This window comes from Hippea sp. KM1 (genome assembly GCF_000526195.1).
In the GTDB taxonomy this organism is placed as follows: domain Bacteria; phylum Campylobacterota_A; class Desulfurellia; order Desulfurellales; family Hippeaceae; genus Hippea.
Genome location: NZ_JAFP01000001.1, coordinates 403,699 through 461,369, shown reverse-complemented (window position 1 = coordinate 461,369; position 57,671 = coordinate 403,699). Strand labels below are relative to the sequence as shown.

Sequence of the window (57,671 nt, the reverse complement as noted above, 5' to 3'; positions counted from 1 at the left end):
AAGTACATATAATACTTCATATCGTTTGGCAGATGAAGCCAGTGCAATATGCCTGCAGGATTGAACAATACCCACGATGCAAACAGGAAGAACGGAATCTCATACCACTTGTTCTTTGTTAAAAACCACCCCTGAAGGGCGCTGGCAAAGGCAAACGAGCCAAGAATAGCCATCACAAATATCATGATTATCTTGGGCCAGCTTGTTATGTTGTGCAATATTAGATCTGGATTAAAGACAAACATAAACGGCAAGATTGCTGTCCTCATATCGTATATGAACCCTTGAACTGCCGTAGGTATGGGGTCAGCATCAGCCAAAGCCGCCGCAGCATAAGCAGCCAACCCCACAGGCGGTGTATCATCGGCTATAATTCCAAAATAGAAGCAGAATAGATGTGCTGCCATCAATGGAACAAAGAACCCGTAATTCTGGGCAATTGTTACAATAACAGGGGCAGTCAGAGAGGCCATAACGATGTAGTTTGCCGTTGTGGGAAGACCCATACCCAAAAGAAGGCTCGCCATAGCCGTTATAATCAGAAGTAAATAGATATTCCCATGGGACATGGCATCGACAAGCTCTGTTATCATACTGCCTATGCCTGTGGCCACAAGACCAACAACAACACCGGCAGAAGCACACGCCAAAGCCACTATAACCATATTCCTTGAGCCGGAAACAAAGGCCTCGGCCGTAAGTTTGAGAGAGTTCTTTATAGCATCAACAAGGCTTATGCCCTCTTTTTTGATCTTTCTAATCTCCTGATAAAGGATGACAAAAACCAGTATTATGATCGTTCTAAAGGCAGACATTGCCGGTGAATGCCTTAAAACCATCAACTCAATAACAAGCCAGGTGATGGGTATCAAATAGTGAAAACCGTTTTTTAGAACCTCTTTAGCTTTAGGCAACTCCTCCTTTGGCAGGCCCTTTAGCCCCAGCTTGCTTGCCTCAAGGTGTGAAACATAGAAAAGGGTTATGTATGCCACTAAAGCGGGGATAAACGCTGCCTTGACAACGGCAATGTATGGCACATTGACATACTCGGCTATAATAAACGCTGCAGCACCCATAATTGGCGGCATAAGCTGACCATTTATACTTGCTGCAACCTCTGTAGCCCCGGCCTTTGTGGCAGGATAGCCCGTTTTTTTCATCAAAGGGATGGTGAATGTTCCTGTTGTGACAACATTGGCAACAGACGAGCCAGAAACAAGTCCAGTCAGACCGCTTGCCACAACAGCCGACTTTGCCGGCCCCCCTTTATACCTTCCAAGGCCTGCAAATGCCAAGTCGATAAAAAACTTACCTGCACCGGCCTTATCCAGCATAGCACCAAGCAAAACAAACAGATAGACAATATTGGTTGAAACCCTTAAAGGTATGCCGAAGATACCCTCTGTGGATAGAGAGAGCTGGCTAACATATTTATCCAGCGTAACACCCTTGTAAGCCAGCAAATCCGGCAGATAAGGCCCCAAAAAGCCGTAAATCGTAAAGAGTATTCCCACGATAGGCAAAGCAGGGCCAACAGCCCTCCTTGTTGCCTCAAACACCATCACAACCAAAGCCAAACCGAAAACAACATCGGTCAAGCTGGGCGAGCCCATGCGCATGGATATGCCGTTCCAGGCAACGGTTATATAAAGAGCTGTGGCAACACCCACGGCCGCAAAGATATAATCTATTACTGGAATCCCTTCCCTCTGAGACAGAAACGGTAAGGCCTTTATTTTCTTCTTCTTAAAAAACGGAACAGACAAGAATATCATTGCCATAGCAAAGGCAAGGTGTATTGATCGGGCGAAAGTGGAATCAAGCGTCCAGACGCTTGCTATCAGAAGCTGGAATATCGCCCAGCTGACACCGACAAACATAACGAGCATATGCTCATATTTGTTGAGTATCCTGACATCGCCGGTATCCTCTTTTATCAGCTCCTCAACAAGCTTTCTTTTTTTCTCATCCATAGAAAAACCCCTTCCACAAAAGGTTTTTGGCAAAAAAAATGGGTGGCAAAAAGCCACCCACAAGGCTAAGTCTATTAAGACTCAATTACTTGATAAGATTCTTCGGTATGTATTTTATTAGACCGCTCTCTTTGTAATACTTCAATGCACCGGGGTGTATAGGAGCCGTTAGACCCTCAAGCATATTCTTCTTTGTAAGAACGGAGAATGCCGGATGGAGCTTCTTGAATGTATCGAGATTCTCGAATACCTCTTTTGTTATAGCATAAACAACATTTTCAGGCTCGTTCTTGCTTGTCACAACAGTGGCCTTAACACCGACAGTCCAAACAACATCCTGTTTGTTAGCAGCCATTGGATAGAACTTCTTTACGAGTATTTTGGCCTTTGCATAGTATGGATGTTCTTTTAGAAGCTTCTCAACAGGCTTACCCGTAATAGGTATAATCCTGACCTTTATCCTTCCGCTTGTTGCTTCTTTGATATTTCCATTGGGGTGTCCCACTGTATAGAAGAAAGCATCAATCCTGCCATCCTGAAGAAGGCCAGGTGCCTCAACGGCCTTAACATACTCAGGCTTAATATCCTTAAGAGAGATACCGAAAGCCTTTAGTATGTCTTTTGAGTTCTGAAGCTGACCAGAACCCGGGTTGCCCAGGTTAACCCTCTTGCCCTTCAAGTCATAAACACTCTTTATACCGCTATCAACAGAAGCAACAAGTGTTATAGACTCAGGATGGAGGGCAAAAACACTCCTTAAGTTCTTTTGAGGACCCTTGTTCTTCCACTCTGCCAAACCGTGCCAAGCCTCATACTGCCTATCGGACTGACAGATTCCAAAATCCAGATCACCACTTAAAACCGCATTGATGTTGTAGACAGAACCACCGGTGGATTCAACAGTCATTTTGATGTGATACTGCTTAAACTTGGCGTTCACCATCTTAGAGATAGCACCGCCAGCAGGATAGTAAACACCTGTGACACCGCCTGTGCCGATCGTAACGAAGGTAACCTTAGCGTTGGCAGTAAAACCAAGAGTAAACATGAACATCAACGCCATCAACCCGTAAACAAACCTCTTCATACACACCTCCCAAAAATTAAATTTCAATTAAAAATCCACAAAATCAACCCTAATCTTTAAAATATACAAAAACCCTTACTCTGTCAATTAAAAAATTTATCTATGGATTAATTTTTGTTTAATTTTTAGAGAGGTGAAATTATTGATTAATATTTATTCTTATTTGGGTATAGCCACATCCACAATCTCTAAATCCAACACCCTTTTTAAATCCTCGGTGGATACCTCAACAAGGAAACCCCTCTGCCCGCCGTTTATCAAAACGGTATCGAACTCAAATATATCCCTCTGGGCAAGGATCCTCATCTTTGTCCTTAAGCCAAAAGGGGATGTGCCGCCAACCCTGTATCCAGAATACCTCTCTGCTCTTTCTATCTTGGCTATACTGACCTTTTTAGTATTCAGCACCCTTGCAAGGTTTTTCAAAGACACCTCATAATCGCCGTTCATTAAAACCACAAAGGGTTTTGAAGAATCATCCTCAAATATAAGCGTTTTTACTATCCTGTGTTCATCAATGCCCAATTGTTTTGAGGGCTCTTCCGTTCCGCCCCGTTCAACATACTTGTAAAAATACGGCTTAAAGGAAACCTTATTGGCCTTTAAAAACCTCAAGGCCTGAGTGGAAGGCAGCTTCTCCTTCTTTGCCATAAACTAAACCCCGTAAAACGATCTATACCATTGGATAAAGTTCTTTATACCTATCTCTGGAGGCGTGTACGGCTTATAACCCAAATCGTCTATCAAGGCGGATACATCGGCATAAGTCGATTCAACATCCCCAGGCTGCATGGGCAAGAGGTTTTTCTTTGCCTTTCTGCCCAACTCCTTTTCTATTATATCTATAAACCTCTCAAGACTCACAGGCGAGTTATTTCCTATGTTATAGATTCTATAGGCAACCCTTGAGCTTGATGGATCGGGGTTTAGACCACTCCAATTGTTATTGGGCGTTGCAGGGTTCTTTATAACCCTAACCACACCCTCAATTATATCGTCTATGTATGTAAAGTCCCTCTCCATTTTGCCGTAATTGTAAACATCTATCGGTTTGTCCTCCAAAATATTCCTAACAAACTTAAACAGAGCCATATCCGGCCTACCCCAGGGGCCGTAAACAGTAAAGAACCGCAAGCCCGTTACCCTCAAGCCATACAAATAGCTATATGTGTGTGCCATCAACTCGTTGGACTTCTTTGTGGCAGCATAAAGGCTTATGGGATGGTCAACATTGTGCTTCTCAGAAAAGGGCTGTTGTTTGTTCAAACCATAGACACTGGAGGATGAGGCAAAGCTCAAATTCTCAACACCAAAATGCCTGCAGGCCTCAAGTATATTCAAAAAACCGTATATATTGCTATCTATATAGGAATAGGGGTTTTTCAAAGAATACCTAACCCCTGCCTGGGCTGCCAAATTACATACAGCATCAAACCCAAAATCTCTAAAGAGGGCATCTATACCCTCCTTATCCTTTAAATCAAGCTTAACAAATATGTAATTGTCGTATTTTGAAGACCTAACGGGCCTTGAATACTCTATCTTAGACTCCTCAATGCCGGCCTCTTCCAATCTTGCATATTTCAACCTCACATCGTAATAGTCGTTGATGTTATCAATACCAACAATCTCAAACCCTTCCTTGGCCAACCTATTTGCTAAATGAAACCCTATAAAACCGGCCGTGCCCGTTATAAGCAGCCTCATCAGCTATCCCCCTTTCTGAAGTCAAACCTAACCCTTACATTGTGTTTTCTCAAGGCATCCAGAAGCGTGGCACTGATCGCTATCTTCATGTATGTCTTAACCGTATACAACACATCATTCTCCTTAAATCTTATAAACAACGGTTTATCGCCTTTATTCCTCTGCAGAATCGTCTTTATTCTCTCGATAGACTCCAAATCCCTCTCGCTTAAAAATACCTCAACCCCTTCTATATAGTCATGGAGCTTGTCGTATTCCACAATATCCCTCACTACAACATTGACCTTCTCTGTTGTGGGATCCAAACTGCCGACAATCACAAGGAGTTTGTTCTTTTCAAACAACTCGCCGTATGCCTCATACAACTTGGGGAACACAGTCGCCTCGAATGTGCCCTTTAAATCCATCAGCTTAACAATGGCCATCGGCTCTTTCTTCTTTGTCTTCATCTTCTTAACGGCCACGGGTATGCCGGCCATTATAACTTCCCTGTTTACGCTATTCAAAGCCGACTCGCTATCAGCCGTAATCACCGCACTTACTATATTTTCATACTTACTCAACGGGTTGGAACTTACAAAGAAACCCAAAAGCTCCCTTTCGTATTCCAAGATCTTCTCCTGCGTCAGCTCCTCGGCATCAACAAGCTCAGGATAACTCTCTTCTTCCTTTGATGCCCCAAACAGAGATATCATCTTCTTGTTGGCCTTCTTTGCCGAAGAAGATACCCAATCAAGCAATATATCAATTGAAGCCAGAAGCGCAGCCCTATTCTTGTGCAACGAATCAAAACACCCGCTCTTTATGAGGCTCTCTAACACCTTTTTATTGACCTTCCTGGTATCAACCCTCTTTAAGAAATCAAAGATGCTTTCAAACCTGCCCCCTTTTCTGACCTCTATGATATTCTCTATCGCTGCATCGCCCACATTCTTGATGGCCGAAAACCCAAACCTGATGACCTTCTTACCGTCTTTTTCTGCCACGGCAAAATCATGGAAACTATCGTTAATATCGGGCGGCAAAACGGTTATTTTCATGCGATTGCACTCTTCAATGTATTTTGCAATGTTGTCTGTGTTGTTCTTTTCGCTTGTGAGCAATGCGCTCATAAAGTATGCAGGATAATGCGCCTTTAAATACGCCGTCTGATAGGCAATATAGGCATAGGCAGCAGAGTGAGACTTGTTAAAACCGTATTCTGCAAACTTGGCCATAAGGTCAAAGATGTATTCTGCTTTATCCTTTGGTATGCCTCTTTCTACTGCCCTTTCAACAAATATAACCCGTTGCTCGTCCATGACCTCTTTCTTCTTTTTACCCATTGCCCTTCGCAATATGTCTGCTTCACCAAGTGAATATCCTGCAAGTTTACTTGCTATCTGCATGACCTGCTCTTGGTATAGGATTATGCCGTATGTGTCTTTGAGTATATCCTCAAGCTCTGGCAGCGGGTATTCAATGGGCTTTTTGCCGTGCTTTCTGTCTATGAAGTCCTGAACCATGCCACTGCCCAAGGGACCAGGTCTATAAAGTGCAACAAGGGCTATTAGGTCTTCAAATACTGTGGGCTTTAAATCCATTATAAGCCTCTGCATACCGGATGACTCAAGCTGAAACACGCCCAATGTATCGCCCCTTTGCAGAAGTTTATAGGTCTTTTCATCATCAAGGGGGATTTTGGATATATCAAAGCCGTTGCCTATGAGTTTGACAGTTGTGTCGATGATGGTAAGATTTTTTAGACCCAAGAAGTCAAATTTGATTAAGCCTATGTCTTCAAGATAATCCTTTGAAAATTGAACGGCTATTGTATCCTCGCCCGGTGCTTTATACAACGGACAGCTTTTATAGATCGGCTCTGTCGATATGACAACACCAGCCGCATGAATGGATGCATGGCGTTTGACACCCTCAAGTGTCTTTGATATTTCAAAAAGCTTTTTTACCTTCTCATCCTTATCTATCTCCTGCTTCAGTTGGGAATTGGATTTTATTGCGCCATCCAAATCCTCTCCATTTGGAATCATCTTCGCAATTTTATCCGCATCTTTATAGGAAAAGCCAAGAACTCGGGCAACATCCCTGACAACGGCCTTTGCACCCATCGTTCCGAATGTTATAACCTGGGCCACATTATACTCCCCATACTTTTCCCTCACATAGTGTATGACCTCATCACGCCTTTCTGCACAAAAGTCCACATCTATATCAGGCATTGTTACCCTTTCTGGGTTCAGGAAGCGCTCAAAGAGCAGGTTGTATTTTATGGGGTCTATGTCTGTTATGCCAATGGAGTATGAGACAAGGCTGCCTGCTGCAGAGCCCCTGCCAGGACCAACGGGTATTCCGTTTCTTTTTGCATAGTTGACAAAGTCCCAAACGATGAGGAAATAGCCTGAGAAGCCCATCTGCTCTATTATGGCAAGCTCATGCTCAAGTCTCTTCTTGTAAAGCTCTTTTTTGTCTTTATCAAAGCCTTGTGTTCTTTTCTCCAATCCCTCATAGGCAAGTCTTCTTAAGAATTCCTTTTCATCTGAGCCGTCTGGTGTCTGATAGTGGGGCGGAGCAAGCTTGCCAAGCTCTAATTCAACATTGCAAATGTCAGCTATTGTCTTGGAGTTATAGACAAACTCGGGGTTGTCTTTGAAAAGCTCAAGCATCTCCTCTTCGGTTTTGAAGTAGAACTCATTTGAGCCCATTCTCATCCTGTCTTCATCGTCTAAGTGCTTGTTTGTCTGAACACACAGGAGCGCATCCTGTGCTATAGCGTCTTCCTTGTTTAGATAGTGGCAGTCGTTTGTTGCAACAATGGGTGTGTCTGTTTCCAAACCCAGCCTTATTATGTCTTTGTCTATCCTTTCTTGGTCTTCAAGGCCGTGTCTCATGATTTCAAGGAAGAAGTTGTCTTTGCCGAATATCTCCTTGTATTCCTGAACAACCTTTTTTGCACCTTCAAAGTCGTTATCCAATAGCCTAAGCTGCACCTCTCCATGCAGGCAGGCACTGCCAGCTATAATGCCCTCTGAGTGCTCCCTCAGTAGGTTTTTGTCTATTCTTGGCTTGTAATAGAAGCCTTTTAAGAAACCCATGCTGCAAAGATACATGAGGTTTTCATAGCCCTTCTTGTTCTTGGCAAGGAGTGTTATGTGATAGTTGCCTTTTACATCTCTATCATCCAAAGTTGTGGGTGATATGTAGCCCTCAAAGCCAAGGATGGGTTTAATGCCATTTGATTTTGCCGTTTTGTAAAACTCCAATGCCCCGAACATGTTGCCGTGGTCTGTGAGGGCAACCGCCTCCATGCCGCTGTTTTTTGCCTTTTCGACCATATACTTTATCCTGCTTGCACCATCAAGCAGGCTGTATTCTGAATGGTTATGCAAATGAACAAAAGCCATCTTACACCTCCAACAAGATCACAACATGATACCACAAATGAGCATACAAATCACCTGACATCTATATGGATCAGACGGGCCCTGAATTTGCCGATTATATGCCACATCTCAATAATCAACGGTATTTTTGGGTCTTTTAAAGAAATCCATGCAACAAGCCTCTTGACCTGCTTTTTCCTTTTCAGTTTACCATCCCTGGTCAATTTGTAAAATGTCAAGGAAACCTTCAACGCCCTCATCTGCCCCTTTTTCCTGCCCAGCGGATCCATGTTTATGGTCTCAATCCCCAAAGGCACAATGGCTATCCTATACAAATGCTTTGAAACCACAACATCCCTAAAATAGGTTTTTTTGAATTTGAATTTATCGCCTAAAAAGAATAGATACACGCTTAAAGGGGAATAGACGCCATTTTTAGATGTTATGGTGTATGTTTTCTGCTCCTTGTTCTTCTCATATACAACATGAGCCAAAGTGGTATTATCAAATCGCACATCAACCCTCTTTGTCGATTTAGGCGCCTCCTGATAGCTTTTGTAAAACACGCTCGTTTTGCGTCTGTAGTCGAACACATCCTCTATCCTTATATCGAACCTATAAAAGAGCCTTACTATAGAAACCGTACTGCCTTCAAAATCCAACCTATATGTGGAGTTGTCCTTTCTTACATCAAGAGTCCCATATCCTGCCGTAAGACCGCTAAAATCAAACTTATATTTAGCATCAAAAGAGTTAAAGCCAAAGGCGTTAACAGCAAAAAACAAAAATATAACAACAAATAATCTATACATACTAAACCTCCTTTGCAGTTGAGTTTTACACAATTTTCAAGAATAACTCAAACTCTTATCGCTCTTGCCTTTAGAAGAACATTTTATTAGAATAACACTTCAAAAAGGGGGGTATACCATGAGAAACCTGATAGCAGTAGCCACAGGCAAGGACAAAAGGTCTATATGGAAGGGGCACTTTGGCATGTCGCCGTTTTACAGTATTTTTGATAACGACGGCAATCTCATAGAGCAGAAGGAAAACCCCTATGCAAAAGGGGATAAACACCACGACGATCCAAATCTTATAGTAAATCTCTTAGATAATGTATATCTATTTATAGCCCACAACATGGGGAAAAAATCAAGGGAAAAGCTGACAAAGGAGTTGGGCATAAAGTCTCTTTTGGTGGATACAGAGGATATATACAGCGCGATAGATTACTTCCTTCAGGCAAGGAAAAACATAGATGTATTTGAAGAGTGCACCCAAAAGTATGAGGAGTGGTTCGATAAATACTCCGCCATATACGAAAGCGAGCTAAACATGCTAAAATCCATAACGCCTAAATTCGAAAGGGCTTTGGAGATAGGTGTTGGCAGCGGAAGGTTTGCAGCGCCGCTGGGCATCAAAGAGGGTATCGAGCCGTCTGAGAAGATGGCGCAGATAGCAAAACAAAGGGGCATAAAGGTATATCCAGGGTTTGCAGAAAACCTCCCATTCATGGATGAGGAGTACGATTTCATACTCATAGCTGTGACGATATGTTTTGTGAAGGATCCAAAGAAAACGCTCAAGGAGGCCTATAGGGTTCTAAAGAAGGGCGGTAAGATAATCGTGGCTATAGTGGATAAGGCAAGCGCAATAGGTAAGGAGTATCTCAACAAGAAGGAAAAGGGGAGATTTTACAGATATGTAACATTTTTCTCTGCTGAGGAGTTGCAGAATATACTCAAAGAAACCGGCTTTGAGATAGAAAACACCTATCAGACACTGTTCGGCAGAAGCATAAAGGAGATAGACAAACCCCAAGATTTTAAAGAAGGATACGGTGAGGGGGGATTCGTCGCCGTATTGGCAACAAAATAGATGGATTGGATTATAAAAAAGGCTTTTGATAATACCATAACCACACTGCTAAGCCTCATAGCAATATCGGTTATAATCGTGGGGATGGCTGTGTGGTTCTATCTGCCTTTTACCGTCCTGTCTATAAAGAAGGAGATTAAAAGAATACGACAGGTTTTAGATGAATTTAAAAAAATTAGGCTTGACTAACAAAAAAAGTTGCATATAATCCTTAGCATGAAACTGACGGACGGTGAGGTAGGCAGAAGCTATATAGTGGCCTCCATAGACGGGGGTTGCATGGCAAAGGACAGAATCCTCAAGTTGGGTATAATCCCCGGTAGCACTATAACCATCAAGAGAAAGGCTCCTTTAAGGGGGCCTTTTATGGTTGAGGTAAACGGCAGCGATGTGGTCCTGGGCAGGGGCATTGCATCAAAAATATCCATTGTGGAGACTAAATGAAGGTAGCGCTCGTTGGCCAGCCCAACTGCGGAAAAAGCACGCTGTTTAATCAACTGGCAGGATACAAAAGCCTCTCTGCCAACTTTCCCGGGGCAACCGTTGAATACACCCAGGGCAAAACCTATATAGATAACGAGCTGATAGATATACTCGATCTGCCCGGCACATACTCCCTAAGCTGGTATGATGACGCAGAAAAGGAGACGGTCAAGGCGCTATTTTCACAAGACATAGATGTAATAGTAAACATAATCGACGCATCGACACTAATAAGGAGCATAGAGCTAACCATAGAGCTCATGTCGTTAGAAAAACCGATGGTGGTCGCCTTAAACATGATGGATGAGGCGCTGCGAAAGGGCATATACATCGATGTAAAGAAGTTAAAAAACATCCTGGGCATCGAGGTTGTGCCGATCATAGCCAAGAAAGGCAAAGGCATAAACAAACTGCTCAAGGCCATAAAGGAAGCAAAGAAACCCACAAAGCGGTGCGTATATTCAAAGAATGTGGAAAAATACATAAACCTATTGGCAGAATGCCTGAGCAAGGAAGAGATCCAGAGCAATTGGCCAACAAAAATGCTGGCCATAAAGGCCATTGAGGGGTTTGAACCGTGTCAGAAGCTCATAAACCAGACAACCAGCTGCTCAAAGGAACTTGAAATTGCAAGGGTTGCCCTTCAGGATGGGCTTGTAATCATACAGGAGAGACACGCCCTTTGTATGGACATATTCGAAAAGAGCGCAAGGGTGAAAAAACCGCCTAAGAAGAACTTAGAAGCCATCCTGGATAGCATACTACTGCACCCCATATTGGGCTATATATCCATGATCGCCATATTCTATCTGATATTCCACATCGTATTCAACGGCGGGGTGCCCATAGAAAACTTCATAATAGGCATTTTCGAGAAGATAGACGCATACATAGAAAGCTCCCTATCATCCAATCAACTGATTATGTCTATAACCAAAGGCATAGTCGACGGTGTCGGGGCAGCATTCGGTATAGCATTTCCCTATCTATTGCCGTTTCTGTTTTTGATCTCGCTCCTTGAGGATGTCGGATACCTGCCACGCATAGGCTTCTTGATGGATTCTGCAATGCACAAAATGGGGGTTCACGGAACAAGCGTCATACCGTTTGTATCTGGATACGGATGCAGTGTCCCTGCCATTATGGCAACAAGGATACTAAAAAGCAAAAAGGAGAAGTTTATCTCGGCATTTTTAGCCTCTATGGTGCCCTGTTCTGCAAGAACCACCGTTATAATGGGGCTTGTAGGCTATTTTATGGGATACAAATACGCCATCCTTCTGTATGGTTTAAATATCGTTGTAATATTCATAAGCGGCATGATATTAAAGAGGCTCCTGCCAGGCATAAGCCCGGAGATGATAATAGACATACCACCATACAGGCTCCCAACAGCCAAGACACTGCTTCTAAAGACATGGTATAAGGTCAAGGATTTCATATACTTAGCCGTTCCTATGCTTATAGGCGGAAGCGTGGTTTTAACCTTAATCGACTATTACAAGCTCAGTCATTACATAAACGACATATTCGCCCCGTTCCTTGAGGGTTTCTTGGGGCTTCCTGCAGCAGTCGGTGTGGTTTTGATATTTGGTATCCTAAAAAAAGAGCTAACCCTCCTTATGCTCTATCAGGCATTAGGCCTTGCAAGCATATCGCAGCTGCCCCAGGTTATGACACAGAAACAGATGCTCATCTTTACCGTTTTTGTCATCTTCTATATACCATGCCTTGCAACGATAGCCGCCATTAAAAAAGAGGTAGGAATCAAACAATCCATAACCATCACCGTTTTAAGCTTCGTTGTTGCCTCTGTCTTGGCCTTCCTTACAAAAATCCTGATATGATAGTCAAGGTATACACAGACGGAAGCTGTTTCGATAGCTATTCCATAGGTGGATGGGGCGTGTATATCGTTTTTGAGGATAGGGAGGTGCGATTCTCGGGATACAACGAATGCCAAAACTCCACATCAATGGAGCTTATCGCCGTATTGAAGGCACTGGAGTATTTAAGCTATCATAAAGAAGAGATAGAATCGGTGGAGTTTTTTGTCGACTGCGACTATACGGTAAAGCTAATGAAGGAGTTTAAGGCCAAGGAGAAGATCTCATTTCGAACAAAAACATCGTTCAAAAACAGAAAAACACTCCTTATGCTTACACACTATGCCTCACAACTCAATATCAACTGGCACATAGTAAAATCACATAGGGGCATAAAGGGCAACGAGATAGCAGACCAGTTAGCCAAAAAAGCGGCAAAACTGAGGATAAAAGAGTTAGAGAGGGGATAGACCCCTCCCTAATTAAATGATTGCCTTCTCCCTAAGAACCTTTGCGATTGTTTCGCCTATATAGCCAGGATTTTCTATGGTATAAACACCGGCCTTCCTTAAGGCCTCATACTTGGACTCTGCCGTTCCGCTCTTGCCCATAATAATAGCACCGGCATGGCCCATCCTTCTTCCTGGAGGTGCAGTCCTTCCTGCAATGAAGGCAAAGACCGGTTTCTTGATGCCTCCCTGGGCTATAAACTCGGCTGCCTTCTCCTCTGCATTACCACCGATCTCACCCACCATCATAACGGCTTCTGTCTCTGGGTCTTCCTCAAACTTCTTCAACCAGAATATGTAATCCGTTCCAACTATCGGGTCTCCTCCGATTCCAACACAGGTGGACTGACCCAATCCAGCCCTTGTTATCTGATCAGCTGTCTCATAAAGCAGCGTTCCACTCCTTGAGATGATACCCACGCTTCCCCTCGTAAAGATATGCCCTGGCATTATACCTATCTTTGTTGCACCGGGTGTTATAATACCCGGGCAGTTTGGACCTATGAGTGTAACACCTTCCTTTTCTATGACCCTTTTGACCTTAACCATATCCAGAACGGGGATTCCCTCTGTTATACACACAACCGTCTTGATGCCGCTTCCCACAGCCTCCAATATAGCATCGGCTGCAAAAGGCGGCGGAACAAATATCAAGCTGACATTGGGGTGGGTCTCTTTAACGGCTTCCTCCACCGTATTAAAAACCGGTATATCGCCCACCTTCTGGCCACCCTTACCAGGCGTCACACCGGCAACGACCTTGGTGCCGTAATCCTTGCAGGCAAGTGCATGATAACTACCCTCTTTTCCCGTTATACCCTGCACTAAAACCCTACTTGTCCTATATACACATACAGCCATTTATTACTTCTCCTTCTTTTCTTCTTTTGTGTTTTTCTTTTCCTCAACCGCACTGCTATTGGCAAGCTCTGAAACCATCTTGGCCGCCTCTTTCAAATCGTTGGCCACATAAAACTTAAGACCGCTCTTTTTGAGAATCTCCATACCCTCTTCCCTGTTCATGCCTGTAAGCCTAATAACAACAGGTATCTTCACCTCAACTTTCTTCAGGGCCTGCAGTATTCCGTTTGCAACCTTATCACACCTTACGATACCGCCAAAGATGTTGATGAATATGGCCTTAACCTTTGGATCCCTGGTGATTATCTCAAAACCCTTGGCTATGGTCTCTGGGGTTGCCTCACCGCCGACATCCAAAAAGTTTGCAGGCTCACCGCCAGCCAGCTTAATAACATCCATCGTCGTCATGGCAAGACCAGCACCGTTGACCATACAACCTATATTACCCGTTAGTTTTATGAAGTTCAGGCCAGAGAACCTTGCCTCAAGCTCATCCGGGTCGATCTCTGTTAAATCCCTCATCTTCGAGATCTCTTTTCTTCTGTAAAGGGCGTTATCGTCAATGTCCATCTTGGCATCAACGGCCAATAGATGTCCCGACTTAAGCACAACAAGCGGGTTAAGCTCAAGCAAAGAGCAATCCTTCTCGACAAAAACCTTATAAAGTGCGCTGAATATCTTGGCAGCCTCCTTCTCCTGAGCCATCAGATCCAGATCGTATTTAAGCCTCCTTATCTGATAGGGCAAAAATCCAACAGCCGGATCAATGGGGATCTTGATAATATCTTCGGGGTACTTCTCGGCCACCTCCTCAATACTCATACCGCCTCTTTTGGATGCAATAACGGTTGGCCTGGATGTGGTTCTGTCTATAACGATGGAGAAGTAAAGCTCCCTTTCTATGTCTGCAGCCTTCTCCACCAGCAACTTCCTTATCTTCACACCCTCAGGCCCTGTCTGTTTGGTTACAAGCTTTTTGCCAAACAGCTCCTGAGCGATCTGCCTAACCTCGTCCGATGTTCTGGCTATCTTAACTCCACCTGCTTTACCCCTGCCTCCTGTGAGCACCTGAGCCTTAAGAACAACAGGGAGACCCAGCTCCATTGAGACCATCCATGCATCATCAGGGAAATAGGTTACCCTACCCTCAGGCACCGGTATGCCGTATCCTGCCAAAACCTCTTTGGCTTGATATTCATGAAGTTTCATCAACAACCTCCAGTAAAAATAAACTACAAGTTAATTTATAACCATTTCTAAAAATAACACCTAAACAACTTAAAGTCAACAAAAACCTTTTATCCGAAGCAAAACGGTAAAAAAACTTGAAAAATACGGAATAAAGCTGTAAAGAACCATACAGGGAGGTGCATGATGGGTGATGTATTTATAGTCGAGGCCCTAAGGAGCCCATTTGGGAGCTATGGAGGAAACCTAAAGGACATAGAGGCGCCGCTTCTGGCAGCTGAGGTTATAAAACAACTCATAAACAGAACAGGCATACCAAAAGAGGCTATAGACAGCCTCATAATGGGCAATGTGCTCAGCGCCGGTATAGGACAGGCGCCTGCAAGACAGGCGGCCATCTTTGCCGAACTTCCATTTAGCGTGGATGCCTTTGGCATAAACAAGGTATGCGGTTCGGGTCTAAAATCCATTATGATAGGATGCGACAGCTTAAGGCTCAACGACGCCAACATAATCATAGCAGGCGGCATGGAAAATATGTCATTGGCTCCGTATTACCTAAAAAAAGCCCGATTCGGCTACAGGATGGGCGATGGCAAAATCATAGACGGAATGGTGTTTGACGGCCTATGGGACAAATACAACGATATACACATGGGGCTTATAACGGAAAAGATAGCAGAAAGGAACAACATAACAAGAGAGGAGCAAGATGCATACGCAGAAAGGTCATACAGGCTTGCACTAAAAGCGGAAGATACGGTTTTTAAGGAAGAGATAGTGCCGATAAGGATAGCATCCAAAAAGGGCGAGATAGTCATAGATAAGGATGAGGATCCATACAAGGTAAACTTCGACAGGATTCCCACGCTAAAAGGGGCCTTTAAAAAAGACGGGGCAATAACCGCTGCAAATGCCTCAACCCTATCGGATGGAGCCGGTGCGGTTTTAATAGCAAACAAGGAGGGCATAAAAAGATACGACCTAAAACCACTGGCAAGGGTCGTGGCTTACGCATCGTTCAGCACCGATCCGCTCCTGTTTGGAGAAGCGCCTGTTGGTGCAATTGAAAGGGTCTTAAAGAAGGCCAATCTCAACATAGAAGACATAGACCTGTTTGAGATAAACGAAGCCTTCGCCGTCGTGGTTTTGGTCGCAATAAAGAGACTCTCCATAGATATAGAAAAGGTCAATGTAAACGGCGGAGCCATAGCTATAGGCCATCCTATAGGTGCAAGCGGTGCTCGTCTTCTTGCCACACTAACAAAGGAACTTGCAAGGAGAAGGGCCAAATACGGCCTTGCCTCTCTGTGTATTGGTGGCGGTGAGGCTGTGGCTATGGTTATAGAGAGAATTTAGCGGTTGATAAAGGCATAGGCGTTGTGGTTGTGGATGCTTTCGAAATTCTCAACCTCAACACTAAAGTGAGGTATGCGCTCATCGCTTGAGAGTTTTAAGGTTATGTTTCTTGCTATATCCTCAACAAACATGGGGTTGTCATAGGCCTTCTCCGTTACGAACTTCTCATCGGGCCTCTTAAGCAGGGAATAGATATCGCAACTTGCTGAGGACTCAGCCACCTCCACAAGCTCCTCTATCCAAACAAACTCGGCAAGTTGTGCCCTGATTCTTGCCATACCCCTTTGATTGTGAGCCCCATAATCGCTTATCTCTTTGGAACAGGGGCATAAACTCGTTATGGGCACCTCAACGGTTAAAAACAACTCCTCAGACTCAGAATCACCAAAGGCTTCAACCTTACAATCATAGCTCATCAGAGACTTAATCCTGCTAACAGGCGCCTCTTTCTCTATAAAATAAGGAAAACTCAACTCCAAATAGGATTTTTTCGCATTCAATCTCTCCCTCATCTGTTTCAGGATCTTGCCGATTCTCCTTATATCGATACACTCCCTATTCTCATTCAAAACCTCTATAAATCGGCTCATGTGCGTGCCTTTAAAATCACTCGGCAGAAGCACATACATATTAACCGTGGCTATGGTATGTTGTCTCTTCTTGGTTCTATCCAGCAGGGTTATCGGATAGCGCAGGTTTTTAACACCCACCTTATCTATGGGTATATTCCTGTTGTCCTTCAAAGACTGAACATCGGCAAGCTCCATAACAGGGGCATTTTATCAAAATTATTGGTTTTAGCAAACTCCGTAATAGTTTCTCAGCAGAACAAAGCCCTTGACCCTTGCAATTTAATATTATATAATTTAGAAATTTGTGTTAAAGGAGGCACTTAAGCATGAGAAAAAGTATGTTTTCTCTTCTAACAGCATTGTTTTTCTTGATTCTTATCCCTGTTTCGACGGTTTTTTCTGCCCCTTTGAGTTGTTCTCAATTTTCCATTCATGTTGATGTAGGTCAACCGCAAGGAAACATAGGACCTATAAAACGGGTGGTGCTGAAATTCAACGGCATAACAGCATCTGTCAATGGCAATGGTTATGGTTTATCCGTTTCTGGACCACCTACTGTAAGGGTGTTTTACCAATCAGACGGAAGGGTTAGAGGTATTTACAACAAAGGAAGAAATTTAACCTTTAGCTATTCAACCTCAGGCAAATTAAGATCTATATTCTACAGGGGCAGAAATATAATATTCCATTATCACACAAGCGGAAGACTTAGAGCTATAGAATACTCCGGTTATTCTTTAAGGTTCACATATAACAAGGGCAATTTTAGGGCAGTCTCAGGTCATATCCCGTGCATGACCTATACATTTTACAACTAACACTCTAAGCGGATGTATTCCATCCGCTTTTAACCTTCTTACTCAAAATAATCCAACAGATATTGACTCAATAAAATTTTGATATATCATTCTATCCAGAAAAATTTGGATGGAGGGAAGTAATGAACACCGCTAAGACGGTTTTTCTTTTAACGCTGCTTGCGGGTCTTTTGATGTTTATTGGCGGCATGCTGGGCGGAAGGGCAGGCATAATGATAGCCTTTGTTTTTTCGCTCATCATGAACCTGTTTAGCTATTTCTTCTCAGATAAGATAGCCCTATCGATGTATAGGGCAAAACCGGTAACTCAGCAGGAAGCACCCGAGCTATACGCTATGGTAAAAAAACTATGCGAGAGGGCCAATCTGCCAATGCCAAAGCTCTATATCATCCCACAGGCAGCACCAAACGCATTTGCCACAGGCAGAAACCCAGAACATGCAGCCGTTGCCATAACTCAGGGGGCTTTAGAGCTTTTGAGTCCAGAGGAGCTAATGGGTGTGTTGGGGCATGAGCTTGGACACATAAAACACAGGGATATTTTAATATCCACAATAACAGCAACCATTGCCTCAGCCATAATGATGGTGGCGGATATGGTCAGGTGGGCTGCAATATTCGGAGGGCTGAGCAGGGACGATGATGACCATCCAATAGTGTTGTTGGTTGTATCGTTAATAGCACCGTTTGCAGCAATGCTTATACAGCTTGCCATCTCCAGGGCAAGGGAATATGAAGCAGACAAGGCTGGAGCCATCTATAGCGGCAATCCGCTCTATCTTGCAAGCGCCCTGGAAAAGCTTGAGAATTACGCAAAAGCCATACCATTTCAGGGTAATCCAGCAACAGAGAACCTCTTTATAGTAAACCCATTTTCATCAAAGGGTATTATGACGCTTCTATCGACACATCCGCCAATTGAGGAGAGAATAAAAAGATTAAGGGAGATGGCAGCAAGGGGAATTTAATATAACATCGACTGGATCCTCTTTTGTTATCTCTATCCAGTGAGCATCCTTGAACTTGCTCTTTATGAATGTAAGCTGCCGTTTGGCAAAGGAGAGGGTGTTTTTTACAATCAAATCCTTAAGCTCATCAGAAGTTTTGATCTTTCCCAAAATGTAATCCACTGTCTCGGCATAACCTATGGATCTAAGGGCTTTTGAATCGCCAAAACCCATCTCAATCAACCTCTTTGTCTCCTCAATAAGCCCCTCTTCTATCATCAGTTCGGTTCTTTTTTTTATCCTCTCTTTTAGGGCCTCTTTAGGTGCATAAAGAACAAATACGCAAAATTCATCTTGCCTTGAGGTGTTTTTGAAGAAACTGCTTAGCGGCTTCCCTTTGCTAACAAAGACAGATAGGCCCCTTTTGATCCTCTGGCAATCCCCCACAGAAAGCCTATCCGCCCACTTTTTATCGACAACCTCAAGCCATTCGAACAGATAATAACTGCCCAACTCATCACATATATCATCAAAGAAAAGTCTAACATTATCATCAATTGGGTCTATCCTATCTATACCGTTAATCAATGCATCTATATAAAATGCCGTTCCGCCAACGATTACTGGATTTTTACCTGCATTTAGCAACTCCTTTATAAGCTCATCTGCAAGCCTTGCAAACTCACCGGCGCTGAATGTTTCATCCGGAGAAAGTATATCGATCAGGTGGTGTTTAACCAGGCTTTGCTCCTTTTTGGACGGCTTGGCACTGCCTATATCCATATAACGGTAAATCTGCACCGCATCTGCCGATATGATTTCCCCGTTGATTCTTCTTGCAACCTCTATGGCCGTTTTTGTTTTACCTGTTGCCGTCTGCCCGGTAATGACTATGGGTTTCATTGAAGCAGCTTATCAACAGAAACAAATTCCAACCCGTGCGCCTCAGCAACCGGCTTGCATGTAATCTTGCCATAGGCCACATTGATACCCTTGGCTATAGGGATATAACGCCTGGCAGCCTCCCTCCAACCCAAATCGGCGATAATCAAACCAAAGGGCAATGTGGCATTGACAAGGGCAAATGTCGATGTCCGTGCATAAGCACCAGGCATATTTGCAACGCAGTAATGCAATACGCCTTCAACCTCAAAGACCGGATCCTGATGCGTGGTTGGCCTTGATGTTTCAACACAACCACCCTGATCTATCGACACATCAACTATGACAGCACCCCTCTTCATGGTCTTTAGCATATCATATCTGATGAGTTTGGGCGTCTTTGCTCCGGGTATCAAAACCGTGCCTATAACGGCATCTGCATCTTTTATTTCCTCTTCTATATTCATCCTGTTGGACATTATCATCTGACAGTTTTTAGGCAAAACATCCTCAAGATACCTCAACCTTTCTGCGTTTATATCCAACACATAGACACTCGCACCCATGCCGGCTGCAACCTTTGCTGCATTCAAGCCGGCCGTGCCGCCGCCTATTATCACAAACTTGGCAGAATGGACACCCGTAACGCCCCCTGCCAAAACCCCTCTTCCGCCATATGGCTTTGCTAAGTAATAGGCGGCCATGATAGAGGCCATCTTGCCCGCCACCTCGCTCATGGGTTCAAGCAGAGGCAGCTTGCCATCCACCTCTATGGTCTCATAGGCTATGGCCACAACCCCCTTTTCCATCAAACCAAGCGTTTGGGGTCTGTCTGGGGCAAGGTGGAGATATGTGTATATAATCTGCCCCTCTCTCAACATCTCTATCTCCTTCTGCTGGGGTTCCTTGACCTTTATTATCATCTGGGCAGCCTCAAAAACATCCTCTGCTTTATCAACAATCCTCGCCCCTGCTGCTATAAACTCACCATCGGATATGCCACTGCCCTCACCCGCTCCCCTTTGAACTAAAACCTCATGCCCGTGATGGACAAACTCAGCAACTGCTGATGGTGTAAGCCCTACCCTGTTCTCGTTGGGCTTTATCTCTTTTGGAACCCCAATAATCATAATACGCCTCCTAAAATTTCGGTTTGGCTATGAATATACAACTATCTCCTCCTTTTGCTATCGTTTGAATCTCCTCTATGTCCATGGGTTTACCAGAAAGCATCTGGGCAAAACCAAGCATCAAGCCCGCTGTAATATTGCAGAACCCCTTTGATTTCGAATAGGGCAAAAAATGGCATTCATTTAGTGTAAACCTTATCTGGCCATTATCCATTATTTCTATGGATATATCGGGGCCTCCTTTGGATTTTATCATTTGAGGTAGTATCTTTGCCATCTCCTCCTTTGAGAACTTCTTAAGCAGACTCGGATCAACATCCATTGCCTCCATCATCTGCATGGGTATCCTCTTTGCAAGTATCCTTCTTAAGACCTTTGTCCCCTGCTTGCCACCAAAATACTCCAAGGCCTCAACAAGCCCCGACATAACCATAGAAGCATACTTATAGCAGATATGCCCCAATACACACTCGGTACCCACATCAAGACAACTCTCTTTAAGCTTTTTCTCCATTCACAATCACCTCACAAGAATTTTAAGCCAACAACGACTGCCACACTGACGATGCTTATGGCGGCAAACGCCTTCCATATAATCCACCTTACATTCCGATGACCAAAGATGGTCGCATACACACCCTTTATAACGGTGTTTGTTATGCTGGATATGATGATGCTTATAAGGGCAATATCTATATCGATTACGCCAGTCTTAGACAACTGACTCATAGAGATAGTCAGCGGGTCAACATCGGCAAAGCCGGATATAAATCCCAACAGGTATATACCCTTTGAGCCAAGGTATGTATGCGCAAGACGGGATAGAATCAAAATAACAGTATAGAAAGCACCAAAAAATAGTGCATGGGTTAAATCATACGGATTGGAGAACTCCACCTCCACAACATCATCACCTGATTTGTGTTTCTTGAGGGCAAAAATCAGCCCCACACCAAAGGCAACAACGCTAAAGATGGCGAACCTATACGATATCGAAGGATATATGATAAACATAACAATAAGCTGTCTTATAAACATTATCGAGCTTGCAAGCACTATGCCCAGGGCAAGCTCACAGGATAACTCAGGCGTCTCTTTAGATCGCTTGGAGAATGCAAGCGTTACAGCGGTTGAGCTCATCAGGCCGCCAAACAGCGCTGTTATCAATATCCCTCTTTTTGAGCCCAACAGCTTTGTGGCAAAATAGGCGGCAAATGATATGGATGAGATCAAAACCACCATAAGCCAGATGGATCGGGGGTTTAATTTCAGAAAAGTAAAGGCCTTATCAGGAAGAATCGGATACAAAACGGCAGACACAACAAGGAATTTCAATATAGCAGATATGTCCTTTTTATATATGTATTTCTCCACAAAGCCGTGTAAGAATTCCCTTAAAGACAAAATCAGCGTTATAATGATACTTAAGGAGACAGCCTCTATCACATACCCTTTGGCAAGTATAACACCCACAACAAATGTGAACAGGCCTGCAATCTCTGTTGTAATACCCTTCCTGTTAAAATAAAAGGCCTCATACATATATTCGCCTATGATCATCAGGGCAAAACAACCGAATACAATGCCAACGATAAGGGGGGTTTTAACAAAATATTCAACAGAAAAGCCCAATAAAGAGATTAAAGGAAAGGTTCTGATGCCGCCAAAGTGTTTTTCTTCTATCTTTCTATGATACGATTCCTGCTCAAGACCGACTATTCCGCCCAACAGTATGCTCAAAACAACAAGAAAAAACCAATCGGGCATCCACTGCACTATTTTACCCATATTCCAACAATAATATTTAAGCTGGTGTTTTTCAAGAAAAAATAGACATACATTCTTGTTGACTTTTAGATAAAAAATTTTATAATTTAAATAACTGGTTAGTTAATGGAGGTGGCATGACTAAATCCAGCCTAATCCTAAAGGTTGCAAAGGAGCTTTTCACGCAAAAGGGGTTTAAGGCAACAACAATGGATGAGATAGCAAAGAGGGCAAAGATAAACAAGGCCTTAATATACTATTACTTCAAGGATAAAAACACCCTCTATTCAGAGATATTCAGGATCTCCCTAAATGAGATACTCTCAACGATAAAGCAGATAGACCCGCAAAAACCGCTCGATGCGTTCTTTACATACATAAAGGCCTTCTGTCAATTTGCAGAAAAAGACAGCGGCTTCTTTGCAATGCTGATGGGGGAGTTATCCACCTCTGCCAAACATATGCCTCAACTGGCCTTAGAGATGTTCTTGCAGGCTGTGGGCATACTGAATGAGATACTCAAAGAAGGCAAGAGGATAGGGGTCTTCAGAGAAGTAAACACACTAACGATTCATCTTACCATCATAGGAACCATTAGCTTTATCGTCTGCAGCAGGGAAATAAGAAACGATACAGAGAGAATCAAAAAAGCACCCCAGTTTCTCAAAAAGGAGCCCGAGAGTCTATGCAGAGAAATCTATCTTACCATTACAGAGGGGATAAAAAATGAGAGTATTTAGTCTTTTTTTATGTGTTTTATTGCTAATCTCGATCCAGGCAAGGGCCACAACAATAACAGAGCTCCTGAATGCCTTAAAAAACCAACCACAGACAAAGGCGGATGAGTTCTTCCTAAAAAGCGCAAAGGCCGGATACTCAAAAACCACATCACTATTCTGGCCAAAAATTTACGCCACATCGTCATACACCCATTACAACTCACCAACGAGCCTAAGGCCCCTCTTGCCTACAGAAAGCTCTGAACTAATAAGGCTAAACAAGGCTATACCTTTTAGCAAAAACATATCTCAGATAGGCATAAATGTCAGCATGCCCGTTTTTGTCTATCCGCTATTTAGCCTCACAAAGAAGGCACAGGCCTTAACCAAAGCAGCAAAAACAAAGAAGAAGTTGAATTTTATTAGAAACGAAGCAGCCGTTGTCCTGCTAAACGCCCAGCTTGAGTATGTAAAAAACCTAAAGGAAGCCATAAAGGGGCGTATAAACTCCTTAAAAGCCCAGCTAAACACAATAAAAAAAGCCGTTGAGCTTGGAAGGGCAGCACCCATTGATGCCTTAAAGATAGAGGACAATCTAAACAAACTAAACATACAGCTTAACAAACTCAACTCATCCGAATACAGCATCATCATGTCAATCTATTCACTAACAGGGATAAAACTAAAAGAACCCGCCCAGATGGAGCTTGCAAGACAGGTAAGGGAGAAAGAGCTGTTTCAGCTAAAACCGCTAATATACAACCTGCAAGCCTCCAAATATGAACTCAAAGCAAAGGAAAGCGAACTCTTCCCGTCAATATACATGAAGGGTTTTATAGCAAGGAAATTCGCAAAAAGCTATAACACCAACGAACACATCGTTAAAAATTACGGCAGTATAGGCATATACCTTCAAATACCCATTTTCAACAAGGTCATCTATGCGGATATAGAAAAGGCAAAGTCCGATTACATGAAAAGCCAATACAAACTAAGGGAGTATAAAAGACAGCTTATCTCCCAATCCAAAAGCATAAAAGAAGAGCTAAAGATACTCAACAGATCCATGATTTTAGCAAGAAAGAACATAAAAAACGCCAAAGAATTGCTTGAATACGCAAAGGTGGCCTTTAGATTAAAACGGATGACAGAGGAGGAGTATTTAAGATACGAAGATGCCCTGCTTTCTGCCAAGGCGGAACTATTCGAGCTTAAGCTAAAAAAATGGCAAGACATATCGAAGCTGGCAATAATCTATGGAAATGATTTAAAGGAGATAGTGAGATGACAAAGAAGGTTGTATCTGTTGTTCTGGCTATCCTGATAGCCGTTGGTATCGGGGTTTTGGTCAAAAAGAGGAAAAAAGAGCTTGCAGAGCTGCCCACAGCAAAGGTGTATCCTGTGGTTGTAAAGACGATGAAGCCCAAACCTGAAAACTTCCGCCTGACCCTAAGCGGTCTTGGGATTGTAAAGAGCTCAATAGACCTAAATATAACCTCAAAGCTCTCAGGCAGACTCATTTACATCAAGAATATAGGCGATAAGGTAAAAAAAGGCGATATAGTGGCAAAATTAGATGTATCTGGAACAAAAGCGGCAATATCCCAGGCCGTCTCTCAATTAAAATCACTCAAAGCCAAGCTTTCCTCGGCCACATTAACGCTAAAAAACTTAGAGCTTACACACAAAAGAACCAAGGAACTCCTAAAGGTTAAAGGTGCATCAATAGAGCAGTTTCAGAAAGAGGAAGACCAATTGGCCTCTGTAAAATCCCAAATCGCCTCTTTAAAATCACAGATAGAGGCAACAAAAAGCAACATTAGGCATTTAAAGATCCTTTTGAGTTATGGAATCATAAAATCACCTATAGACGGCACAATAAGCAAGAAATTCCTAAACACAGGCGATGTTGTAATGCCTGGTAAACCGCTCTGCTCTATCAGCTCAAGGGGCGGAAAATACATACTCCTGAGGCTTCCTGATGACATAAAACCCCAGGGTCTTGTGTTTAACAATAAAGTATACAATGTTATTCCGCTGAACAATACATTCAACGGCTTAGATGAATACAAGGCCGATGTTGACACAAACCTAAACACAGATACCCGCATAAGGGTGGGCGTTGTTGTATTTAAAGGCAAGGCCATCAAGCTCCCCTTTGATGCAGTACTCTCAAAAGAGGGTAAAAATTATGTGTTCATACTGAAGAACAACAGGGCCATACCAAAGCAGATCAAGGTAATAGCATCAGCAGAAGAGGGTATAGCCGTTAAGGACAACGCCCTTGTCAACAAGGAGTTAATCCTGGCAAAACCCGACATCTTCATAAAGCTCTTAGGCGGAGTGAAGGTTATAAAGGAGTAGGCGATGTTTGATTACTTTTACAAAAGACCCTATACGCTTTTCAGTATTATAATGTTATTTTTCGTATTGGGCATTATAGGCCTGAAGGAGCTGCCCAAAAACCTATTCCCCGATGCAGACAGACCTCAGGTTATTATCGTAACAAAGATACCAGGAGCCACGGCTCAGGTTGCAGCAAGCAGCGTTTCAAAACCCATAGAGGAGGAGGTTGCAAGACTGAGCTATGTTAGAGATATAAGTTCAATAAATGTGGCTAATTTTTCCATAGTTAAAGTAGAATTCGAATATAAAAAAGGCCTAAAGAACGCAGCTGTGGATGTTGCAAATGCCCTATCAATTGTCAAATCCAAGCTGCCCCCAAATGCCAATCCATCCATATACACAGTTGGAAGCTTTACCTTGCCCGTCGATGTTGTCTCACTAAGCCCAAAAAACAACTCCATAACATTAGGCGACATAAGAAAGATAGCCGACAGCTTTATAAAACCCTATCTTCTTAGCATAAAAGACATAGGCAATGTTGAGGTGTTCGGCGGATACAAAAGCGCCATAACAATAAACATAGACCCTTATAAACTCGCCAAATACAACATATCGGCAGATAGAATCATCAAAGCGCTCTTCAGCCTTGATAGGGATATGCCCATAGGATTTATGAAAAGCAAAGACAACTTCCTAACCCTAACATATTACGGTGAGAAAGACCAGATCGAGAAGCTTAAACAACTCCAGATTGCACCCAACCTGCCCTTAAAAAGTGTTGCAGATGTAAAATGGGATTACGAAAAACGGTTTAGCGGCTATATGGGTAACGGCCATCCTGCTATAGCCTTAGCCATACAACGAGCCCCCAAAGGCAGTGTTTTGGATGTATCCAATGCCGCAAGGGAAGCTATAAAATACCTAAAAAAACAATACCCAAACATAAAGTTTGAGATATCGGATACCCAGAGAAATCTAATACTGACATCAAATCAAAACATGCTTGAGGCCTTAAGGGATGCAATCATCTATACACTAATTGTGCTTTTGTTGTTCTTGGGCAACTTCAGGGCCATAATTGCAGCAGGTCTTTCCATACCAATGGTGTTTTTTACAACCATAGCCGTTATATGGCTTACGGGCGGGGAGCTAAATATAGTCGTATACACGGGCATCATCCTTTCTTTAGGTATGCTAACAGACGATGCCGTGGTTGTGCTTGAAAACATAGAAAGACACCTAAATGAACTCAAGGAGGATCTAAACACAGCTATCTATAAAGGAACAAAAGAGGTTTTGGGGCCGGTATTTGCAGGCACACTCTCAACTATAGTCGTTCTATTCCCTCTGATGTTCATAGGCGATTACCCACAGAGAATATTCCAGCCGTTAATCTCAACCCTCATTATATCCTTAATTGTGTCTTACTTTTTGTCCGTAACATTTGTGCCTAAATTATCCGCATATCTATACAAAAACGGCACTAAGAAAACAAAAATAGAGCTAATATTTGAGAATCTCTATTCAAAAACCATTGGCAAACTGATAGATGTCTATATAGGTGTGTTAAGATTCTCAAATTCAGGCAAATATATCCTAAGAAGGGTCATACTCATAGTTGGTGTCATTGTAATATTTATTTTGAGCATGAAAAACATAATGCCCATTTTAGGAAGAGACATCATGCCTCCTATGGATACAGGCATAGTAATAGCAAAAATAAAGTTCAGCTCAAATAGCACAGCAGACGAATCGATGAAAAAACTCAAAGGTTTTCTAAATTGGCTGCACAAACAACCTTATGTAAGAATGAGCTCAACGGCATTCGGATCAGAAGCTGGCGTTTTATCCTTGGGCAACGGTAACTTACCTTCTGAAGCGACGATAACAATAAACTGCGTTGATAGATTTCACAGAAAGCTAACCATATGGCAAATAGAATCTATATTTAGAGACAAACTCAATCAATTAGAAGGCATAAAGAATGTTGATGTTTACGATTTCGGAGCCACGCCGCTTTCCAGTATAAAAGCACCCCTCGACATAAGAATAAAAAGTGCCACATACGAAGGCTTATCAGATGAAGCAAATATTATAGCCAAAAACATACGACGCATTAAGGGTCTAACCAGCATAGATATAAGCTGGGACAGTAATTTCAAGGAAATAACACTAAACATAGACACAAATAAGGCCCTAAGTTATGGCCTAACACCTGCACAGATCATAGCACAAATACCCATAAACGGCAGAATAGCAGCGATAAATGGCGATTTTACCTCTATGAACAGTCAGTTTGTAAGGATTTATCTAAAGGGAAAATTCAACGAAAACATAAACAGCATTAGACTATTGCCCATAAAAACACCCTTCGGCTATTACATACCACTTCAGGCGGTGGCAAAGTTTAAAGAGCACTTCACACCAGCCAAAATAGAAAGGGATCAGCTGCTTTACAGTTTAGATGTAAACGGATTCAGAAACAAAAAACCAATAACGATGATAACGGCAGACAGCCAGAAAATCCTAAAGCATCTAAACACGGAAGGGTTCAAGGTTGAGCAGGCAGGCAGTATCGTGCAGCTAAACGACAGCTTCAAAAGGATGCTAAAGGCCATAGTGATAGGCGTTATACTCCTAACAATGACCCTGATAGCGGTTTATAGGTCTGTCAGGATGGGTCTTGTAATGATCGTGGTCTTGCCGCTATCCATGATAGGAGCATTCTGGGCCATGTTAATATTCCACAAACCCTCTTGCATGCCCAGCATGATGGGCATATTGCTGCTTTTTGGTATAATTATAAAAAACTCGGTCCTCCTTATAGACTTCTATCAACATTACAGAGAAAAGGAATCACCGTTTGAGAGCGCCTTGGAAAGCGTGAGGGTGAGATTCAGGCCGGTTATGATGACGGCCTTTGGAACCATCGCCGGCATGATACCCATAGCTTTGGAGCGCGCTGTGGGTCTTGAAAGGCTATCCCCGCTTGCCGATGTGGCGGTAGGAGGACTGCTTGTTGGAACATTCCTAACGCTTGTTTATGTGCCTATGTTTGCGTACATGCTCGATTCAGCAACAAAAAAGAACAAAAGTTCAGAAACCACCCCTTGAAAAAATACCGCTTAAGAGTTAAGCTTAACTAAAACAACACAAAGAGGGGGTGGTGATATGGCAGAAAAGGTCAAGGTTGAGTTAAAGAAGGAAAACGACAGGTTTCATCTCAAATGCGAGGCCTTTGGTATTGAGGAGTATTGTGTAAACGAGGAGGAGGCAGAAAAGATAGTAAAATCCAAGCTGCCCCAGGACTGTCAGATCGAGTGGGTCAAGGAATACATGGAAAAGACCTAAATATCAAGCACATCAGAAGGGATGGCTTTTATAAAATCCCTGTTGATCTTTCCCTTGTTGGCCATGCCGATTAGCACCTCAAGGGCCTCCTGATGGGAGAAGGAGTTGCTTCGGTATGGCCTTTTTTGCCTTAGCGCTGAATAGATGTCGGCAACGGTCAATATCTGAGCCCCCGTGGAGAGGTCGTTTCTATTCAATCCAAACGGATAGCCCGAACCGTCTAAATATTCATGATGGGAACTTGCTATGTGTATAATATCCTCATCTAACTCCATCTGGTTTAAGAAGGAATAGGTGTAATAAACATGCGATTTCATCCTAAGCCAATCGTTTCCGCTTAGCTTACCTGGATATTCCAGTATGCTTTTTGGCACAAACAGCTTGCCTATATCGTGTAAGAAACCTGCTGTTTCGATGGTTTTGCAATCCTTATTACTCAGGCCAACCTGCCTGGCTATGGCAAGCGCCGTTTTGGCCACATCGCTGGAATGCGTAAGCGTAAATTTGCTCTTTTTGTCTATGAAGCTCTCTGCTATGGATTTTGCCAATCTATTAAACAATTCAGCATCCACGCTAACTATCTTCTCCTCAACATGAGAAACAAAGTATTTCTTTATCTCCTCAACATTGGAAAGCATTATGAAAAAGGCATCGTTCCTTATTACCTCAACAAAGGCATCCAATATATCGCTAAACATAGGCCTATTTTTATACAAAGGGTATATCTTTGCCTTTAGTGTTTTGGGCTCAAACAGATTCTCCCTTCTTAGCAAAACCTCAACCTCATCGGCAAAGTATATTATCCTTGACAACAGATTGTTGCTTGCCGGATTGTGGTGATCCTTGACAATCAGGGCTATCTCCTCAAACAGCGGTATCTTTTTAAGTATCTCATACCCAACAATGGCATGCCTCTGCAGATCAACACAGTCCCTTTTATCGTATTCAAGCAAAAGCTGGGTTTCCCTCTCAACTGCACCTATATCGTGCAAAAGGCCTGCCAGATAGAGGTTTATCCTCTCGTTTAGTTTAAAGTTCATCTGATAGGATATCAGGATACAGATAAAGCTAACCCTCAAGGCGTGGTTTGAGGGGCTGCCGTTTAGAATAAGGTCTAACGATTTAGATAGATTCTCCACCAATCTACTTAGGTTAAACTTCTTATAAAATACCATCCACACACCCCTTCAATTTGGGTTAGTTTATCACATATAGGCGCCGATTTGCAATAACTATTAGTTGCAATTGAAACTAATCTGTGATATAAACCCAAAAAGACATGGAGGTTAACATTTATGCGCAAACTGCTTGTTCTCTTAATTGTTCTTTTGGGTTGCCAGCTATCCTATTCAAAAGAGATTTACACACTAAATAGGGCTGTGAATGAAGCCATATCAAACAATTACATAATAAAAGAGGCCATAGAAAGACAAAAGGCCGCAGAGAGCCATTACAAAAGCAGCGAATCGAGCCTGTTTCCCACTGTTGATTTTTCATACAACTTTACCCATCTAAAGGACTATCCATACTCGATAAGCGGGGGAGCCAAGGTAAGGGCCGGCGATGATGATAACGCCAAATGGAGCATCACCATAACCCAACCCATCTTTGAGGGATTCGCCCTAATCACCCAAAAACAGATAGCACGCCTCGGGTTAGATATAAGTAAGATAGAAAAAGAGATGGCTGTGTTGGATGTGGCTGAAAACACAAAGATCGCCTATTTTAAGATACTCCTTGCAAAGAAATACCTGAAGGTGGCCGATGAGGAGGTAAAAACACTAAAATCCCACCTAAGGGATGCAGAAAAGCTCTTCAAAAACGGTGTCATAGCATACAACGACCTGCTTAAATCGAGGGTTGCACTGGCCAACGCCATACAGAACAGAACAAGGGCCTCAAACAACCTCAAGCTTGCCATATCCTCATTCAACTTAGCATTAAGAAAAGACATCAACGCCGATACAGATGTCGTGGATATTTTGGAGTTTAAAAACAGGCGGTTCAACCTCAACAGCTTAATAGAAAAAGCCCTAAAGAACAGGCCCATTCTAAAAGAGCTATCCCTAAAACTAAAACAGGCACGCCTGGGTATAAAACTCAAAAAGAGCAGCTATTACCCCCATATCGAGGCCTTTGCCAAATACGAACAAAAGGGTCAGGACATGCTTGCAACGGATAATGATTACTCAAACCAGCACAACGCCATGGTGGGTGTTCAAATAGAATGGAACATATTTTCGTTTGGAAAGGATTACTATGCCACACAAGAGCAACAGCACAATGTATTTGAGCTAACGGAGCGCTTCAACCAAATGAGGGATCAGGTTAAGCTACAGGTAAAAAGCGCCCTTCTTGAACTTAACACAGCAGAGGAAAACATAAAAACGGCAAAAGAGGCACTAAAGCAGGCAAGGGAAAACTTCCGCATTACCAACCTTCAATACCAGCAGCAGATCACAACATCGACGGAGGTGTTGGACGCACGCTCATACCTAACACAGGCGGAGGTCAACTATTACAATGCACTCTATGGATACCACATAGCCCTTGCAAAACTCAAAAGAACCATAGGGGAAAAATAAGGGGGTTTTATGAAGAAAGCAGTCCCGATCATCGTCGTGTTTATACTTCTGCCCATACTTTCAATGGCAAACCCCAAACCGCAATACCCGATGGTGTCTGTTGATGTTTACAAGGTTGGCAAGCCAAAAGACAAAGAAGTAATACTGACATATCCAGCAAGACTAAGAGCAGTAAAAAGCGTCGATGTGGTTGCAAGGGTTTCAGGCACTATCTTGAAAAAGCATTACACCGAAGGCAAATTTGTCAAAAAAGGGCAGATACTATACACCATAGAGCAAGATATATACAGGGCAAGATACAACGAGGCGTTGGCAAACCTAAGCATGGCAAAGGCAACACTCTATAAAGCCAAGAAGGATTGGAATAGATACAAAAACCTCTTCAAAAGCAAGGCGATTAGCAAACAGAAGCTCGATTACGCCTATGCCTCATACCAGAACGCCCTATCGTCTGTGAAGCTTGCGCAGGCTAAGTTAAAGCTTGCAGAGATAGACCTAAATTACACCCAACCAAAAGCACCCATATCGGGATTTACATCGCTAAAAATGGTCGATGTGGGCGATTATGTCAGGCCGTCTCAGAAACTTCTGACAATCACACAGACAGACCCAATCTATGCAGAATTCTCATTTCCAGATAGCGACTATCTAAGGATAAAGAATTACCTAACCACCAATCAATGGGAGGCAGACAGATTAAGGGCATTCATAAAGGTAAATGGCAAAACGATAAACGGCAAGATAGACTTTATAGACTCAGTAATAGACCCAAAAACCTCCACAGTTAAGGCAAGAGCGGTATTCCCCAACCCAAACGGCACACTCATGCCCAACGAGTTTGTTAGAATCAAGGTGGTCGGCTTTAAACAGAAGAATGTAATAGTGATACCCTCTGAGGCTGTATTGCAAAACTCTATGGGCAAGATGGTGTTTGTTGTGCAGAACGGAAGGGTTGGCGTCAGGATGATAAAGGCAAGGGAGGCAGAAGGCAACACATTCATCGTTCAATACGGCCTAAAACCCGGCGATCTGGTTATCATAGACAACTTCTTCAGGATAAAACCAGGCATGCCTGTCAAGGTCGATAAGGTTATTGAGGAACTGGTTAAATGATATCAAAGTTCTTCATCGAAAAACCCGTATTCCCTTTAGTTATCTCCATCGTCATTATACTGGCAGGCATAACGGCCCTAAAAAGCCTGCCCGTTCAGGAATACCCAACCATCACACCGCCTACCATAAGTGTTGAAGCCTACTATCCTGGGGCTGATGCAGAAACATTGGCAAAAACCGTGGCTGCACCGCTTGAGGAGGCCATAAACGGCGTTAAGAACATGATATACATGTCTTCCACCGCATCGCCCAACGGCATGGTCTCCATAAAGATCACATTCAAGATAGGAACGGACCCAGAAACAGCCAAGGTCGATGTAAACAACAGGGTTCAGCTGGCCTTAAACAAGCTCCCCGAAGAGGTAAGAAGGATAGGCGTTGTGGTTAGAGAGAGATCCCCAGACCTTCTAAGGGTGTTTGCCTTCACCTCAAAGGGCAACAAACACTCCACCACATTCATAACCAACTATCTATTGGTGAATGTGCTTGACGATATAAAGAGAATCCCCGGCGTGGGCGAGGCGATGATATTTGGCGGCAAGGAATATTCAATGAGGATATGGTTAAAGCCGGATAAGCTTGCCGCATACAACCTAACACCATCAGACATCATAATGGCCATAAGAAACCAGAACAACCAATACGCAGCAGGAAGGATAGCGCAAGAGCCTACAAAGGCCAAACACACATACACCTACACAATAACAACAAATGGACGACTAAAAACACCTGAGGAATTTGCCAACATAATCATAAAAACCAACTCTGACGGCTCAACACTAAGGCTAAAGGATATAGCAAGGGTCGAATTAGGGGCAAGCAACTATTCCGTTAGCAGCACCTATAACGGCAAAAGGGCCGTTTTGATGGGGGTATGGCTATCCGCAGGGGCAAATGCATTAGAGGTATCAAAAAGAATAGACCAGACCATGAACGAACTATCCAAGAGATTCCCAAAAGACCTAAAATACAGAGATGTCTATAACACCACAAAATTCATAAAGACATCAATAGACGAGGTGGTCTATACCCTCATCATATCCATACTCCTAACGGTTGTGGTAATATACATATTCTTGGGCACCATAAGATCCACCACCATACCCGTTTTGGCCATCCCTGTATCCATCATAGGGACATTTGCCGGATTCTATGCGGCCAATTTCTCCATAAACCTATTGACGCTGTTCGGATTGGTTTTGGCCATAGGCCTTGTGGTCGATGATGCCATAATAGTCATAGAAAACGCAGATAGGATACTAAAAAGCGAAAACCTCACCCCCAAAGAGGCAACAATAAAATCGATGGAGGAGATAACAAACCCGCTCATAGCTATAGTTTTGGTCTTAGATGCTGTCTTTATCCCCGCATCATTTGTGGGCGGATTCTCGGGTAAGATGTATCAGCAGTTTGCTCTAACAATAGCAACATCTGTCAGCATTTCAGGCATAGTGGCACTAACGCTAACACCAACGCTGTGCGCCCTGATCCTAAAAAAAGGCGGAATAAGGGAAACGGCCTTCTCTAAGGCCTTCGGCGCTATCTTCAAAAAAACAACGGCCTGGTTTGAAAATTCCACCAAGCTTTTAATAAAGCTGTGGCCTGTGGGGTTGGGTATATTTGTAGCCGTTGTGATAGGCATGTTTGTTTTATACAGGATGCTTCCATCATCCCTTGTGCCGGAGGAGGATAAGGGCGATATAATGGTCATGTATTATTTAATGCCCGGATCGTCGCTTGAAAAAACGCTCAGGGTGCAGAAGAGGATAGAGGATATAGTCATGAAAAATCCCAACATAGTCGGTGCAGGCTATGTTGCAGGACTCGATTTTATAACATTCTCGTTCAAAACAGACTCAGGCATAGGCTGGGCTCACCTTAAGGATTGGTCTAAAAGAAAGGACAGCTCCTGGGATGTTATCAAGCAGCTGATGATGGCGTTTTCAACACTAAAAGAGGCCTTTGTTATGGCCTTTAATATGCCGCCTATTATGGGTATGAGCTCAACAGGCGGTTTCACCCTCCACATACAGGATAGAACAGGAGGCAGCATAGAGAGGCTAAACAGCGTTGTAAAGAGGTTTGTGGCCGTTGCAAACAAGGATAAAAGGCTTATGATGGTCAGGTCTTCCCTGAATACGAATGTCCCGCAATACAAGATAGAGGTAAACATAAACAAGGCAAAGGCCCTGGGTGTGTCGTTGAGTGAGCTGTTCTCAACACTTCAGGCCACAATGGGGAGCTATTATGTAAACGATTTCAACATGTATGGAAGGACATTCAAGGTAAACATACAGGCGGATGAAAACTTCAGGGATAATCCGTCCGATTTGAGCTATATCTATGTAAGGTCATTAACGGGTGAGCTGATACCCGTAAGCTCGCTTGTCAAAATCAAAAGAATTGTAGGCCCAAGCGTCATTCAGAGGTTTGATATGTTTACCGCTGCCACGGTGATAGGCCAACCAGCCCCGGGCTATACATCGGGCGATGCCATGAAGGCCATTACCGAGATAGCAAAGAAGGCACTCCCACCAGGGTATACAATAGCCTGGTCCGGCACATCATACCAGGAAAAGGTTTTGGAAAGCTCGGGTAATCTGGTCTTTCTATACACCGTTATATTCGTATTTCTGATACTGGCAGCGCTCTATGAAAGCTTCAGCATACCCGTGGCAATCATGATCATCGTGCCGTTTGCCGTCTTTGGCGCCGTATTCGGTCTATTCATGGCCCATTTGGAAAAAGACATATACTTCAACATAGGCATCTTGGTTCTCATAGGCTTGTCGGTTAAAAACGCCATACTGCTTGTAAAGTTTGCTTTGGAGAAACTCCAGGAGGGATACGGATTATTGCAGGCAACAGCCCAGGCTGCAAGGATCAGGTTCAGGCCCATCGTCATGACATCCGCCGTATTCATAATAGCGAGCCTGCCTTTGATATTTTGGGGCGGTGCAGGCGCCGTATCGAGAAAGATCATAGGCATAACCGTGGTCAGCGGCATGCTTATACAGACCCTTATAGGCACACTCTTCATACCGATGTTCTTCTATCTGACCATGAAACTCCTAAACAGGGCAAAAGACAACTAAAACCACACCACTCCATCCTTTACAAACAGAGCCGTTTCTCATAAACTATTAAAGGAGCATAAGCCCATGAAGAAAAGCGGCATATTTGAACTGCTAAAGAACATAACGCAAAAGGATATACACAGAACAACACTCAAACATATAGCTGAGTTTTTGGATGCAGAGTTATGCGCAATCGTGGCCTTTAAGGATATGGAGGTTTTCTTTTCTGAATCAAACAAACCCATCGACATAGAGCCCTTAATTGAGAAAAATTACCCAATTCTTGAGCAGGCAGCTATAAGCAGAAACTTAAAGATACTGAATGAAACCTTAGGCGTATCAACCCTCCTCATAAAGGGGCTAAATACAGACATAAACGCCGTATTGGTTGCAGGTTTTGAAACAGACTGCCAATTACAGGACAAATCGGAGGCAATAGAGATAGTCTCTCTGTTTCTGTCCAAATCAATCGAAAACCATATACTAAAGAAAACACTGAATGAGGAGTTATTAAATTTAGACATAGTGCCGCCTGTGTCATCATCAAAAGACGACATAAGGGACTGGCTTCTGTTCAACTTAAATCGAATAATGAGCATAACCAAATCCAAGGCGGTAAGCTTCGTATTTCCTATATACAACCTCTATGCGTTTGTCAGCAGGGATGACTCCCTCAACTTTGTAAACTTCAAGAAGACCCAACGGGTAAAAAACACCCTGACCTATAAGATGTTTCAAGAAAATCTAAAAGGCCCTGTGGTTTTCAGACATAAACTCAACCCAAACATAGAATGCCTAAAACTAATCAACAAAAAGATAGGCATAGAAAACATACTGATAGTGCCCATATGGCTAAAGGGCAAACTGTTTAGCGTTATAGGTTATGGATATATGCACGATTATCAGTTCAGCATACACGATGTAAATATCGTTAACCTATTGGCAAAACGCCTAACACGATTCATAAAAACCACAAAGGAATTCAGTCATCTTTTAAACATCATATCATCCAGCGAAAAGGAGATAATAAACAGCTTCATCCTCACCATAGAGATGAGGGATGTATACACCAAGGGTCATTCCCAGAGGGTTGCATACTATGCCAGGAATATAGCAAAGGCATTGGGGTATAAAGAGGAGTTTCAGGAAAAGGTCTATATTGCAGGCCTATTGCACGATATAGGCAAAATCAGTATACCGGATTCGGTGCTATTAAAACCCGCAAAGCTGTCCGAAGTCGAGTATGAGATGATAAAATACCACGCCGTTATGTCGTATGAAATCGTCAGGCAATTCAAAAGCATCAAGGATTTAAAGGACATAGCCAAGATGGTCAGGCAGCACCACGAAAGGTGCGACGGCAGCGGATACCCAGACGGCATAACCTGTAAGGAGATTACAAGGGGCGCAAGGATCCTGGCCATATCGGATGTGTTCGATGCCCTAACCACATCAAGACCCTACAGAAAATCATTCTCAAAAGAGGAAGCCATAAAGATAATGATGGCAGAAAAGGGGCATTTTGACGAAAGGATACTCTCAAAATCAAAACAGATACTCCTATCCTCATACAAAGAGGCAGAAAAGCTGGTTTCAGGCTCCCTGATACCAAAGGCGTTTGACGATTACAAAAGAAGGTTCTCCAATGTCGACCACCTGACGGGGCTTCTAAACAGGGGCGCCCTCCTTAAGAAGCTGGATTCGATGATAGACACACATACGCCGTTTTGCATTTACATGATAGATGTGAAGAATATGGATTTGATAAACATACGATGCGGAAGCGATATAGGTGATCTGGTTCTTATAAAAACATCCGAACTGCTCAGGCAGACAGAGGAGTATGGAGTTGTTTTGATAAGCAGATTTGGAGGGGATTCGTTTGTTCTTGTTAAAGTAAACCCCAAAAACGACACAAATAAGGAAAAATTGGAGCGCTTTTTAAGATTGCTGGGCAGGAGGGTTTCAAAAACATGCAATAAAGACATACTGCCAAAGAGGATAGAATACACAGTGGTCAGCGCAGAATCCCACGAGGCAGAAACCTCCAACGAGTTGATATACATATTAAGAAAAAGGAAAAAAGAGAAATCGGAAAGGCCATGAGGTTGGACATCTATCTGGTCAACAAAGGCGTCCTGCCGACAAGGAGTAAGGCCAAACAGATAATAGAAAGCGGCGGGGTCTGTGTAAACTCAAAAACAATAACAAAGCCGGCATTTGATGTATCGGATGAGGATGTAATAGAGGTTAAAGATACACTTAAGTATGTAAGCAGGGGCGGCCTTAAGCTTGAATTCGCCATGAATGCGTTTTCGGTTGATGCAAAAGGCAAAAAATGTCTGGATGTTGGTGCCTCCACGGGCGGTTTTACTGACTGTTTAATAAAGGGAGGGGCAGAAAGCGTATTGGCAGTCGATGTGGGAAAGGATCAACTCCACCCAAGCCTAAAAAATCACCCCCGGGTCGTCTCGATGGAGGAAACGGACATAAGAAAGTTAAACATAAACGAGACATTCGACCTAATAACGGTGGATGTAAGCTTTATATCGCTTGTGCATATACTAAAGCACATCCAAAGACTCCTGAGCAAGAATGGCGAGTGCGTTGTCTTGATAAAACCCCAATTCGAGGTGGGCAAGGGAAACACCAAAAAGGGCATAGTAAGGGACGAAGGCCTGATAAGAAAGGCAATAGAGAGGGTTAAATCCTCTGCCCAATCGTGCGGATTTACCATTGGTGGTATTGTCGAATCGCCCATAAAGGGCAAAGACGGTAATCGTGAATTCCTAATGCACCTTAAGCATGGATAGAGCCTTAGAGATACTCCTCACCATCAAGGAAAACCCCCTGCTTGTATATGCAATCATAGGCGCAATATCATTTCTTGAGTCGTTTGTGGTTATAGGCGAGTTTGTGCCTGGTGCTGCATTCGCATTGGCAGGCGGATTTTTGGCATCAAAGGGCATTATAAGCATAACATACCTCATTATCTGGGCAATCATAGGGGCTATCGCCGCAGACATAATAAGCTATTATTTGGGGATTCTTGCATATGTAAAAACACTAAACAGACCAATGCCAAAAAGGTTTAAGGAGGTATTAACAAAGGGCGAGAGGTTCTTTAGAAAACACGGGGGCATCAGCGTGTTTTTGGGCAGATTCATAGGCCCCTTAAGACCAATAATACCCTTTGTAGCAGGATTTATGAGAATGAAAACCGCATCGTTTCTCATATGGGCAACAACAAGCGGCATAATCTGGGGCATAGCCTATGTGGGCGCAGGATACATAGTTGGAAACAACATAAAACGCATCCTCAACACCCTAAACGGTATAAACACCACTATTGGCTTGATTTTGATGATTTTAGTTCTAATATACACCTTGAGGAGATTAAGGAAATGATTACAGATTATCTATACATCCTAATGATCAGCTCTATCGCAAGCAGTATAGGCGGACTGTTGGGAATCGGCGGCGGCGTCTTGATGGTTCCGTTGTTTGTTATACTCCTAAAGATACAGATCCAACAAGCCGTGGCCATAAGCCTATTCACCATTATAGGCCTTAGCATGCTGGTCAGCTCAAAACATATAAAAAGCGGGGCATTAAACCTCCCTCTGGGTTTCACCTTGGAGCTTTCCACAACCTTAGGCGCCATAATAGGGAGCATCGCCGCCCTGAACATAAACCACAAAACACTAAGCCTGCTCTTTGCCCTATTCCTGATGGTCATAGCGGTAATGACGCTTAAGGATAAAAAAGCCGCACAAAACATAGATACAGAGGGGGAGTATTCATACTTCGACCACCAGCTAAACAGAAAGGTGTTTTACACTATAAAAAACCTCCCCATAGCCTATCTGGTATCGTTTATAGCGGGTGTATCCTCAGGCATGTTTGGTATTGGTGGCGGCATATTAAAGGTGCCTATACTGGCCAATGTGTGCAAACTGCCCATGAAGGTTGCCTCTGCAACGAGCAGTTTCATGGTGGGTATCACCGCCTCGGCATCGGCGTTTATCTATTTTAAGCACGGCAGGCTAAACCCGTTCTTTGCATTTGTCAGCCTGTTGGGCGCATACTTGGGGGCAAAGGTTGGTGTATACCTACACTCACGCTTAAGAAACGACGATATAAGAAGGGTATTCTTTGTTGTGTTGCTGATTATAGCCATTGAGATGTTCTTGAGGTCTTTAAGATGAACGCCTATTCAAGCCTGTTAAAAAACCTCTTCTTTTTAAGTCTTTTTATCATGGGGATAGGCTTTGTCCTTCACATAGCATCAAAACCGTATGCAAACATAGCAAATATAGGTGCTCTTGTATTGATAATATCACCAACCGTCAGCTTTGCATACCTTTCGGTATATTATCTAAAACAAAAGAACAAGAGGCTATTTATACTCTCTTTAGCTCTGCTTGTTATACTACTGCTAAACATCGCTGTTCAATGGTAATCGTTCTGTAATGTTTTTGTGTTAGGTTGGAAGGCATGAGGGTGTTGGTTGTGGAGGATGAGAAAAACCTGGCCTATCTAATCAAAGAGGGCCTAACCGATGAAGGCTATATAGTCGATGTGGCAGGGGACGGTGAAGAGGGCCTATACCTTGCCAAAAACATACCATACGACATAATCATACTGGATCTAATGTTGCCAAAGATCGATGGATTGGAGGTATTGAGAACACTAAGGCAAGACAACATAAAAACACCTATTCTGCTATTGACAGCAAGGGATTCTACAGAGGATAAGGTTATAGGCTTAGACAGCGGGGCAGACGATTACCTAACCAAACCGTTCTCATTTGACGAGCTTATAGCAAGAATGAGGGCAATAACAAGGAGATACCACGGCCAGACAGAGAATACAATAAGGATCGCAGATCTAAAGATAGATTTAGACACCCATCAGGTAAAAAGGGATGAGAAAAACATAGAGTTAAGTTCAAAGGAATATGCCCTGCTTGAGCTTTTAGCCCTAAACAAAAACAGGCTCCTAACGAGGGATCAGATCTTAGAGCACATATACGACTATCAATACGACTTCGATAGCAATGTAATAGATGTCCTAATAGCCCGACTCAGAAAAAAGATAGATAAGGGCTTTAAAAAAAGGCTCATTCACACAATAAGAGGAGCGGGCTATATGCTCAAGGAGGATAACGATTAAGCTAAACTCCATAAAATCCAAGATAATCCTGCTCTATGTCTCCATCGTCGGCATCGTATTGGGCATCTTGGGCCTGTTTTTCATCTTTTACCTAAAAAGCATCGTCTATGAGCCGGTGGATTTAAGCCTAAAGAAGAAGGCCATGCAGCTTGATAGAATAATCAGATCCACCACAATGCAATTCACATTCCCAAACGCTTATGGGCAGAAGTTTGAGATAGACCTATCCAAAGCCCAGATGTGGATATACTCCTCCGTGTATTCGAAGTATTATTTTCAGCTAAGAACTATAGACGGCAAGCTCATAGAGAAATCGGCATCACTGGGCAAGTTTATACTGCCCTATAAGGACACCATGGGGGAGTTTGAGACCGTTAATGTAAACGGCAGATACCTAAGGCTTTTAAACCTAAAAGATTTAGACAACAAAATCATCATACAGGTTGCATACAATGTGGAAAACGAGCGCAGCATACTGCTTAAATTTGAGATCACGGTGTTTCTTAGCCTCCTATTCATACTCCTGACATCGGCCGTTATAGGCTTTTTTGTCTCCAATAACGCCTTAAGCCCCTTATATGAGATAGACAATCAAATTAGAAGCATCACCGAACAGAGCCTCGATAAAAGGCTGTCGTTGGACAACCCACCGGAGGAGCTAAAGGACCTTGTCGATTCCTTCAACATGCTGCTTGAGAGATTGGATAGGGCCTTTAAGAGGGAGAAGAGGTTTATATCGGATGTGTCGCATGAGTTAAAGACCCCTATATCCGTTATACAGATGCAATGCGATCTGGCCTTACGAAAGCCAAGAAGGGAAGAGGATTACAAGAAGGCCTTAAAGCTTATAAAGGATACCGTCTCTATGATGGGAACGCTTATTGATAAGATGCTCATGCTATCAAAACTGGATTCACTCAACATAGAGGCATACAGAAAGATAGACCTAAGAGAAATCATAACAAAAAGCATAGAGCTTTTAAGATTCAAGGCGAAGGAGAAAGACATAAAGATAGAGCTTAAGGGTGATATAACCTGCTCTGTTAGGGGTGATGGAATACTCCTTGAGGAGCTCTTCTCAAACATCATAGACAACGCCATAAAATACAACAGACCCTCAGGCTATGTTTACATAGAGATAAACGAGGATAAAAATACCTGCAAAATAACTATAAAAGATACGGGCATAGGCATAGAAAGGGATGAATTGGATAGGATCTTTGATGAATTCTACAGGGTTGATAAATCCCGATCAAAAGAGACCGAAGGCTTCGGATTGGGTCTGTCTATAGCAAAAAAGATACTCTCACTCCACAACGGCAAAATACACTTAGAAAGCACACCCTCAGAAGGCACAACCGTAACAATAACACTCAAAAAGGCAAAAAGTTGATATATTTAACCTATCCAATAAGTCTTAAGGTCTTAAGAAATCGAGGGGGTTAGCTTTTCAGGGAAATTTTAAAGCAAAAATTGCAAAATTGGAAATCTTCAAGATTTAACTTGACAAAACAGGAAACTTCTTGAAAATAGTTTTAGTCGAGGCAAACAAAAACTAAAGTCTATGTTTGGGTTCGGCCGGAAAAAACAACGCACTTAAAAATATTTAAAAGAAAAGATGAGTAAGTATGATTGTTTAACAAAAGAGGAACTTATAAAGATAATCGAAAGACAAGAACAAGAACTAAAGAATAAAAAATACGGACTCGTTTGGGATGCAGAAAGAGAACCTGAACAAGTTGTTTTAGATTGCAAAAATCATTTGCCTGTATTAGAAAGAGTTAAGGAAAAAGAGATAAAAACTGATGATAGCGAGGATAATATTCTTATTGAAGGAGATAATTATCATGCTTTAACTGTTCTTAATTATACTCATAAAGGAAAGATTGATGTTATTTATATTGATCCTCCTTACAATACTGGAAAAGCAAAAGAATGGAAATACAATGATAAATATGTAGACAAAAATGATAGTTATAGGCATAGCAAGTGGCTTAATTTTATGGAAAAAAGACTAAAATTAGCAAAAGAGCTATTAAGCAAAAACGGTGTAATAATTTGCTCTATAGGAGAAGATGAGCTTGCAAATTTAGTCTTGCTTTTGAATAAAATTTTTAATTTTGTAAGCGAACCTTTAGTATGGCTTTCAAAATCACCTTTAAATCAAAATAAGCTTACAAAAACTTCGGCTATATGTCATGAATATATTATAATTGCTGGGAATAAAGAAGTTGAATCCAAAAACGAGCTTATCGATTTAGAAAATACCGATAATTTCATTGCAAAAGATAAAATAAAAAATTATCCATTAGGTATTTTTCTAAAAAAAGACATATCAAAATATAAAATCTTAAAAGAAGAAAATAAAGAAATCATTCTAATCCCACCTTCAGAATATACTATCGGAAAATACAAACAAGGATCATTCAAGGAACATCGCTTTCAAAAAAGAATTTTTCAAAAGGGTCATGGATCTGAAAAATACGTAAATTTTTACAAAAAAATTTTAAAGAAAAATAATTTACCAGAAAGTTATTTAGGAGTAATTCTAAACGTTAAAGACAGAAATAATTTAGGTGTAAAGTTTGTTTTAGGCAATTTCTACTTTCAAAGCATTTCAAGATTTCTAACACTGAAAGTTCCTTCTTTTTTAGGACAATATCAAGGAGGTTACCCTGGGTTTCCCACAGCTAAACCTGTTGATTTAATAAAGAGACTAATAAAATTATACTCCTCTAGAAACTCTATAATTCTTGATTTTTTTGCAGGCTCAGGAACTACAGGAGAAGCTGTTCTAAAATTAAATGAAGAAGACGGCGGAAACAGGAGATTTATATTATGCAATACAAATGAAAATAATATATTTTCAAACATATGTTATCGCAGATTAAAAAATCTTTTAAGCAAAAAGAGAGCACCTGATCATGAAAGTAAAAAAAATTAAAATAAATAATTACGAAATTTTTGAAGTATGTTTTGAGGAAAATGATAATAATCTAAAAATGAAAATAAAAAAGTTCGCGGAAGAAACAGCAAAAAACACATACAAAAGATCCGGAATGGATGATGAAAATCACAAAAAAAATATAATTATAGGAAAAATGGCCGAAGAAGCATTTTCTTTCCTGGTTTACGATTTATCTAACAAGAAAAAAAGACTTTTTGTAAATTATGATAATAAAGTAGATAAATATGATTTTAAAATAAACAACGAAACTATAGACATAAAATCCTCCTCAATGAAAACTAAGAATAGAGAATACACTCTAATAAAGGCTATAGAAAGTTTCAACTTTACTTTACTATTGGACCAAAATATTAAAGATATTATTGTTCAAACTTTATATAAAAATAGAGATAACTTCAATTGTTTTTATTTTTTTAGTTTCGAGTTATCTAGCACCATTATAAAAAAGGGAGTTAAAAAATATTTAAAAATGAATGGCAATTCAGGGTATTACTATTTATATCCAATAAAAAAGGGTAAAAAAATAGAAAAAATTATTAAAATTAATAATGACTAAGAAAAATAAAAGATGAAATTTAACCTCCAATACTTTAAAGCTTCTTTAATAAAAAAATCTAAAAACAGAGATCAGGTAAAAATAGATCTTACACAAAAAGCAACAGAAATGCTTTGTGTAAAAGAAAATATATATAATTTAGAAAAAGAAGAAGAAGATTATAAAATATTTTCTTCAAATAAAAAGGACAGATTTTTATGTATTTATTATAATTTTATTGATGATAGCTTTAGCGAGTTTTTAGAAGAACTCAAGAAGTTAAATGGTAAAAAAATTATTTATATGTTCGCTATTGATAACAAGGTAGATAAATCCTTATTCTCAGAATTAGAAAATTTTACAATAGAACCCATACCTCAAAAGATATTAGATGTATATAACCAATTAGTTAAAATGAATATACCAATCAAAGCAGAAACAATTTTTATTGATTTAGAAAAAGCCAAGAAACAGATTTTTGAGAATGAAGATAAAGACACAGGAGCAAAAATACTAAGAGTTGTTTTAGAGAAACTTTTACAAAAAATTGCCCAATTAAATCAAATAAATATTTTGAATGAAAAAGGAAAGGAAATAAAAATATCAAGCTTAAATGATATTTTAAAAGCTCAAAATGTTTTATCACAAGTAGAATGGCAAGAAAATCAAACTTATTTGGCAATAGGAAACCATGCTTCACGCGGCGAATATGATGAATATAATTTAGAACAAGTAAAAAATTTTTATAAACATATTCAATCACTAATAGATAAATTCAATATTTAAAGGTGATAAAATGGCAATCAAAGAATTAAAAAGATATCAAGAAAAGGCAGTAGAAGAGCTTATTCTTAAAGCAAAACTTCTTTTTGATAAAAACATAGACAAAAGAACAATTGTTTTTCAAGCTCCAACAGGTAGTGGAAAGACTTTTATGTTGTCAAAATATATTGAACAGATTATTGATGAATTAGAAGATAAAGATTTAGTTTTTTTATGGATTAGTATAGGAAAAGGAAATTTGCATATTCAATCTTATGATTCTTTAAAGAAAGAATTTCAAGGTTTTCCAGAAGTTCATCTGTTAGAGCAAGAATATTTTGGTTCTAAAGATTCAATAGATAAAAATGAAGTAGTTGTTGTTAATTGGGAGAAATTAAGAACAAAAGATAGACAAACAGGAGAATGGAAAAATATTTTAATGAAAGATAGTGAAAAGTGGAGTTTTAGGGAAGTTATTAGAAATACGAGAGAAGAAGGAAAAACAATAATTATGGTTATTGATGAAAGCCACTCAAATGCTACAAGTGAAAGAGCTAAAGAATTAAGAGATGAAATCATTCAACCAGATTTAACAATAGAAATGAGTGCAACACCGGTGTTAAGAGAAGGAGAATATAACGAAAAAGTAGTTGTTCAGCCTAACGATGTTATTGAAGAAGGCATGATAAAAAAAGAAATTATAATTAATGAAAATATTGATCAAATAAATGATGATGAAATAACTTCTCAAGAATTGATTTTAGAAGCTGCTTATAAAAAAAGATTACAACTAAAACAATTGTATGAACAAGAAGGAGTAAAAGTAAATCCTTTAGTTCTAATTCAATTACCCACAAGCGAAGCAGGAGAAGATAAAAAGGCTTTTGTTGAAAACTTTTTAGCATCAAAAGATATATCTTATGATAATCACAAATTAGCAGTATGGTTAAGTGAAGAGAAAGTTAATAATGAAAAAGAATTAGTAACTCCTAATGAAAGTGAAGTTGAATTTTTAATCTTTAAACAGGCTATCGATACTGGTTGGGATTGTCCAAGAGCTCAAATCTTGGTTAGATTCAGAGAAATTAGAAGTATAGTCTTTGAAATTCAAACAGTTGGTAGAATTTTAAGAATGCCTGAGGCAAGACATTATAAGAATGAAATCTTAAATAAAGGTTATGTTTATACAAATGTAAAAAGCATAGAAGTTAAAAAAGAAACTTATAACCCAAATATAATAAAATCAATATTTGTTAAGAGAAAAGAGATTTATAAACCATTAAAATTAAGGTCTTATTATAGACATAGAGTTGATTTTGGAGATATAACATCTTCATTTTATGAAGTATTAGAAGATGTTTTCTGTGAATTTTTTGACATAGAGAAAAACAGTTTAGAATTTTATAATAAGAATAAAGAAAAACTAAAGAACAAAATAAATATAGAAGGATTAGAAAACCAAGATGAAATTATTTTAAATAAAGAATTAGACACTAAATTTTTTGATCAATTAACTGAAAGCAAAATAACTTCAGAACAAACAATTAAAGCTCATTTATCACAAGAAGATCTTCACCATATTTTTGAACATTTAATAAAAGTGAACCTTGGTGGTTTTGCTCCTAAAAGGTCTATCCCTACTTTTAAATATGCTCTATGGAGATGGTTTAAAAAATACCTAAACATTAATTATCGTTTAAATAATGGTGCTATTTATATTGAAAATATAATTTTAAATAACGCAGATATCTTTTCTAAATTATTTGATAAAGCTATAAGAGAATACAAACCAATTAAAGAAAAAGAAAATAAAAAGAAGATGGAGGAATTGGAAGAATGGAATGATGAATGGGAAATAGAAGAAACAAGAAATTACAATCCCTACATTTATAAGCCATTTGATTATAAACTTTCTCTTTATGTTTCCCCGACCAATAAAAAGGTTTATTTGAATTTTGATAGTACTATTGAGAAAGAATTTGTAGAGCTTTTAGAGCAAAAAGAAGATAAAATTCTTTGGTGGTGGCAGAATGGAAATGAACACATGAAAAGTAATTTTGGAATTAAATACGGTAATTTTTCCACATTCCAGCCAGATTTTTTGGTTATGCTTAAAGATGGTAGATTGGGAATATTCGATACAAAAGCAAGTGGTAATAGAGAAGAAAATAATAAACTTAAAGCAGAAGCATTACAAAGATACATAGAAGAAGAAAATAAAAAAGGAAAGAACCTTTTTGGTGGCTTGATAATTAAAGAAGGGCAACACTTTAGAATCAATAGCAAAAAAGAATATTTTTCATTCAGAGAAAAACCAGAAGATTGGGAATACCTAGACTTTAAGTGATCCTATTTGTGTAAACCTCAAATTATGATTAATGGTAATATTTTCGGTATCATCAAGTGACAATATAACCTTGAAAGAAACAAAAAAACCAAAATCAAAAGCCAAGTCTTTTAACCCTTGCAGGACTTAAGCCTTCTAAGTGATACTGCCAAGCTTCTTATGCATACTCCTCTGCAAAAACATCATAGTGCTCAACATTTTCCTCAAATTCCAGCAGAAACTTCCTATCCTCTTCATAATACTTTGCCTTTTCGTAATCCTCGCCTGCAAATTTTTTAATGGCATCGATATCCTTCCAGAAGGTAATCAATGTAAAATGCGCTTCCTTTTCTGTCTTTTTTCTCAAAAAAACAAGCTTAATAAAACCCTCAGTGTTTTTATAATCCGGAATTGCTCTTTCTATTAAAAAATCAGAATACCTCTCAAAATCATCAACCCTCGTCCTTCCATGCCAGATTCGAGCTATCATAACCCCTCCTAAAAAACTTTGTTGCATTATAAACACAGGAGCCTTGAAAAATCAACAAATAGCAAAAAGCCGGGCAGATAAATTAAAAAACATCAACATCCACAGATAAATAACAACCTGTAATCTTTTTGTAATATTTAAATAGTATTATTCGACAAAAGATTTAAGGAGGTGGAGGATGAGAAGGGGAATTGTGCTTGGAAGCATTTTGATGACCATATTCGCCACAAATCCATCTATTGCATCGTTCAGGTCGGCACTCTCAAGACCCAGAATAGCCGATGTCAACAAAACAACAGAGCTTGCAAAGGTCAGCAGGATATTAAACCTTGAGGTAAAAAGCGACAGAAAAACCATTAAAGTAAAAAATATAGCAGTCTAAAGGAGGTGAGCTATGAGAAGACTCAGGTTCTTGATGGTGTTAATAGCCAGCATCATACTAAGCCAAAGCATCAACGCCGCAAACCTGCCAAATGTTAGGGATGTCGCCAAAAAGGTATTGCCAGCTGTTGTAAACATCAGCACCACTCAGGTAATCAAATACCAAAACCCCTTCAGCGAGTTTAAGTTCGACCAGAACGACCCGTTCGATTTCTTCTTCAAAAACTTCTTCAACAACTTCGGACCGCCTGTAATCAAAAGAAAGGTGCACGCCCTCGGTTCAGGTTTTATCATCTCAAAGGACGGATACATACTAACCAACTATCATGTAATCAAGAGGGCATCGGACATAAGGGTAACGCTCCTAAACTCAGGCGATGTTTATAAGGCAAAGGTCATAGGCACAGACCCAAAGGCCGATATAGCCTTAATAAAGATCAAACCAAGCGGTGATTTGCCCACACTGAAGCTTGGAAACTCAGACGACATAGAGGTGGGCGATTGGGTTGTTGCCGTTGGAAACCCGTTTGGCCTAAACGGCACAGTAACGGTCGGAATCATATCAGCAAAGGGAAGGGTTATAGGCGAAGGTCCGTTTGACCACTTCTTGCAGACCGATGCTGCCATCAACCCAGGAAACTCCGGTGGTCCTTTAGTCAACATGAAGGGTGAGGTTATAGGCATCAACACAGCAATAATAGCAAACGGCCAGGGTATAGGATTTGCCATACCCATAAACATGGTCAAGAGTGAGTTGACATACCTGATGAAGGGTCAGAAGGTAAAGAGGGGCTATTTAGGCGTGATGATACAACCCCTAACACCCGAGGCTGCAAAGAGTTTGAACCTAAAGAACACACACGGCGCCATAATATCGCAGGTGCTCAAAGATTCGGCAGCATACAAAGCTGGCTTAAAACCGGGTGATATTATAATAAGCGTGGACAACAAGCCGCTAAAATCCTCATACGATTTGCCATACATCATATCCAGCTATAAACCAGGCACAACCATAAAGTTAGGCATAATCAGAGACCATAAGAGAATAACCGTTGATGTTAAGTTAGGAGAAAGGCCAGAGAACCTATCAGAAACATCTCAGGAGGGCGGCGTTTACAAAACAGACTTCGGATTCTCCGTTGCCAACATAACACCGCAAATAGCCAAAAAATACGACCTTGATACGACCCACGGCGTCGTCATAGTCAATGTCGAACCCAATTCATTTGCACGAATGGTTGGCCTAAAGGAAGGCGATGTGGTGGTTAAGCTGAATTACAAGCCCATCAAGAGCGTTGCAGAGTTCAAAAAGATCATAGAGAAAGCCAAGAATGTCATATTCTTAGACATACTGAGGGGGAATACGCACATATTCATAACCATTCAGAAGTAAGACCCGCCCGGGTCTTACTTCTTTATAAACCTGCTGCCCGGCTTTTGTAAGGGTATACCCTTTTTGCAAAGCGGACAGTTATCCGGTTCATAGTTTTCTATCTTTAGCTTAATCAACGGGAAATAATCCAGACCCTCAGGGTCGAAATTCCCGCCCCTGTCAACCAAAGCACCAATTCCCACGATGTTGTCTGTAAATTGCCTTACCACCTCAAGGGTCTCTCTGACGCTTTTTCCGGTAGTTACAACATCCTCAACCACCAACACACGCTCATCCTTTCCTATCGTAAAGCCCCTTCTGAGGGTTAATTTACCCTCAACCCTTTCGGCAAAAATGCTCCTTACATTTTCACCCAAAGCCCTGGCCACATCGTAAGAAACCAAGACACCGCCCATAGCAGGGGCAACAACGACATCTATCTGCTTATCCTTAAAATACTCCGCAATGGAAGAACACAGCTTCCATGCATCATGCGGATATTGAAGAACGAGGGCACTCTGAAGATAAAACTCACTGTGAAGGCCGCTTGAGAGCAAAAAATGCCCCTGCAGGTAAGCATTGCGCTTCTTATACAATTCCAATGCTTCATCTTGCGTCAACATCCTCTATCTCCTTTCTTATTTTTTCAAATGCTTCGGCTGGGTCAACAGCCTCGTATATTGGCCTGCCTATAACCATGTAATTACTGCCAAACCTTATAGCATCTGAAGGCGTTGTTACCCTTTTTTGATCCTGTTTTGATGCCCAGGAAGGCCTGATGCCCGGCGTTACGATGGTAAAATAATCCCCAAATTTTTCCCTCAACATAACCGTTTCTTTGGCCGATGCCACAAGTCCATTGATGGAGGATTTCATAGCGTTCTGAGCAAGCCTCAAAACCGTATTTTCCACCGAATCATTAATAAACATATCGTTTTTTAGGGAACTCTCATCCATACTCGTCAAAACCGTAACGGCCAGAATCATGGGGCCTTTTTTACCCTCCTTCTCCTCAAACTCCCTAACGGCATCGGCAGCCGCCTTCATCATGGCACAACCGCCGATAGAGTGTATCGTCAACATATCAACACCCATATGGGCAGCTTCATAGACTGCGCCCTTAACCGTATTGGGTATGTCGTGGTATTTAAGGTCCAAAAAGACCTTCTTGCCCCTGTTTTTTAGCTCCTCTATCAGGCGAATCCCGTAAGCCGTAAAGTTAACAGCACCAACCTTAAACCATACGGCTTGCTTTAGACTATCAACAACCCTTAAGATGTTGTCAAATCCCCTCAAATCCAAAGCAACGATTATTTTCTCATTCATTAAACTCTCCCTTGTATATCCTATCTAAAATGGCATTAACCAGGGCCTTTGAGCTATCCTTGGAAAGCTCCTTGGCTATATTAACATACTCGTTTATAACCACAACGGGGTGGGCCTGCCTGTGAAACAGAAGCTCATATATGCCAACCCTCAGTATGCTCTTATCAATCAAAGACATTATATCCTCCCCCACCGCCGCATACTTCTTTATGAGGTTGTTTATTATGTCTAAGTTGCTCAGTGTCCCCTCAATCAGGCCTTTGGCAAACAACCTATCGTCCTCTTTTTTGGGTTGGCCCACAAAGTCCATAAACTCAAAAGGGCCGTCCTCGTTTCCAAACTCCTTTGAATATATGTATTGAACAGCTACGGTTCTGGCTTTCCTTCTGGACATGGCTCACACTTGCTTATAAAGGTTTATCATCTCAAGAAGGGCAACCATAGCATCAAAACCCTTATTACCCATCTTCGTTCCTGCCCTTTCTATGGCCTGCTCTATAGTATCTGTTGTAAGTATGCCGAAAGAGATAGGCATTTTACTCTTTAACGAAACCTGCGCTATGCCTTTGGCCGTCTCATTTGCCACAAAATCGAAATGTGGCGTCGAACCCCTGATTACAGCGCCCAGGCAAAGGATGCCGTCATAATCCTTCTCGGCCAGCTTCGACAGAAGCATTGGAATCTCAAACGCCCCAGGCACCATAAACACATCCATATTGTTCTCATCGCCGTTATGCCTGACAAATGCATCCTTGGCACCATCCAAAAGCTTGGTGGTGATAAAGCTATTAAACCTGCTGACTATCACTGCAACCCTGATATCCTTTGCATCTAAAATACCCTCAACAATCCTCATCGAAACCTCTCCTTAAACCTTGGTTAAAAGATGACCCATCTTTGTCTTCTTTGTTTCTAAATAACACTTATTGACCTCGTTTGGGGCTATCTCAATAGGCACCCTTTCAACTATCTCAAGCCCATAGCCCTCAAGCCCTACTATCTTTTTGGGGTTATTGGTCATTAACCTTATCTTGCCAACACCCAAATCGACCAAAATCTGCGCCCCTATGCCGTAATTTCTCAAATCCGGCTTAAAGCCCAACTTAATATTGGCCTCAACCGTATCGTATCCCTGATCCTGAAGGGCATAGGCCTTAATCTTGTTGGTCAAACCTATACCCCTGCCCTCCTGCTGCATATAGAGCACAACGCCCTTGCCCTCCTTTTCAACCATCTCCATTGCTGCATGGAGTTGATCGCCGCAATCACACCTCAAAGACCCCAATATATCGCCTGTAAGGCAAGACGAATGAACCCTAACCAGCGTCGGCTCGTTCTTGTTTATCTTACCCTTTACAAGGGCCACATGCTCAAAATCGTCCACCTTGCTTTTATAAACGATAATCTTGAAGTGCCCGTATTTTGTGGGCAGATCAGCCTCAGCCGTTCTCTCTATGAGCTTTTCCTTTTTCATCCTGTATTCTATTATGCTTGCAATGGTGATTATCTTTAAGTTAAACCTCTTGGCTATATCCTGCAGCTGCTCCTTTCTTGCCATCGTGCCATCTTCGTTCATGATTTCACAGATAACAGCAGCCGGTATGAGACCTGCAAGCCTGGCTAAATCAACACTGCCCTCTGTATGACCTGCCCTTACTAAAACACCACCCCTTTTTGCCTTAAGCGGGAATATATGGCCGGGTTTGACTAAATCCTCAGGCTTTGCATCGGGCCTTATAGCCGTCTGGATCGTCGTGGCCCTATCAAAGGCGGATATACCCGTGGTCACACCAAATCTCGGATGGGCATCGATGGATACGGTAAAGGCTGTCTTGAATTTATCGTTTTCATCAACGGTCATGAGTTTCAAATCGAGTTTTTCGATGAGTTTCTCATCCATGGGCAGGCATATCAGCCCCCTGCCGTATTTGGCCATGAAATTTATAGCCTCGGGTGTAACAAACTGGGCCGCCATAACAAAATCGCCCTCGTTCTCCCTATCCTCATCATCGACCATTATGACCATTTTACCCGAGCGTATATCGTTTATAGCCTCTTCAACGGTTGCAAACATCACCACTCTCCTTTCATATCAAAATCGGTTTATTCTATAATAGCTCATTGATTGTTTCAAATAAATTAAACAAAGCCGTGCAGTTTTAAGAAATCCTCCGTTAAACCCTGCTGGCTGCTCTCTAAGAACTTCTTAACATATTTGCCTATTATATCCACCTCTATATTAACCACATCGCCGCTTTTTATGTATTTAAGGTTGGTATTCTCAAAGGTGAAGGGGATAACTGCAATCTCAAGATAATCCCTCTTAAGATCGGCTATGGTTAGGCTTACGCCGTTTATGGATATAGACCCCTTCTCGACGCTATGTGAGTATATGTAATCGTTTATCTTTATCCTAAACAGGAAAAAATCCCCCTGCCTGACCAAAGACTCAACAACAGCCGTGGTATCGACATGGCCCAAAACCATGTGTCCGTCCAATCTCCCACCAACCAACAAAGCCCTCTCTAAGTTGACATAATCGCCAACCCTTAGATAACCCAGATTGGTTTTATTTAAGCTCTCAAACGAGACATCAAAAAAGACCTCATTGTCGCTTTTTTCAACCACCGTCATACAGGCGCCGTTTACGGCAATGCTATCGCCCAAACCGACAAGCTTAGAAAGCGATGCATTTACCGAAAGCCTCTTGCCCTTGGGCATCTGCCTTATGGATGATACCCTTCCAACCTCCTCAACAATACCGCTAAACATGGCCTAAAAATACCCCTCTATAAGCAAATCATCGCCCACTTTTCTGCACTTTGCATCCTTAAGGGAGGAGACGCCGTCTAAGCTCTTTGGGGCCTCAAAACCCGCAACATTAAACGCACCGTAAGAGCCACTGATCTTTGGAGCATAAAAGAGATAGGCCTTGTTGTACAAGCCGTTTTTGAGGAAATAACCGTGGGTTCTGCTGCCACCCTCAACCACACAAGAACATATATCGTTTTTAAGGAGTTTTTCGGATAAATCTATCGGGTCGAATTCGCCGTTGCTCACGCTGCATTCCACTATATTGACACCCATCGACTCTAAAACCCTCTTTTTAGCCTCATCGGAGTTCTTTGATGTGATTATGTAAATGTTGTCTGCGTATTCGCTGAACATCCTGGCCGATATCGGTATCTTCATATTCATATCCAAGACAACCCTCTTTGGCTGCCTGTATCCCTTAATGCGGCATGTAAGAAGCGGATCATCCATTATAACGGTATTAATCCCCACAAGGACAGCGCTATTTGTGCCCCTTAGCCTGTGGGAGAAGCGGCGGGCCTTCTGGGATGTTATCCACTGAGACACACCCCCTTTAACCGTTATACAACCGTTCAGAAGCATGGCAGCCTTCATTATGAAAAATGGCTTGTTTTTTGTTATATTCTCTATGAAAACCTCATTAAGCCTTTTAGCCTCATCCTCCAAAACACCAACCCTCACATCTATGCCTGCTTCTTTGAGCCTCTCAATACCGCCCCTCGCCTTTTGATTTACATCCCTCATGGCTATGACAACACGGCTTATGCCGGATTGTATGATGGCCAACGAGCAAGGCGGGGTTCTGCCATAGTGGTTGCACGGCTCTAAGTTGACATAGATGGTGGCGCCCTTTAGCAGGCTTTTATCGCCAACGGAGTTTATAGCCTCAACCTCTGCATGTGGCAGGCCGGCTCTTTTGTGATAGCCTTCACCTATGATTTTGCCGTCTTTTACAATAACGGCACCAACCAGGGGATTCGGGCAAGTCTTGTTCCTTGCTTTTTTGGCTAACTCTATGGCCCTTCTCATAAAGAACTCATCTTTATCCATTACCAAGAAAATACACAACTCCTCTATTTTTGTCAAAAAATAAACAATTTCTCAAACCCCAAACCCGTTGCCTTTTTGATAAAAAAGCCTAAAATCTTGCCAGAATCACAACAGCAGAGGGAGGTTGAGATGAAGTCATACAGAAAGGAGTTATGGTTTAACACAAAAGAGAGGGTGGAGTTAATAAACATCACTCAAGAGGTGGAAAACGCCGTAAAAGAGAGCGGCATAAAAGAGGGTCTGTGTTTGGTAAACGCTATGCACATAACCGCCTCTGTATTCATAAACGACGATGAACCCGGGCTGCATCAGGACTATAAGGAATGGCTTGAGAAGCTGGCACCGCATGAGCCGATAAGCAGATACAGGCATAACCTAACGGGTGAGGACAACGGTGATGCCCACCTAAAAAGGCAGATTATGGGGCGAGAGGTCGTTGTGGCAATTACAGACGGCAAGCTCGATTTTGGCCCGTGGGAGCAGATATTTTACGGTGAGTTCGACGGCAGAAGACCCAAAAGGGTTCTAATCAAGATCATCGGCGAATAAGACATACAAGCAAAAACGATAATTTAGTTGCAATTGAAACTATTTTTTGGTATACAATTTTTCCAATGGAGGATTATTTAAGCAAGGAACCGTTAGGGAAGTGGATCTCTATCCTATACAGATACTCCATGATTCATGCCAATGAGAAGTTAAAGCCGTTTAATATGACGGCCAGTCAGTTGATGTTTTTTATCTTTACCGTGGACAATGCAGGTATAACACAAGAGAAACTTAGCTATATGCTAAAGATCAACAAAAGCACAACGGCAAAAGCCATAAAGGTGTTGGAAAAAAATGGATATATAACAAGGACGGTATCCGAAAAGGACAGGCGCTCCTATAATCTTTACCCAACCCCAAAGGCCATAGAGGTCAGAAAGCAGATAAGGAAACTGGCCTTGGAATGGGACGATATACTCTGCAGGGGGCTAACAAAAGACGATAAAGAAAAGATCTATGAGATTTTAAAGACAATGGCCAAGAATGCGGAAGACTATATTATTAACCAAAGGAGAAATACACATGAAAGAAACAAAGGCTAAAAACAGACCAAACAAGAAACTCATCCTAATCCTTGTGCTTGTGGCTTTTGCCGTGGGGACATTCTTCTTTATACAATACAAAAAGACCCACATCTCAACCGACGATGCCTATATAACCAACAACATCTATTGGGTAAACCCCCGCATTTCAGGAACAATCATAGATGTGCTTGTTGATGACAATCAACATGTGAAGAAGGGGCAAATAATTGCCGTTATCGACAAGCAGCCATTTGAGATTGCCCTCAAATCGGCTCAAGCTAACTTAGAGCTTGCAAAGGCCAAGTTAATCGAGGCAAAGGAGGCCATACCACTTGCCCAGGCCCAAATAAATGTTTACAAATCCAAGCTCCAAAAGGCTATCTGGGACTTCAAAAGGGCAAAGCGGCTCTTTAAGGATAAGGTCATATCAAAAGACAAATACGAGGTTTACCTGACAAATTACAACATAACAAAAGCCTCCTTAGAGGCCGCAGAGGAAAGATACAGGCAGGCAGAGGCAACATACAAAAGCGCACAGAAGGCCGTTGAAGCTGCCAGAGCCTCCCTTGAGAGGGCAAAACTTAACCTATCATACACAAACATAAAGGCGCCTTATGAGGGCTTCATAACCAAAAAGAGTGTTGAGGTGGGTAAATTCGTATCGCCCCAGATACCCATATGTGCGATAGTGCCAGATAAGGGGGCCTGGATTGTGGCCAATTACAAGGAATCCCAGATAGAGAAGATGAAAAAGGGCATGGATGTGGTTATAAAGATAGATGCATATCCGCACAAAACATTCAAAGGCACAATAGACAGCATACAATACGGAACGGGCGAGGTCTTTTCGCTATTTCCACCCCAAAACGCCTCAGGAAACTGGATAAAGGTCACACAGAGGATACCCGTAAAGATACTGTTCAAAAACCCGCCTAATGTGCCCTTAAGGGTTGGAATGAGCGCATATACAACGGTGCTTGTAAAATAGATGGAGGAAAAGAAAACCAACAAGTGGCTCATCGCCATAGCGGTGATGTTGCCCACGATAATGGAGATCATAGACACAACCATAGTGAATGTCTCACTGCCCCACATCCAAGGCGATTTGAGCATTAGCTTAGACGAATCCACATGGGTATTAACCTCTTACATGGTGTCCAACGCCATAATTATCCCCATAACGGGCTGGCTGGCCGTAAGATTCGGCAGAAAGAGATACCTGCTTGCATCCATATTTCTGTTTACCCTGTTCTCCTTTGCATGCGGATATGCACCAACATTCCTATCCCTTGTGGTGTTAAGGTTTCTCCAGGGTATAGCAGGGGGCGGATTGCAACCTGTATCACAGGCCATACTGCTTGAATCATTCCCCAAAAAGGAGCACGGCATGGCTATGGCCGTTTACGGCATGGGTGTCATTGTTGCCCCTATTTTGGGGCCTGTGCTTGGCGGATGGATCACGGATAACTGGGGCTGGAGATGGATATTCTACATCAATGTGCCAATAGGGTTGTTCTCCTTCTTGCTGGTAAACATATTCGTACACGACCCGGGATACATAAAGAACATGAAAAAGACACCCATCGATTACAAGGGGCTTGCTTATCTTGCCATAGCCGTCGGAGCATTGCAGATACTCCTTGATAATGCCCAGAGGAAGGATTGGTTTGAATCCAGATTCATCACGACACTGGCGATTATATCGGCTGTCGGGTTTGGAGTGTTCATATGGCATGAGCTAAGGGAAAAACACCCTGTTGTTAACCTGCGCATCTTTAAAGACAGATCGTTTTCTGCGGGCAATGCCCTCATGTTTTTTGGGTTTTTTAGCTTCTTTG

General features: G+C 41.8%; 55 protein-coding genes (2 of these 55 only partly in view). 33 read left to right on the top strand and 22 right to left on the bottom strand.

From position 1 onward, the window contains the following. The 6 genes from D891_RS0102370 to D891_RS0102345 form a co-directional block, all read right to left on the bottom strand. Positions 1–1,973, bottom strand: partial view of a TRAP transporter permease gene (locus tag D891_RS0102370; protein WP_025209445.1) — the 5' portion only. Its footprint begins 79 nt before the window's first position; 1,973 of the gene's 2,052 nt are visible here — the first part of the coding sequence; it begins with the start codon at positions 1,971–1,973; its stop codon lies off the left edge, out of view. 85 nt (positions 1,974–2,058) lie between these two features. Then, a complete protein-coding gene (locus D891_RS0102365) occupies positions 2,059–3,060 on the bottom strand; it encodes a TAXI family TRAP transporter solute-binding subunit (RefSeq protein ID WP_025209444.1) in 1,002 nt (333 codons plus the stop codon). A 159-nt stretch (positions 3,061–3,219) separates the two neighbouring features. Next, positions 3,220–3,711, bottom strand: a complete 492-nt coding sequence (locus D891_RS0102360) for a YbaK/EbsC family protein (protein WP_025209443.1) — start codon at positions 3,709–3,711, stop codon at positions 3,220–3,222. Between the two features lie 3 nt (positions 3,712–3,714). Beyond that, entirely contained in the window at positions 3,715–4,767 is a 1,053-nt protein-coding gene (locus D891_RS0102355) for an NAD-dependent epimerase (RefSeq protein ID WP_025209442.1), read from the bottom strand. Then, positions 4,767–8,168 carry a DNA polymerase III subunit alpha gene (dnaE, locus tag D891_RS0102350; protein WP_025209441.1) on the bottom strand — a complete coding sequence of 1,134 codons (3,402 nt, stop codon included), beginning with the start codon at positions 8,166–8,168 and terminating at the stop codon, positions 4,767–4,769. Before dnaE ends, D891_RS0102355 begins: the two co-directional genes overlap by 1 nt. A 50-nt stretch (positions 8,169–8,218) precedes the next feature. Continuing rightward, positions 8,219–8,959, bottom strand: coding sequence for a DUF3108 domain-containing protein (locus tag D891_RS0102345; protein ID WP_025209440.1), 741 nt, complete (start codon positions 8,957–8,959; stop codon positions 8,219–8,221). 118 nt (positions 8,960–9,077) lie between these two features. On the opposite strand from D891_RS0102345, the gene D891_RS0102340 reads away from it, so the two are divergent. From D891_RS0102340 to D891_RS0102320, 5 genes are read left to right on the top strand one after another with little or no spacing between them, the layout of a single operon-like run. Further along, entirely contained in the window at positions 9,078–10,028 is a 951-nt protein-coding gene (locus D891_RS0102340; protein ID WP_198014770.1) for a methyltransferase domain-containing protein, read from the top strand. Beyond that, on the top strand, positions 10,029–10,217 hold the full coding sequence (locus D891_RS0102335; RefSeq protein WP_025209438.1) for a hypothetical protein: 189 nt from the start codon (positions 10,029–10,031) through the stop codon (positions 10,215–10,217). It abuts the gene before it with no gap. A 27-nt stretch (positions 10,218–10,244) separates the two neighbouring features. Continuing rightward, the gene (locus D891_RS0102330; protein ID WP_025209437.1) at positions 10,245–10,472 is read left to right on the top strand and encodes a FeoA family protein; all 228 of its coding nucleotides are present in this window, start codon (positions 10,245–10,247) and stop codon (positions 10,470–10,472) included. Then, complete coding sequence (feoB, locus tag D891_RS0102325) at positions 10,469–12,358, top strand: ferrous iron transport protein B (protein ID WP_025209436.1); 1,890 nt, start codon at positions 10,469–10,471, stop codon at positions 12,356–12,358. Before D891_RS0102330 ends, feoB begins: the two co-directional genes overlap by 4 nt. Beyond that, positions 12,355–12,807 carry an RNase H family protein gene (locus D891_RS0102320; RefSeq protein WP_084042290.1) on the top strand — a complete coding sequence of 151 codons (453 nt, stop codon included), beginning with the start codon at positions 12,355–12,357 and terminating at the stop codon, positions 12,805–12,807. The genes feoB and D891_RS0102320 overlap by 4 nt, the downstream gene beginning before the upstream one ends. A gap of 12 nt (positions 12,808–12,819) precedes the next feature. Here the strand turns inward: D891_RS0102320 and sucD are convergent, their stop codons facing one another. Together sucD and sucC are read right to left on the bottom strand one after the other, a co-directional pair. Continuing rightward, positions 12,820–13,707: a succinate--CoA ligase subunit alpha gene (gene sucD, locus D891_RS0102315; protein ID WP_025209434.1), complete on the bottom strand. Its 888-nt coding sequence runs from the start codon at positions 13,705–13,707 to the stop codon at positions 12,820–12,822. A 3-nt stretch (positions 13,708–13,710) separates the two neighbouring features. Further along, positions 13,711–14,916 (bottom strand): ADP-forming succinate--CoA ligase subunit beta, encoded by a 1,206-nt coding sequence (gene sucC / locus D891_RS0102310; RefSeq protein ID WP_025209433.1) that lies wholly within the window; start codon positions 14,914–14,916, stop codon positions 13,711–13,713. A 165-nt stretch (positions 14,917–15,081) separates the two neighbouring features. Here sucC and D891_RS0102305 point away from each other — a divergent pair, with 165 nt between their 5' ends. Next, positions 15,082–16,254 (top strand): thiolase family protein, encoded by a 1,173-nt coding sequence (locus D891_RS0102305; RefSeq protein WP_025209432.1) that lies wholly within the window; start codon positions 15,082–15,084, stop codon positions 16,252–16,254. Here the strand turns inward: D891_RS0102305 and folE2 are convergent. Further along, on the bottom strand, positions 16,251–17,021 hold the full coding sequence (folE2, locus tag D891_RS0102300) for a GTP cyclohydrolase FolE2 (RefSeq protein WP_025209431.1): 771 nt from the start codon (positions 17,019–17,021) through the stop codon (positions 16,251–16,253). The two genes, D891_RS0102305 and folE2, sit on opposite strands and share 4 nt — an antisense overlap. Before the next feature lie 131 nt (positions 17,022–17,152). On the opposite strand from folE2, the gene D891_RS0102295 reads away from it, so the two are divergent. Next, positions 17,153–17,644: a hypothetical protein gene (locus tag D891_RS0102295; RefSeq protein WP_025209430.1), complete on the top strand. Its 492-nt coding sequence runs from the start codon at positions 17,153–17,155 to the stop codon at positions 17,642–17,644. Positions 17,645–17,766: 122 nt separating this feature from the next. Continuing rightward, a complete protein-coding gene (htpX, locus tag D891_RS0102290; RefSeq protein ID WP_025209429.1) occupies positions 17,767–18,612 on the top strand; it encodes a zinc metalloprotease HtpX in 846 nt (281 codons plus the stop codon). Here htpX and miaA read toward each other — a convergent pair. From miaA to D891_RS0102270, 4 genes are read right to left on the bottom strand one after another with little or no spacing between them, the layout of a single operon-like run. Beyond that, entirely contained in the window at positions 18,583–19,494 is a 912-nt protein-coding gene (gene miaA / locus D891_RS0102285; protein WP_025209428.1) for a tRNA (adenosine(37)-N6)-dimethylallyltransferase MiaA, read from the bottom strand. The genes htpX and miaA overlap by 30 nt on opposite strands. After that, complete coding sequence (ald, locus tag D891_RS0102280) at positions 19,491–20,603, bottom strand: alanine dehydrogenase (protein WP_025209427.1); 1,113 nt, start codon at positions 20,601–20,603, stop codon at positions 19,491–19,493. The genes miaA and ald overlap by 4 nt, the downstream gene beginning before the upstream one ends. A gap of 10 nt (positions 20,604–20,613) precedes the next feature. Next, a complete protein-coding gene (locus D891_RS0102275) occupies positions 20,614–21,117 on the bottom strand; it encodes a methanogen output domain 1-containing protein (protein WP_025209426.1) in 504 nt (167 codons plus the stop codon). 11 nt (positions 21,118–21,128) lie between these two features. Then, positions 21,129–22,391: an MgtC/SapB family protein gene (locus D891_RS0102270; protein WP_084042289.1), complete on the bottom strand. Its 1,263-nt coding sequence runs from the start codon at positions 22,389–22,391 to the stop codon at positions 21,129–21,131. A 116-nt stretch (positions 22,392–22,507) separates the two neighbouring features. On the opposite strand from D891_RS0102270, the gene D891_RS0102265 reads away from it, so the two are divergent. Genes D891_RS0102265 through D891_RS0102245 form a run of 5 tightly spaced genes read left to right on the top strand, consistent with a single transcriptional unit; the run spans position 22,508 to position 28,786 of the window. Then, positions 22,508–23,110 (top strand): TetR/AcrR family transcriptional regulator, encoded by a 603-nt coding sequence (locus D891_RS0102265; protein WP_025209424.1) that lies wholly within the window; start codon positions 22,508–22,510, stop codon positions 23,108–23,110. After that, positions 23,097–24,377, top strand: a complete 1,281-nt coding sequence (locus D891_RS0102260) for a TolC family protein (protein ID WP_025209423.1) — start codon at positions 23,097–23,099, stop codon at positions 24,375–24,377. Before D891_RS0102265 ends, D891_RS0102260 begins: the two co-directional genes overlap by 14 nt. Further along, positions 24,374–25,453, top strand: a complete 1,080-nt coding sequence (locus D891_RS0102255; protein WP_025209422.1) for an efflux RND transporter periplasmic adaptor subunit — start codon at positions 24,374–24,376, stop codon at positions 25,451–25,453. Before D891_RS0102260 ends, D891_RS0102255 begins: the two co-directional genes overlap by 4 nt. A gap of 3 nt (positions 25,454–25,456) precedes the next feature. Next, positions 25,457–28,549 carry an efflux RND transporter permease subunit gene (locus tag D891_RS0102250; RefSeq protein WP_025209421.1) on the top strand — a complete coding sequence of 1,031 codons (3,093 nt, stop codon included), beginning with the start codon at positions 25,457–25,459 and terminating at the stop codon, positions 28,547–28,549. Between the two features lie 57 nt (positions 28,550–28,606). Further along, on the top strand, positions 28,607–28,786 hold the full coding sequence (locus tag D891_RS0102245) for a hypothetical protein (RefSeq protein WP_025209420.1): 180 nt from the start codon (positions 28,607–28,609) through the stop codon (positions 28,784–28,786). Here D891_RS0102245 and D891_RS0102240 read toward each other — a convergent pair. Beyond that, the gene (locus tag D891_RS0102240; RefSeq protein WP_025209419.1) at positions 28,783–29,961 is read right to left on the bottom strand and encodes an HD-GYP domain-containing protein; all 1,179 of its coding nucleotides are present in this window, start codon (positions 29,959–29,961) and stop codon (positions 28,783–28,785) included. The two genes, D891_RS0102245 and D891_RS0102240, sit on opposite strands and share 4 nt — an antisense overlap. 120 nt (positions 29,962–30,081) lie before the next feature. On the opposite strand from D891_RS0102240, the gene D891_RS0102235 reads away from it, so the two are divergent. The 14 genes from D891_RS0102235 to D891_RS0102170 all read left to right on the top strand — a co-directional run bounded on the left by D891_RS0102235 (position 30,082) and on the right by D891_RS0102170 (position 47,348). Beyond that, positions 30,082–31,371 (top strand): TolC family protein, encoded by a 1,290-nt coding sequence (locus tag D891_RS0102235; protein WP_025209418.1) that lies wholly within the window; start codon positions 30,082–30,084, stop codon positions 31,369–31,371. A gap of 9 nt (positions 31,372–31,380) precedes the next feature. Continuing rightward, entirely contained in the window at positions 31,381–32,484 is a 1,104-nt protein-coding gene (locus tag D891_RS0102230; RefSeq protein WP_025209417.1) for an efflux RND transporter periplasmic adaptor subunit, read from the top strand. Then, positions 32,481–35,579 (top strand): efflux RND transporter permease subunit, encoded by a 3,099-nt coding sequence (locus D891_RS0102225; RefSeq protein WP_025209416.1) that lies wholly within the window; start codon positions 32,481–32,483, stop codon positions 35,577–35,579. Before D891_RS0102230 ends, D891_RS0102225 begins: the two co-directional genes overlap by 4 nt. 66 nt (positions 35,580–35,645) lie before the next feature. Further along, positions 35,646–37,667, top strand: coding sequence for an HD domain-containing phosphohydrolase (locus tag D891_RS09385; RefSeq protein ID WP_025209415.1), 2,022 nt, complete (start codon positions 35,646–35,648; stop codon positions 37,665–37,667). Continuing rightward, positions 37,664–38,374, top strand: a complete 711-nt coding sequence (gene tlyA, locus D891_RS0102215; RefSeq protein ID WP_025209414.1) for a 23S rRNA (cytidine-2'-O)-methyltransferase TlyA — start codon at positions 37,664–37,666, stop codon at positions 38,372–38,374. Before D891_RS09385 ends, tlyA begins: the two co-directional genes overlap by 4 nt. Further along, on the top strand, positions 38,367–38,969 hold the full coding sequence (locus D891_RS0102210; protein WP_025209413.1) for a DedA family protein: 603 nt from the start codon (positions 38,367–38,369) through the stop codon (positions 38,967–38,969). The genes tlyA and D891_RS0102210 overlap by 8 nt, the downstream gene beginning before the upstream one ends. Continuing rightward, complete coding sequence (locus D891_RS0102205) at positions 38,966–39,769, top strand: sulfite exporter TauE/SafE family protein (RefSeq protein WP_025209412.1); 804 nt, start codon at positions 38,966–38,968, stop codon at positions 39,767–39,769. Before D891_RS0102210 ends, D891_RS0102205 begins: the two co-directional genes overlap by 4 nt. After that, positions 39,766–40,023, top strand: a complete 258-nt coding sequence (locus D891_RS0102200) for a hypothetical protein (RefSeq protein ID WP_025209411.1) — start codon at positions 39,766–39,768, stop codon at positions 40,021–40,023. Before D891_RS0102205 ends, D891_RS0102200 begins: the two co-directional genes overlap by 4 nt. Positions 40,024–40,058: 35 nt before the next feature. Next, entirely contained in the window at positions 40,059–40,736 is a 678-nt protein-coding gene (locus tag D891_RS0102195) for a response regulator transcription factor (protein ID WP_025209410.1), read from the top strand. 58 nt (positions 40,737–40,794) lie between these two features. Continuing rightward, entirely contained in the window at positions 40,795–42,129 is a 1,335-nt protein-coding gene (locus D891_RS0102190; protein WP_025209409.1) for a sensor histidine kinase, read from the top strand. Positions 42,130–42,354: 225 nt separating this feature from the next. Further along, positions 42,355–43,680 carry a site-specific DNA-methyltransferase gene (locus D891_RS0102185; RefSeq protein ID WP_025209408.1) on the top strand — a complete coding sequence of 442 codons (1,326 nt, stop codon included), beginning with the start codon at positions 42,355–42,357 and terminating at the stop codon, positions 43,678–43,680. After that, positions 43,661–44,260, top strand: a complete 600-nt coding sequence (locus tag D891_RS0102180) for a hypothetical protein (RefSeq protein ID WP_025209407.1) — start codon at positions 43,661–43,663, stop codon at positions 44,258–44,260. Before D891_RS0102185 ends, D891_RS0102180 begins: the two co-directional genes overlap by 20 nt. A gap of 12 nt (positions 44,261–44,272) precedes the next feature. Continuing rightward, a complete protein-coding gene (locus D891_RS0102175; protein ID WP_025209406.1) occupies positions 44,273–45,025 on the top strand; it encodes a hypothetical protein in 753 nt (250 codons plus the stop codon). A 10-nt stretch (positions 45,026–45,035) separates the two neighbouring features. Beyond that, positions 45,036–47,348, top strand: coding sequence for a DEAD/DEAH box helicase (locus D891_RS0102170; RefSeq protein WP_025209405.1), 2,313 nt, complete (start codon positions 45,036–45,038; stop codon positions 47,346–47,348). A 157-nt stretch (positions 47,349–47,505) separates the two neighbouring features. On the opposite strand, the gene D891_RS0102165 is transcribed toward D891_RS0102170, so the two are convergent. Then, a complete protein-coding gene (locus D891_RS0102165) occupies positions 47,506–47,817 on the bottom strand; it encodes a hypothetical protein (RefSeq protein WP_025209404.1) in 312 nt (103 codons plus the stop codon). Between the two features lie 178 nt (positions 47,818–47,995). Here D891_RS0102165 and D891_RS0102160 point away from each other — a divergent pair, with 178 nt between their 5' ends. Next, positions 47,996–48,199, top strand: coding sequence for a hypothetical protein (locus tag D891_RS0102160; RefSeq protein ID WP_025209403.1), 204 nt, complete (start codon positions 47,996–47,998; stop codon positions 48,197–48,199). Between the two features lie 12 nt (positions 48,200–48,211). After that, positions 48,212–49,591, top strand: a complete 1,380-nt coding sequence (locus D891_RS0102155; RefSeq protein ID WP_025209402.1) for a DegQ family serine endoprotease — start codon at positions 48,212–48,214, stop codon at positions 49,589–49,591. A gap of 14 nt (positions 49,592–49,605) precedes the next feature. Here the strand turns inward: D891_RS0102155 and pyrE are convergent, their stop codons facing one another. The 7 genes from pyrE to ribD all read right to left on the bottom strand — a co-directional run bounded on the left by pyrE (position 49,606) and on the right by ribD (position 54,760). Continuing rightward, complete coding sequence (gene pyrE, locus D891_RS0102150; protein ID WP_025209401.1) at positions 49,606–50,190, bottom strand: orotate phosphoribosyltransferase; 585 nt, start codon at positions 50,188–50,190, stop codon at positions 49,606–49,608. After that, positions 50,177–50,896: an orotidine-5'-phosphate decarboxylase gene (pyrF, locus tag D891_RS0102145; RefSeq protein ID WP_025209400.1), complete on the bottom strand. Its 720-nt coding sequence runs from the start codon at positions 50,894–50,896 to the stop codon at positions 50,177–50,179. Before pyrF ends, pyrE begins: the two co-directional genes overlap by 14 nt. Beyond that, on the bottom strand, positions 50,889–51,290 hold the full coding sequence (gene nusB, locus D891_RS0102140; protein ID WP_025209399.1) for a transcription antitermination factor NusB: 402 nt from the start codon (positions 51,288–51,290) through the stop codon (positions 50,889–50,891). Before nusB ends, pyrF begins: the two co-directional genes overlap by 8 nt. Positions 51,291–51,293: 3 nt before the next feature. After that, positions 51,294–51,752: a 6,7-dimethyl-8-ribityllumazine synthase gene (gene ribH / locus D891_RS0102135; RefSeq protein ID WP_025209398.1), complete on the bottom strand. Its 459-nt coding sequence runs from the start codon at positions 51,750–51,752 to the stop codon at positions 51,294–51,296. Positions 51,753–51,764: 12 nt separating this feature from the next. Continuing rightward, positions 51,765–52,970, bottom strand: coding sequence for a bifunctional 3,4-dihydroxy-2-butanone-4-phosphate synthase/GTP cyclohydrolase II (locus D891_RS0102130; RefSeq protein WP_029951920.1), 1,206 nt, complete (start codon positions 52,968–52,970; stop codon positions 51,765–51,767). Positions 52,971–53,035: 65 nt separating this feature from the next. Further along, a complete protein-coding gene (locus tag D891_RS0102125) occupies positions 53,036–53,668 on the bottom strand; it encodes a riboflavin synthase (RefSeq protein ID WP_025209396.1) in 633 nt (210 codons plus the stop codon). Between the two features lie 3 nt (positions 53,669–53,671). Continuing rightward, complete coding sequence (gene ribD, locus D891_RS0102120) at positions 53,672–54,760, bottom strand: bifunctional diaminohydroxyphosphoribosylaminopyrimidine deaminase/5-amino-6-(5-phosphoribosylamino)uracil reductase RibD (protein ID WP_025209395.1); 1,089 nt, start codon at positions 54,758–54,760, stop codon at positions 53,672–53,674. A gap of 129 nt (positions 54,761–54,889) precedes the next feature. Between ribD and D891_RS0102115 the strand changes: the two genes are divergently transcribed. From D891_RS0102115 to D891_RS0102100, 4 genes are all read left to right on the top strand, one after another. Continuing rightward, a complete protein-coding gene (locus D891_RS0102115) occupies positions 54,890–55,309 on the top strand; it encodes a secondary thiamine-phosphate synthase enzyme YjbQ (protein WP_025209394.1) in 420 nt (139 codons plus the stop codon). 65 nt (positions 55,310–55,374) lie between these two features. Beyond that, positions 55,375–55,851 (top strand): MarR family winged helix-turn-helix transcriptional regulator, encoded by a 477-nt coding sequence (locus tag D891_RS0102110; protein ID WP_084042286.1) that lies wholly within the window; start codon positions 55,375–55,377, stop codon positions 55,849–55,851. Beyond that, positions 55,832–56,821, top strand: a complete 990-nt coding sequence (locus tag D891_RS0102105) for an HlyD family secretion protein (RefSeq protein ID WP_025209392.1) — start codon at positions 55,832–55,834, stop codon at positions 56,819–56,821. Before D891_RS0102110 ends, D891_RS0102105 begins: the two co-directional genes overlap by 20 nt. Continuing rightward, positions 56,822–57,671, top strand: the 5' portion of a protein-coding gene (locus tag D891_RS0102100; protein WP_025209391.1) for a DHA2 family efflux MFS transporter permease subunit. 668 nt of this gene lie beyond the right edge of the window; only the first 850 of its 1,518 coding nucleotides appear in the window; its start codon is at positions 56,822–56,824; its stop codon lies beyond the right edge, outside the window.

Excerpts from the sequence above, each read along its gene's own strand:
- D891_RS09385 (WP_025209415.1), top strand. The coding sequence starts at position 35,646 with ATGAAGAAAAGCGGCATATTTGAACTGCTAAAGAACATAACGCAAAAG.
- miaA (WP_025209428.1), bottom strand. The coding sequence starts at position 19,494 with ATGAAACCCATAGTCATTACCGGGCAGACGGCAACAGGTAAAACAAAA.
- D891_RS0102250 (WP_025209421.1), top strand. The coding sequence starts at position 25,457 with ATGTTTGATTACTTTTACAAAAGACCCTATACGCTTTTCAGTATTATA.
- D891_RS0102275 (WP_025209426.1), bottom strand. The coding sequence starts at position 21,117 with ATGGAGAAAAAGCTTAAAGAGAGTTGTCTTGATGTGGGTACCGAGTGT.
- D891_RS0102335 (WP_025209438.1), top strand. The coding sequence starts at position 10,029 with ATGGATTGGATTATAAAAAAGGCTTTTGATAATACCATAACCACACTG.
- D891_RS0102365 (WP_025209444.1), bottom strand. The coding sequence starts at position 3,060 with ATGAAGAGGTTTGTTTACGGGTTGATGGCGTTGATGTTCATGTTTACT.
- folE2 (WP_025209431.1), bottom strand. The coding sequence starts at position 17,021 with ATGGAGCTTGCCGATGTTCAGTCTTTGAAGGACAACAGGAATATACCC.
- D891_RS0102180 (WP_025209407.1), top strand. The coding sequence starts at position 43,661 with ATGAAAGTAAAAAAAATTAAAATAAATAATTACGAAATTTTTGAAGTA.
- D891_RS0102175 (WP_025209406.1), top strand. The coding sequence starts at position 44,273 with ATGAAATTTAACCTCCAATACTTTAAAGCTTCTTTAATAAAAAAATCT.
- D891_RS0102160 (WP_025209403.1), top strand. The coding sequence starts at position 47,996 with ATGAGAAGGGGAATTGTGCTTGGAAGCATTTTGATGACCATATTCGCC.
- nusB (WP_025209399.1), bottom strand. The coding sequence starts at position 51,290 with ATGTCCAGAAGGAAAGCCAGAACCGTAGCTGTTCAATACATATATTCA.
- D891_RS0102305 (WP_025209432.1), top strand. The coding sequence starts at position 15,082 with ATGGGTGATGTATTTATAGTCGAGGCCCTAAGGAGCCCATTTGGGAGC.
- htpX (WP_025209429.1), top strand. The coding sequence starts at position 17,767 with ATGAACACCGCTAAGACGGTTTTTCTTTTAACGCTGCTTGCGGGTCTT.
- D891_RS0102265 (WP_025209424.1), top strand. The coding sequence starts at position 22,508 with ATGACTAAATCCAGCCTAATCCTAAAGGTTGCAAAGGAGCTTTTCACG.
- D891_RS0102240 (WP_025209419.1), bottom strand. The coding sequence starts at position 29,961 with ATGGTATTTTATAAGAAGTTTAACCTAAGTAGATTGGTGGAGAATCTA.
- D891_RS0102130 (WP_029951920.1), bottom strand. The coding sequence starts at position 52,970 with ATGTTTGCAACCGTTGAAGAGGCTATAAACGATATACGCTCGGGTAAA.
- feoB (WP_025209436.1), top strand. The coding sequence starts at position 10,469 with ATGAAGGTAGCGCTCGTTGGCCAGCCCAACTGCGGAAAAAGCACGCTG.
- D891_RS0102210 (WP_025209413.1), top strand. The coding sequence starts at position 38,367 with ATGGATAGAGCCTTAGAGATACTCCTCACCATCAAGGAAAACCCCCTG.
- D891_RS0102255 (WP_025209422.1), top strand. The coding sequence starts at position 24,374 with ATGACAAAGAAGGTTGTATCTGTTGTTCTGGCTATCCTGATAGCCGTT.
- D891_RS0102205 (WP_025209412.1), top strand. The coding sequence starts at position 38,966 with ATGATTACAGATTATCTATACATCCTAATGATCAGCTCTATCGCAAGC.
- D891_RS0102185 (WP_025209408.1), top strand. The coding sequence starts at position 42,355 with ATGAGTAAGTATGATTGTTTAACAAAAGAGGAACTTATAAAGATAATC.
- D891_RS0102225 (WP_025209416.1), top strand. The coding sequence starts at position 32,481 with ATGATATCAAAGTTCTTCATCGAAAAACCCGTATTCCCTTTAGTTATC.
- sucC (WP_025209433.1), bottom strand. The coding sequence starts at position 14,916 with ATGAAACTTCATGAATATCAAGCCAAAGAGGTTTTGGCAGGATACGGC.
- pyrF (WP_025209400.1), bottom strand. The coding sequence starts at position 50,896 with ATGAATGAGAAAATAATCGTTGCTTTGGATTTGAGGGGATTTGACAAC.
- ribD (WP_025209395.1), bottom strand. The coding sequence starts at position 54,760 with ATGGATAAAGATGAGTTCTTTATGAGAAGGGCCATAGAGTTAGCCAAA.
- D891_RS0102125 (WP_025209396.1), bottom strand. The coding sequence starts at position 53,668 with ATGTTTAGCGGTATTGTTGAGGAGGTTGGAAGGGTATCATCCATAAGG.
- tlyA (WP_025209414.1), top strand. The coding sequence starts at position 37,664 with ATGAGGTTGGACATCTATCTGGTCAACAAAGGCGTCCTGCCGACAAGG.
- D891_RS0102115 (WP_025209394.1), top strand. The coding sequence starts at position 54,890 with ATGAAGTCATACAGAAAGGAGTTATGGTTTAACACAAAAGAGAGGGTG.
- D891_RS0102170 (WP_025209405.1), top strand. The coding sequence starts at position 45,036 with ATGGCAATCAAAGAATTAAAAAGATATCAAGAAAAGGCAGTAGAAGAG.
- D891_RS0102195 (WP_025209410.1), top strand. The coding sequence starts at position 40,059 with ATGAGGGTGTTGGTTGTGGAGGATGAGAAAAACCTGGCCTATCTAATC.
- ribH (WP_025209398.1), bottom strand. The coding sequence starts at position 51,752 with ATGAGGATTGTTGAGGGTATTTTAGATGCAAAGGATATCAGGGTTGCA.
- sucD (WP_025209434.1), bottom strand. The coding sequence starts at position 13,707 with ATGGCTGTATGTGTATATAGGACAAGTAGGGTTTTAGTGCAGGGTATA.
- D891_RS0102260 (WP_025209423.1), top strand. The coding sequence starts at position 23,097 with ATGAGAGTATTTAGTCTTTTTTTATGTGTTTTATTGCTAATCTCGATC.
- dnaE (WP_025209441.1), bottom strand. The coding sequence starts at position 8,168 with ATGGCTTTTGTTCATTTGCATAACCATTCAGAATACAGCCTGCTTGAT.
- D891_RS0102200 (WP_025209411.1), top strand. The coding sequence starts at position 39,766 with ATGAACGCCTATTCAAGCCTGTTAAAAAACCTCTTCTTTTTAAGTCTT.
- D891_RS0102345 (WP_025209440.1), bottom strand. The coding sequence starts at position 8,959 with ATGTATAGATTATTTGTTGTTATATTTTTGTTTTTTGCTGTTAACGCC.
- D891_RS0102330 (WP_025209437.1), top strand. The coding sequence starts at position 10,245 with ATGAAACTGACGGACGGTGAGGTAGGCAGAAGCTATATAGTGGCCTCC.
- D891_RS0102355 (WP_025209442.1), bottom strand. The coding sequence starts at position 4,767 with ATGAGGCTGCTTATAACGGGCACGGCCGGTTTTATAGGGTTTCATTTA.
- D891_RS0102230 (WP_025209417.1), top strand. The coding sequence starts at position 31,381 with ATGAAGAAAGCAGTCCCGATCATCGTCGTGTTTATACTTCTGCCCATA.
- ald (WP_025209427.1), bottom strand. The coding sequence starts at position 20,603 with ATGATTATTGGGGTTCCAAAAGAGATAAAGCCCAACGAGAACAGGGTA.
- D891_RS0102270 (WP_084042289.1), bottom strand. The coding sequence starts at position 22,391 with ATGGGTAAAATAGTGCAGTGGATGCCCGATTGGTTTTTTCTTGTTGTT.
- D891_RS0102165 (WP_025209404.1), bottom strand. The coding sequence starts at position 47,817 with ATGATAGCTCGAATCTGGCATGGAAGGACGAGGGTTGATGATTTTGAG.
- D891_RS0102245 (WP_025209420.1), top strand. The coding sequence starts at position 28,607 with ATGGCAGAAAAGGTCAAGGTTGAGTTAAAGAAGGAAAACGACAGGTTT.
- D891_RS0102295 (WP_025209430.1), top strand. The coding sequence starts at position 17,153 with ATGAGAAAAAGTATGTTTTCTCTTCTAACAGCATTGTTTTTCTTGATT.
- D891_RS0102105 (WP_025209392.1), top strand. The coding sequence starts at position 55,832 with ATGAAAGAAACAAAGGCTAAAAACAGACCAAACAAGAAACTCATCCTA.
- D891_RS0102340 (WP_198014770.1), top strand. The coding sequence starts at position 9,078 with ATGAGAAACCTGATAGCAGTAGCCACAGGCAAGGACAAAAGGTCTATA.
- D891_RS0102110 (WP_084042286.1), top strand. The coding sequence starts at position 55,375 with ATGGAGGATTATTTAAGCAAGGAACCGTTAGGGAAGTGGATCTCTATC.
- D891_RS0102360 (WP_025209443.1), bottom strand. The coding sequence starts at position 3,711 with ATGGCAAAGAAGGAGAAGCTGCCTTCCACTCAGGCCTTGAGGTTTTTA.
- D891_RS0102320 (WP_084042290.1), top strand. The coding sequence starts at position 12,355 with ATGATAGTCAAGGTATACACAGACGGAAGCTGTTTCGATAGCTATTCC.
- D891_RS0102155 (WP_025209402.1), top strand. The coding sequence starts at position 48,212 with ATGAGAAGACTCAGGTTCTTGATGGTGTTAATAGCCAGCATCATACTA.
- D891_RS0102235 (WP_025209418.1), top strand. The coding sequence starts at position 30,082 with ATGCGCAAACTGCTTGTTCTCTTAATTGTTCTTTTGGGTTGCCAGCTA.